Below are 53,404 nucleotides of genomic sequence, written 5' to 3'. Positions count from 1 at the left end.
ACGTGACCGAGATCGACACGAACCCGTACGACGCCGTCTTCGTCGACCCGGCCCGGCGCGGCGGGAGGGGCCGGATCTTCGACCCGGAGGCGTACTCGCCGCCGCTCTCCTGGGCGATCGAGGCCGCCCGCAAGGCCCCGCACGCGGCCCTCAAGATCGCCCCCGGCGTGCCGCACGAGGCGGTGCCAGAGGAGGCGGAGGCCGAGTGGATCTCGGACGGCGGGGACGTGAAGGAGGCCGTGCTGTGGTTCGGCACGGCCCCCGGCGCCCGCCGCGCCACCCTCCTGCCGGCCGGCACGAGCCTGACCGGCCGCGGCCTCCCCGACCCCGCGCCGCGCCCGGTCGGCCGCTTCCTCTACGAGCCGGACGGCGCGGTCATCCGCGCCCATCTCGTCGCCGAGGTCGCCGAGGAGCTGGCAGGGGGCCTGATCGACGAGACGATCGCGTACATCACCGCGGACGCCCTCACCCCCACACCCTTCGCCACCGCGTACGAGATCACCGACGAACTCCCCTTCAACCTCAAGAAGTTGAAGGCACTGCTGCGCGAACGGGAGGTCGGCACCCTGACGGTGAAGAAGCGCGGCTCGGCGGTCGAACCCGAGGAGATCCGCCGCAGGATCAAGCCGAAGGGACCGAACTCCGCCACGGTCTTCCTCACCCGGGTCGCGGGCGCCCCGACGATGCTGATCGGCGGCCCGGCCGCGTAAGCGCCTCGGGCTCCTAGGACGCGAGGCGGACGGCGAGCCGGTAGTGGCCCACCGCCTTCACCACGCCGATCAGGCCGCAGATCCACGACCCCAGCGCGGCGCCCATCAGATAGACGACCGTGCCGTAGCCACCGAGTCCCGGGCCCACGAGCTCGGCGGGCGCCGCGAAGGAGAGCCAGAGGCCCGCCGCGCACATCAGGAACGAGAGCACCAGCCAGACGGCGCTGAGCACCGGCTCGCGCAGCCGGGCGTCACTCACCGGGTCCTGGTCCAACGCGGCCCAGTGCAGCAGCCGTTCGCGGGCCACCCGGTCCCGTCGGACACCACGGGCCAGGAAGTACACGGCGGGGACCAGGGCGCCGAGCCCGAAGATCACGAGCGGGATCGCGAACGTCACCGAGAGCGCATCGATGGCCTCGTCCATCCCGATGATCCCGGCCCCGCAGATCCCCCAGCCCAACTGCAGGGTCGCGGCCCACGCGAGGAGGACGCACAGCCTCCCGCCGCCGATCAGACGTTGGTTGAGCTCGCCCATCGCCCGGGCGCGGTCGGCCAGTCGGGCCTCGCGGTCGGGCCAGCTCCGTATCTCGACGGGCGGCGGGGGCGGGGGCAGCGGAGAACGACCGGACATACGGTCGAGCCTATCGACAGCTCAGGCCGGTCGCTCCGGCGGCCGTTCCGCGTCCCGGGCACGACCGAGGAGGAGTTCCCGCTCCCGCTCGTTGCGCGTCAGCCCGGCCGCCCGCTCGAACTCCGCCCGGGCCTCCGCCGAGCGCCCCAGTCGGGCCAGCAGATCTCCCCGTACGCTCGGCAGCAAGTGATAGCCCGCCAGGGCCGGTTCGCCGGTCAGGGCGTCGGCGAGGGCGAGGCCCGCCTCCGGACCCTCCGCCATCGAGACGGCGACCGCGCGGTTCAGCTCGACCACGGGGGAGGGCGCGACGGCCGCCAGTCGGCCGTACAGGGCGGCGATGGTCCGCCAGTCCGTCTCCTCGTACGTCAGCGCCTTCGCGTGGCAGGCGGCGATCGCGGCCTGCAGGGCGTACGGGCCGTACGTACCGCCGTCGCCCGCCCGTTGCAGCGAGGCGAAGCCACGGCGGATCAACAGCCGGTTCCAGCGGCTCCGGTTCTGGTCGGCGAGGAGGACCGGCTGCCCGTCCGGTCCGGTCCGTGTCGCGACGCGGGACGCCTGGATCTCCAACAGGGCGGCCAGACCGTGGACTTCGCCCTCCTTCGGCATCAGCCCGGCGAGCACCCTCGCCAGCCGCAGCGCGTCCTCGCACAGCGCCGGCCGCAACAGGTCGTCGCCCGCCGTGGCCGAGTACCCCTCGTTGAAGATCAGGTAGATGACCTCGAGGACGGAGCCGAGCCGGGCCGCCCGGTCCTCCCCGTACGGCACCTCGAACTCCACGCCCGCCTTCGCCAGCGCCCTCTTGGCCCGCACGATCCGCTGTGCGACCGTCGGTTCCGGTACGAGGAAGGCGCGGGCGATCTCGTCCGTGCGCAGCCCGCCGAGCAGCCGCAGGGTCAGCGCGGTCCGTGCCTCGGCGGAGAGCACCGGGTGACAGGCGGTGAAGATCAGCCGCAGCAGGTCGTCGTCGATGTCGTCGGGACCGGGCGGCTCGGGGTCGTACGTCTCCTCGGTGAGCTCGCGGCCCACCTCCGCGAGCTTGCGCGCATACGTCTCACGACGCCGTACGAGATCGACGGCGCGGTTCTTGGCTGCCGCCGTCAGCCAGGCGCCCGGCCGTTCCGGGACGCCCGTCCGCGGCCACTGCTCCAGGGCGGCGACGAGCGCGTCCTGGGCGATCTCCTCGGCGATGCCGACATCGCGGACGATCCTCGCCACGGTCGCGATGATCCGCGGCGACTCCATCCGGAAGACCGTCTCGACGGCGGCGGGGGCGGGTGCGGTCATGGATCAACCATGACACCACCCGCCCGGCCGGCACCTACATCTCCTCGATCTCACGGACCTCGCAGGTCACCTTCCACTGCGGCGGGTGAACCTCCAGGAAGCGCTTCGTCCACTCGATGGCTTCCGCCTTGTCGCGGCACTGGGTGATCGAGTACCCGCCGACGATCTCCTTGGTCTCGGTGAACGGGCCGTCGGTGAAGGCGATCTTCCCGCCCTCCCAGGTGACGCGGGTGCCCTCCGCGGTCGGCTTCAGTCCGGCCGTCTCCAGCATCACGCCGGCCTTGGTGATCTCCTCGAACAGCGCACCCATGCGCTCGTCGAAGCCGGGGTCGGCGTCCTCCAGCTGGAAGGCGCCCTCTTCGATGCGGACCATCGTCAGATAGCGGGGCATGGTCGGTCTCCTCGTGTGGCGGGCGGGGCCGTTCCCCGCCTTTCACTCATACGTCGAACGGGCTCGGCCCGCATCGACACCACGCGGAAGGAATTTCCGAAGGAGATTTCGGGAGGAGTCCTCAGACGTAGTCCTCCAGGCGGGCCACCGTGAAGCCCTGCTCCTGGATGCGGCGCAGCATGTCGGCCGTCATCCTGGTCATCGTCGTGCCCTTGAGCTCGGACGGGCCGCGGAAGTGCGCCAGGATGATGTCGCCGGGGTGGAGCTTCTTGTCCCCGCGCTGGTACTGCATGTTCTTGATCTGCATCGACTCGCGCCACAGCACGATCGCGTCCACCCCGCACGTGCCGGCGGCCGCGCGGGTGTCCTCGTTCCAGTTGCCGTACGGCGGGCGGAAGAGCCGCGGGTTCGTGCCGTACTCCTTCGCCAGCTTCGTCTGCTGGCCGCATATCTCCCGGCTCTGGGCGGCCCGGCCGAGGGTACGCAGGTTCGGGTGGGTGAGGGTGTGGTTGGCGACGCCGTTGCCGAGGGCGGCGAGCGGCTTGAAGTAGCCGTAGTCGGCGCGTATCGCGGAGTCGGTGAGGAACATCGTCACCGGGACCTTGAGGTCCTTCATCATCTGCACGAACTCCGGGTCCTTCTCGGCCCCGTCGTCGATCGTGATGAAGACGATCCTGTCCTTCGTCGGTATGTCGCTGATGACGGGGACGGGGCCGCCCGGCTCCCGCTTCACCGGCTTGGTCCGCGGCGGGGCGGGCGGGGCGGCGAAGGGCTTCAGGCCCCACTTCCGGTACGCGGCCGCGGCCTCGGCGGCCTGGTCAGGGGCCCGGTCGGGGGCCTTGCCCTCGGCGGGTGTCGTCGCGGGCGCGGACGGTTTCACGGGCGCGGTGTCCGCCCCCGCGGTTCCGCCGCAGCCCGTCACGAGCAACGCGGCGACGGTCAGCGCCGCCCAGGTCACGATCTTCTTGTCCACGCCGTGAGTCACGCCGTGGATGATGCCGAAAGCGGTCGGAAGGTTGCCTCAGTCCACGGACTCGAAGCGCCAGCGGTGCACCGGCCGGGTGATCAGGTCCGCGGCCGGTTCGGGCAGCTCGGGCAGCTCGGCGTCCGGCGCCGGGGCGTCCCACCAGGTCAGCACGAGGACACGGTCCTGCGGGGCCCGGAAGGTCTCGCGCCGCAGCGGCTCGTACGGGAGCTCCTGCGCCCGCGCCCACTCCAGGAGTTCGGCGCCCCGGCCCTGGACCGCCCGGGCCTCCCACATGAGCGTGAGGATCACGAGTAGAGGTTCTCCTTGCTGATCTCGTGCACATGGTCGTGGTCGTGGCCGTGTGCGCCCGGCACGTGCGGGTCCGTCACCGGCAGCGAGGAGTCCGCCGACAGCTCCAGGTCGGAGGCCGGCCGGTTGCGGGCCACCATCTCGGCGCCCAGCGCCGCCACCATCGCGCCGTTGTCCGTGCAGAGCCCCGGCCGCGGCACCCGCAGCCGGATCCCGGCCCGCTCGCACCGCTCCTGGGCCAGCGCCCGCAGCCGCGAGTTGGCCGCGACCCCGCCACCGATCATCAGGTGGTCGACGCCCTCGTCCTTGCAGGCCCGGACGGCCTTGCGGGTCAGCACGTCGACGACCGCCTCCTGGAAGGACGCCGCCACGTCCCGTACCGGCACCTCCTCGCCGGCTGCCCGCTTGGCCTCGATCCAGCGGGCCACGGCGGTCTTGAGACCGGAGAAGGAGAAGTCGTACGCCGGGTCCTTCGAGCCGCTCAGACCGCGCGGGAACGCGATGGCGTTCGGGTCGCCCTCCCGGGCGAGCCGGTCGATGACCGGGCCGCCGGGGAAGCCGAGGTCGAGGACGCGCGCGATCTTGTCGAAGGCCTCGCCGGCCGCGTCGTCGATGGTGGCGCCCATCGGCCGTACGTCGGCGGTGATGTCGGGGGCGAGCAGCAGCGAGGAGTGCCCGCCGGAGACGAGCAGCGCCATCGTCGGCTCGGGCAGCGGGCCGTGTTCCAGCTGGTCGACGCAGATGTGCGAGGCGAGGTGGTTCACGCCGTACAGCGGCTTGCCGAGCGCGTACGCGTACGCCTTCGCCGCCGAGACGCCGACCAGCAGCGCTCCGGCGAGGCCGGGGCCGGCCGTCACGGCGATGCCGTCGAGGTCGCGGGCGGAGATCCCGGCGTCCTTCAGGGCGCGCTCGATGGTCGGGACCATCGCCTCGAGGTGGGCGCGGGAGGCGATCTCGGGCACGACTCCGCCGAAGCGGGCGTGGGTGTCCACGCTGGAGGCGATCGCGTCCGCGAGCAGGGTCGTGCCGCGGACGATGCCGACCCCGGTCTCGTCGCAGGAGGTCTCGATGCCGAGTACGAGGGGTTCGTCAGCAGCCATCAGAATCAGTCTCTGTTCCTTGAACGGTCAGTCGCATCACGAGCGCGTCGACATTGCCCGGCTGGTAGTAGCCGCGCCGGAAGCCGATGGGCTCGAAGCCGAAGCGCTCGTACAGCTTCTGGGCCCTGGTGTTGTCCACCCGCACCTCCAGCAGCACCTCTTCGCACTCGAAGGCGGTGGCGTGCTGGAGCAGATCGGTGAGCAGCCGGGCGCCGAGCCCGGTCCCCCACTGGTCGCGGGCGACGGCGATCGTCTGGACGTCGCCGAGGCCGCCGGCGGCGGCGAGCCCCGCGTAGCCGACGATCTTCCCCTCGGCCTCCGCGACGATGTAGCGGCGGGTGGCCCGGGGCCCGCGGGCATGGGCCAGCTCGGACCAGAACATGCCCTCGGACCAGGCGTCCTCGGGAAACAGCTCGTGTTCGAGCACGAGCACCGGCTCGATGTCCCACCAGCGCATCTCGCGCAGCGTCGCGGACGTCACGGCGGTCACTTGGGAGTGACCACCTTGTAGTTCTTCGGCACCTGGGCGTCGGGGCGGCGCAGGTACATCGGCAGCGGGTCGAGGAAGTCGGCGCCCGCCGCGAGCCGTTCCGCAGCCAGGGCCGCCAAGGCGCCCGCCGACTGGTGCTCGGGGTCGCGGGCGTCCGGGAAGACCTCGGGGTAGAGGCGCGCGCCGGCGCCGACGACCGGGAGTCCGGCGACCTGTTCGGCGATCTCGGCAGGCCGGTCGACGGCCGCGTCGGTCGCGCGTGTACGGGAGTTCTCGTACCGCGCCCAGTAGACCTCCTTGCGGCGCGCGTCCGTCGCGACGACGAACGGCTCCTCGATCCCGGAGGCGTACGCCAGCCCGTCCAGCGTGCACAGGCCGTGCACGGGCACGCCGAGCGCGGAGGAGAAGGTCGACGCGGTGACCAGACCCACCCGCAGTCCGGTGTACGGCCCCGGTCCGACGCCGACCACCAGGCCGGTGACCGCGTCGAGCTTCAGCCCGGCCTCCTTGAGGACCCGGTCGACGGCGGGCAGCAGCAGCTCCCCGTGGCGGCGGGCGTCGACCTGCCGCGACTCGGCGACGACGGATTCGCCGTCGTGGAGGGCGACGGTGACGGCGGGCGTGGCGGTATCCATGGCGAGCAAGAGCACGCAAACAGCCTACGGCTCCCGGGAGCCGGGCACGGCGCCCCGTCCCACCCGCCCGTGGCTGCTACCGTCACCATCGATACATACGTACGGGAGGTTGGCACGGTGGCAAGGAGCAGCTCGGGATTCGTGGCCGGGCTCACCGCGGCGGCGGTCGCCGCAGTCGCCTTCCTCGCCTACCAGGCGTCGGCGAACGCGCCCGCGGATGTCTCGGCCAAGCCGAGGGTCCCGGCGTCGGCCCCTTCCTCCGTCCCGACCGGCGGCCCCCAGAAGCCCGCCAAGGATCCTCTCGCCGTCCCGGCGAACTCGGGCAGCGGTGCGCGCGTCGTGTACGCGCTGACCGAGCGCCGGGTGTGGCTGGTGGACGCGAAGGGCCAGGCCACGCACTCCTTCTCGGTGATGCCGAGCACGGTGAACCCGGTCCCGGGGTCCTACAAAGTGACCTCGCGCTCGGGTGCGGTGACGGGCTCGGACGGGGTGCAGATCGAGCACGTGGTGCGGTTCGCGACCGTGCAGGACGTGTCGGTCGGCTTCAGCGCGGCGGTCGACGGCTCGCTCCCGACTCCGGACCCGGAGCGGAAGACGGGCGGCATCCGGATGAAGCGGGCGGACGGCGACGCGATGTGGACGTTCGCGGCGATCGGCGCGAAGGTCGTCGTCGTCGCCTAGCGAGGCCGCCGCATCGCCCGTACGGGTCACGCGGCCACCCGGACTTGACGTGCTTACGCGGCCTCGCGGCGGACGGTGTGCTCCCGCTCCTCGTCCCGCTCGGTCTCGTACGAGCCGCGGCCGGCTTCCCGTTCCGCCTCGCGCGGGGGTGTCGACACCGCACTCGCCGCGGCGCAGGAGGCCAGCAGCTCACTCATCGAGATGCGCTCTTCCGCGCGCTCGCGCTCTGGCGTCGCCATGCATGCCTCCCGTAGGTTAGGTACACCTAACCAGCTTGTGCATCCATGTCACCACGCTCGCACGACCGACGCAACATCTTGCCGACACCTTGTCGGAACCTACGTACGTTCAGCTCAGCGCGAGGTTCTCGTCCGCCCACCGCCGGCCGATCCCGCGCAGCACGACGGTGCGCCGGTCGTCGTCCGTGTCGCCGACGACCCGGTGGATCAGCACATGGAGCCGGTCGTCCGTCAGCTCCTCGACCTTGCCGTCGCCCCACTCCACGACCACCACGGAATCGGGCAGCGAGACGTCGAGATCGAGGTCCTCCATCTCGTCGAGACCACCGCCGAGGCGGTACGCGTCGACGTGGACGAGGGCGGGTCCGCCGACCAGGGACGGGTGGACGCGGGCGATGACGAAGGTCGGCGAGGTGACGGCGCCCCGCACGCCGAGCCCCTCTCCCAGACCGCGGGTCAGTGTCGTCTTCCCGGCGCCGAGCTCACCGGTGAGCATGACGAGGTCGCCGGGGCGGAGCAGCTTGGCCAGGCGACGGCCGATCTCCTGCATCTCCTCCGGGGAGTCGATGTCGAGGGTGGCGGCGGAGTGCGCTTCAGCGGAGTGCGGTTCTTCCATACGAGCCATACGAGCCAACCTAACTGCTCCCGGAACCCGCCTTCGCCGCCTTCACGGGCACCGCTCCGACCTTCGCCAGAAGGTCGGCGAGCCGGTCCGTCACCGCCTCGGGGTGCTCCAGCATCACCAGATGGCCGCCGTCGTCCACGATGACCAGCTCCGCCTCCGGCAGCAGGTCGGCGATGGCCTCGGTGTGCGCGCTGGGGGTGACCAGATCGCGGTCCCCCGCGAGGGCGAGCACCGGGATCTCGCGGAAGACCTCCAGGGCCGCCGCCTTGTCGTGCTCGGCGAAGGCCGGGTAGAACTCCGCGACCACGTCGATCGGTGTCGCCTCGATCATCCGCTCCGCGAACCGGGCGATCGCCGGATCGACGTCCCGGGACGAGAAGGAGTACTTCTTGATCAGCCCGGCGAACAGGTCGGCGGTGGCCCGGCGGCCCCGCTCGACGAGCTCCGCCTGCGCGCCGAGCGCCTTCAGCACGCCGGGCAGGACGCGCCGCACCGCGTTGACGCCGGCCGACGGCAGCCCGTAGTTGACCTCGCCGAGCCGGCCCGCCGAGGTGCCCACGAAGGCCACGCCGACGACCCGGTCACGGATCAGCTCCGGGTACCGGTCGGCGAGCGCCATGATCGTCATGCCGCCCATCGAGTGCCCGACGAGGACCAGCGGCCCCGCGGGCGCGGCCGCGTCGATGACGGCCTTGAGGTCGCTGCCGAGCTGGTCGATGGAGACGGGCACGCCGTCGGGGCCCGACTGGGCGACACCGCGGGCCGAACGTCCATGGCTGCGCTGGTCCCAGTACACGGTACGGACCAGGCCGCGCAGCGCCGCACGCTGGAAGTGCCAGGAGTCCTGGCCGAGGCAGTAGCCGTGGCTGAAGACGACGGTGACGGGCGCGGGCGTCCTGCGGCCGAACAGCCGTCGGCGCCGCGGCGCGGGCGGGTCCGGCTCGACCTCGTCGATCTCGTAGTGCAGCGCGGTTCCGTCGTCCGCGAGCGCCTTGCCGGGGGTGCCGCGCAGGGAGCCGTAGGGGCCGGAGGCGTCGAGGGCGAGCCGCGCCCTCTGCCGCATTCCGCGCCCGACGGTGAGCCGCTCTATGGCGACGCCGGCCGCCGCGCCGGCGGCGATGACGCCTATCGCGGCACCGGCGAGCCCGGCACGCCGCCAGTTGTCGGTGCTGGACTCGCTCACTGCCGCTCCCCTGGTCCCTGGTCGGTCGGTGCTTACCCGTTCACATAGACGCGCGGGACGCGCGCTCCGATGCGGGTGACGATCTCGTACGCGATGGTGTCGGCGGCCTCGGCCCAGTCCTGGGCGGTGGGCTCGCCCCGGTCGCCCGGCCCGAAGAGCACGGCCTCGGTGCCGGGGGCGGGCTCGTCGCCGCCGAGATCGACGACGAACTGGTCCATGGCGACCCGGCCGGCGACGGTACGGACCTTGTCGCCGACGAGGACCGGCCCGCGGCCGGAGGCGTGGCGCGGAATGCCGTCGGCGTACCCGACGGGTACGAGACCGAGGGTGGTCTCGCGGCCGGTGACGTAGTGGTGGCCGTAGCTGACGCCATGGCCTTCGGGGACCTGCTTGACGAGCGCGATACTCGCCTTGAGCGTCATCACGGGGCGCAGGCCGAAGTCGGCGGAGGTGCCGATCTCGGGGCTGGGCGAGACGCCGTACATGGCGATGCCGGGCCGTACGAGGTCGAAGTGGGTCTCCGGGAGCGTGAGGGTCGCCGGGGAGTTGGCGAGGTGCCGCACCTCGGGCTCGACGCCGGCCTTCTCCGCGTAGTCGAGCATCGAGCGGAAGACGTCGAGCTGCGAGGCGATGGAGGGGTGGCCGGGCTCGTCGGCGCAGGCGAGGTGCGACCACAGGCCGGTGATCGTCACCAGCCCGTCCTTCTCGGCCTTCAGGGCCTCGCCGACGAGCTGGGGCCAGTCGGCGGGCTGGCAGCCGTTGCGGCCGAGGCCGGTGTCGGCCTTGAGCTGGATGCGCGCCTGCCTGCCCGTCTCGCGGGCCGCTGCCAGGACCTCGTCCAGGGCCCACTTTCCGCTCACGGTCATGTCGAGGCCGGCCTCGATGCCCTCGGCCCAGGGGTCGCCGGGGGTCCAGAGCCAGCACAGGATCCGCGCGTCCGTGATGCCGGCGGCGCGCAGGGCGAGCGCCTCGTGCGGGGTCGCGGTGCCGAGCCAGTCGGCGCCCGCTTCGAGGGCGGCGCGGGCGCAGCGGATCGCGCCGTGTCCGTACGCGTCCGCCTTGACCACGGCCATCACCTGGACGTGGGGCGCGACGCGGGCGCGCAGCGTGCGGACGTTCGCACGCAGCGCACCGAGGTCGATCTCGGCGCGGGCTCTGCGGGGCGGCGGTGTCTCAGTCATCGCGCCCAGTCTCTCAGGTGTCGGCTCCGGGACGTCCCAGGCCACCGCCGGGGAGGCCTGGCGCCACGCCGCGTGTCGGGAGAGAGAGGGCCCCGGGGAGTCCCGGGCCACGCGCTCGGGAACACGGCCGCTACGCCATCAGGTCCCGCAGGGAGGCCTTACGGCTCACGTCCCGCCACGCCCCGGCAGAGCCGGTTACTCCATCACGTCCTACCGCGCCCCCGCCGGGCCGGCCCTGCGCCATCACATACCGCCACGCGCCCGCTGGGCCGGCCTTGCGCCATCACATACCGCCACGCGTCCCGCAGGGTCGCCCCTGCGCGTGCCCGCCAGGGTCACCCCTAGGCCATCCCGCCACGCCTCCGGCAAGCCGGTTACGCCGTCACGTCCCGCCACGCCTCCGGGAGGGCCGCCGCCACGTCCCCCGCCGCGATCGGCGCGCCGCCCGATGCGCGGCGGGCCGCCAGGCCGTGGAGGTAGGCGGCCACCGAGCCCGCGTCCAGGGCGCGCAGGCCCGCCGCGAGCAGGGAGCCCGCCAGGCCCGACAGGACGTCCCCGCTGCCCGCCGTCGCCAGCCACGACGTCCCCGTCGGGTTCACCCGGACGGGCCCCGAACCCTCCGCCACCAGCGTGGTCGACCCCTTCAGGAGCACGGTCGCCCCGAACCGCGCCGCCAGCTCCCGTACCGCCGACAGCCGTTCCGACTCCACCGCCTCCCGCGCGACGCCGAGCAGGGCCGCCGCCTCCCCCGCGTGCGGGGTGAGCAGCGTCGGGGCCGTACGCCCACGCACCGCGGACGCGTCCAGCTCCCGCAGCCCGTCCGCGTCCACCAGGACGGGTACGTCCGAGGCCAGGGCGTCCGCCACGCCCGGCCCGTCACCGAGCCCCGGCCCGACGACCCAGGCCTGCACGCGCCCCGCCTTCGCCGGCGGCCCCGAGTGCACCAGGGTCTCCGGGAAGCGCGCGATCACCGCGTCGGCCGCCGGCCCCACGTACCGCACCGCCCCCGCACCGCCCCGCAGCGCGCCGGCCACCGCCAGCACCGCCGCGCCCGGGTACCGCGCGGAGCCGGCGACCACGCCCACCACACCCCGCCGGTACTTGTCGCTCTCCGCGCCGGGGACGGGCAGCATCCCTGCCACATCCTCGTGTTGGAGCGCCTGGAGCTCCGGTACGGACGGCAGGAACTCCCCGAGGCCGATGTCGACGAGCCGCAGCGCCCCCGCGTACTCCCGCGCGGGGTCGATGAGCAGGCCCGGCTTGTACGCCCCGAACGTCACCGTCGCGTCCGCCCGGAGCGCCTCCCCCGCGACCGCCCCCGAGTCCGCGTCCACTCCGCTCGGCAGGTCGACGGCGACCACGGCCGCGTCCGAGCCGCGGGCCGCCCGCGCGATCGGCACGGCGTCCGGCCGCAGTCCGCCGCGCCCACCGATGCCGGTGATCCCGTCGAGTACGAGATCGGCCGCGGCCAGCGCCTCGTACGGGTCCTCCGTCACCCGCCCGCCGGCCGCCAGCAGGGCCGCGAGACCACGCTCGTGGGCCCGTGAGCCCAGCAGGACGGCCGTCACACCCGCCCCGCGGCGCGCGAGCCGCGCGCCCGCGTAGAGCGCGTCGCCCCCGTTGTCCCCGCTGCCGACGAGCAGGACGACCCTCGCCCCGTACACATGACCGCGGCCCAGCAGCGAGAAACAGGCGGCGGCGAGGCCCGCCGCGGCCCGTTGCATGAGCGCGTCCTCGGGCAGCGTCGCCATCAGCTCGGCCTCGGCGGCCCGTACGGTCTCCACGCGGTAAGCGGTACGCATGCCCCGCAGTCTGCCGCACGCATCGAGCGGCGCACCTCAAGCCGCGCACACCTCAAGCCACCGCTCGGAGCCGAGGGTTGACGCTCCCTCACCGCACCGCCCCCGCCACGGCGCCCGCCGCCGGGCCGACGGCAGGCGGGTCCGGGCGCGCCCCGAAGAACGCGCGAACCCGACCTCCCCCGGGATGCGCGGAGCCCCGTGGTCCGGCCGCGATCGGCCGGGCCACGGGGCTCACCCACGCAACCGGTCCTACCCCTCCGCGATCACCACCGCCGAGGCCACCCCCGCGTCGTGGCTGAGCGACACGTGCCAGCGCTTCACGCCCAGCTCGGCCGCCCGCGCCGCCACCGTGCCGCTCACCCGCAGCCGCGGCTGCCCGCTGCCCTCGACGTACACCTCGGCATCGGTCCAGTGGAGACCGGCCGGCGCGCCGAGCGCCTTGGCCAGCGCCTCCTTCGCGGCGAACCGCACGGCGAGGGAGGCGACCCCGCGCCGCTCACCGCTCGGAAGCAGCTGCTCGCGCTCCACGAAGAGGCGCTGGAGCAGCCCAGGCGTCCGTTCGATCGACGCGGCAAAGCGGTCGATCTCCGCCACGTCGATCCCCACCCCGATGATCATGCGTTCACTCCACGGTCACAGATTTCGCCAGGTTGCGCGGCTGGTCCACCTCATTGCCGCGCGCCGTCGCCAGTTCGCAGGCGAAGACCTGCAGCGGCACGGTGGAGACCAGCGGCTGGAGCAGCGTAGGCGTTGCCGGGATGCGGATGAGATGGTCGGCGTACGGGACGACCGTCTCGTCGCCCTCCTCCGCGATCACGATCGTCCGCGCCCCGCGCGCCCGGATCTCCTGGATGTTGGAGACGATCTTGTCGTGCAGGACGGACCGGCCGCGCGGCGAGGGCACGACGACGACCACCGGCAGGTCCTCCTCGATGAGCGCGATCGGCCCGTGCTTCAGCTCGCCCGCCGCGAAGCCCTCGGCGTGCATGTACGCCAGTTCCTTGAGCTTCAGCGCCCCCTCCAGGGCCACCGGGTAGCCGACGTGCCGGCCGAGGAAGAGCACCGTGTTCTTGTCGGCGAGCGAACGGGCCAGCGCGCGCACCGGCTCCATCGTCTCCAGGACCCGCTCGACCTCGTCGGCGATCCGGGCGAGCTCCCGCACCACGGCGTGGATCTCGTCGCCCCACTTCGTCCCGCGCACCTGGCCCAGGTACAGCGCCAGCAGGTAGCAGGCGACGAGCTGCGTCAGGAACGCCTTCGTCGACGCGACGGCGACTTCGGGCCCCGCGTGCGTGTAGAGAACGGCGTCGGACTCCCGAGGAATCGTCGACCCGTTCGTGTTGCAGACGGCGAGCACCTTGGCGCCCTGCTCGCGCGCGTGCCGCAGCGCCATCAGGGTGTCCATCGTCTCGCCGGACTGGGAGATCGCGATGACCAACGTCCGCTGGCCGAGGATCGGATCGCGGTAGCGGAACTCGCTCGCCAGCTCCACCTCGCAGGGGATCCTGGTCCAGTGCTCGATGGCGTACTTCGCGATCATCCCGGCGTGGAAGGCCGTGCCGCAGGCGATGATGACGATCTTGTCGGCCTCGCGCAGCACCGCGTCCGGGATGCGCACCTCGTCGAGCTTGAGACGCCCCTCGGCGTCGATCCGCCCGAGGAGGGTGTCGGCGACCGCCTTGGGCTGCTCGGCGATCTCCTTGAGCATGAAGTAGTCGTAGCCGCCCTTCTCGGCGGCCGAGGCGTCCCAGTCCACGTGGTACGCCCGTACGTCGGCCGGGGCGCCGCCGAAGTCGGTGACCTCGACGCCCTCCCGGGAGAGCTCGACGACCTGGTCCTGCCCCAGCTCGATCGCGGACCGGGTGTGCGCGATGAAGGCGGACACGTCGGAGGCGAGGAAGTACTCGCCCTCGCCCACGCCCACCACCAGCGGCGAGTTCCGCCGGGCCCCGACCACGACGTCCGGCTGGTCGGCGTGCACGGCGACCAGCGTGAACGCGCCGTCGAGCCGACGGCATACCAGCCGCATCGCCTCGGCGAGGTCACCGCTGGAGGAGAACTCCTCGGCGAGCAGATGGGCCACGACCTCGGTGTCCGTCTCGGACGCGAGGTCGTGGCCGCGCTCCTCCAGCTCGGTCCTCAGGGCGGCGAAGTTCTCGATGATCCCGTTGTGGACGACGGCCACGCGCCCCGCGTTGTCGAGATGCGGGTGCGCGTTGACGTCGGTCGGCCCGCCATGGGTGGCCCAGCGGGTGTGTCCGATACCGGTGGAGCCGCTCGGCAGCGGCCGGTCCACCAGCTCCTTCTCCAGATTGACGAGCTTGCCCGCCTTCTTCGCCGCGGCCAGTCCCCCGTCGGAGAGCACCGCGACGCCGGCCGAGTCGTAGCCCCGGTACTCGAGCCGCTTGAGGCCCGCGATCACCACATCAAGCGCCGACTGCCCGCCGACGTATCCCACGATTCCGCACATGGCGGCAGCCTACGACCGAAGGCCGCCGCACGGCCGGACTCAGCCCAGCTTGGTCGCCTGCGCGTCGATGATGACCTTCGGCTGCTCCTTGACCTCACCGGCGAGGCTGATGGTGGTGAGGGCGGCGAGGTTGTTGCCCTTGCGGAAGACGACGAGCTTGCTGACGAACGGCTCGCCCTCCATGTCGGAGGTGACGGTGAAGGCGACGGCCTCCTCGCCTGCGGTCACGGTGTCCGGGGCGACCTTGGAGACCTTGGTCTCCTCCCCGCCGCCCTTGACCGTGAAGCCGCCCGCGCACTCGGTGCCGGCCGTCTTCACCAGGGCGAGGGCGTCCTGCGCACCGGCGCCGTCGTACGAGCCGAGGGTCACGGCGGTGACCGGGGCACCGAGCGCCCCGATAGCGGCCTCCGTGGGATCCTGCGTCGCGTTCTTCTCCGGAATGGCGACGGCCTTGCGCTGCACGGTCGCGGCGGGGCTGCCGGGCGCGATGAAGGACATGGCGTCGGCGATCGGCTTGCAGGCGGCCTTGTCGGTGGCGACGTCACTCGACTTGACGACGTCCCCGGCCTCCGCCTTCTGCACCTTGTGCCCCTTGAGGTCGGCCTGCTCGACGACGAGCTTCTCCAGCTCGGCGACGGACAGCGCCTTGGCCGCGGGCGCGGCGGAGGTGGCGGACGGCTTGGCGGCGTCCTTGCCCTTCTCCTCGCCCTTCCCGTCCCCACCACAGGCGGTGAGCAGCAGCGCGAGAGAGGCGGCGGAAGCAACGGCGGCGGCGGTTCTCACGGACGTACGCATTCGGATGTGACCTTCTGTTCCCTTGTGCCGCCCTCGTGGGCGGCTCCCCCCGCGTAAGTCCACCCCACGCGGCAACCTGCATGATCACGGTAGAGCAAGGGTCGGACAACAGGTTTTCCGCGTGACCGAGCCCACCACCCACAACCGCCCCCGACCCACGACAATGGCGGGGTGATCACTTCGCCGCCACGAAGCCCCCACCCCAAGGGGAACGGCAACGGCCAGCGCCGGGCCGAGGCCACGCCGTACGTCGACCTCACCCGGGGCGAGTGGAGCGCGCTGCGTGACAAGACGCCGCTGCCGCTCTCCGCCGACGAGGTCGAGCGGCTGCGCGGCCTCGGGGACGTCATCGACCTCGACGAGGTGCGGGACATCTATCTGCCGCTCTCCCGCCTGCTCAACCTGTACGTCCAGGCCACCAGCGGACTGCGCGGGGCGCTCAACACGTTCCTCGGGGAGCGGGCCGAGCAGCGCGGGACGCCCTTTGTCATAGGGGTCGCCGGTTCCGTCGCCGTGGGCAAGTCCACCGTGGCCCGTCTCCTCCAGGCGCTGCTCGCGCGCTGGCCGGAGCACCCGCGCGTGGAGCTCGTCACGACCGACGGCTTCCTCTATCCGATGGAGGAGCTGAAGGCGCGCGGGCTGATGTCCCGCAAGGGCTTCCCGGAGTCGTACGACCGCCGGGCGCTGACCCGGTTCGTCGCCGACATCAAGGCCGGCAAGGACGAGGTCACCGCCCCGGTCTACTCCCACCTGATCTACGACATCGTGCCCGGCGAGCAGCTCGTCGTCCGGCGTCCCGACATCCTGATCGTCGAGGGGCTCAACGTCCTCCAGCCGGCGCTGCCCGGCAAGGACGGCCGTACGCGCGTCGGCCTCGCCGACTACTTCGACTTCTCGGTGTACGTCGACGCGCGGCCCGAGGACATCGAGCGCTGGTACCTCAACCGCTTCCGCAAGCTGCGCGACACGGCGTTCCAGAATCCGTACTCGTACTTCCAGCGCTACACCCAGGTCTCCGAGGAGGAGGCACTGGACTACGCCCGCACGATGTGGCGGACCATCAACAAGGTGAACCTGCTGGAGAACGTGGCTCCGACGCGCGGCCGGGCGACTCTCGTCGTGCGCAAGGGACCGGATCACAAGGTGCAGCGCCTGAGTCTCCGTAAGCTCTGAAGCCCATAAGGTGCGGCCATGCTGCATCTGCGGATCATCACTCCGTCCGCGCGGACGGAAGCGGTTCTCCATCTGATCGACACGACCGTGGGCACCACCCATCTCGCCGTCCTCGAGGGTGCCGCCCGCGATCCCGCCGGTGACATCGTGATGTGCGACGTCGCCCGCGAGGCCGGCGACGAACTCCTGCACGGACTGCGGGAGTTGGAGATCGACAAGGTCGGTTCGGTCGCGGTCGCGCACATCGATCTGTCGCTCTCGGAGCGGGCCGAGCTGGCGGAGAAGGAAGCGCCGGGCGAGGCGGCGGACGCGGTGATCTGGGAGCAGCTCACGGACACCGCCCAGGAGGAGTCCACCCTCACGATCACCTATGCGGCCCTGATGATCGTGGCGACGATGATCGCGGCCTGCGGTGTGGTCCTGGACAACGCGATCCTGATCGTGGGGGCCATGGCGGTGGGCCCCGAGTTCGGCCCGCTCGCCGGTATCAGTACGGGATTGGTGCGGCGCTCAGGCAGGGCCGTCTGGCGCTCGACGGTCGCCCTGGTGGTCGGTTTCGCCTCGGCGATCGTGGCGACGACCGTGTTCAGCCTGGTGATGGACGCCCTCGGCCAGTTCGACGAGGGCATGCTCGACGCCTCGCGCCCGAACACGGGCTTCATCTTCCAGCCCGACCCGTTCTCGTTCATCGTGGCGCTGCTGGCGGGCGTGGCCGGGGTCGTCTCGCTGACCTCGTCCAAGGCGGGCGTGCTGGTCGGCGTGGCGATCTCGGTGACGACCGTCCCCGCGGCGGCGAACGCGGCCGTGGCCCTCAGCTACGGCGAGCTGGACCAGATGTGGGGTTCCACCGAGCAGTTGTTGCTGAACCTGACCGGCATCATCGTCGCCGGTGTGCTCACGCTCATCGGCTGGAAACTGCTGTGGCGCACCCAGCGGGGTCGGATGACCCGACCGCCGGGTGCGCCACGCAGCAAGTAGGACGGCGACTAGCCCAGCGCGGACTTCACCACGTCCGCCAGACGCCCGGCCACGGCCCGCGCCTGCTCGATGTCGGCGGCCTCGACCATCACGCGTACCAGCGGCTCGGTGCCCGAGGGGCGGAGCAACACACGGCCGGTGGAGCCCAGTTCGCGCTCCGCGTCGGTGACCGCCGCGGCCAGCTCGCCGGAGGTCTTCACCCGGGACTTGTCCACGTCGGGCACGTTGACGAGGACCTGCGGCAGCCGCTCCATGACGGAGGCCAGCTCCGCGAGCGACCTGCCGGTGGAGGCGATCCGCGCCGCCAGCATCAGGCCGGTCAAAGTGCCGTCGCCGGTGGTGGCGTGGTCGAGCACGATCACGTGCCCGGACTGCTCGCCGCCCAGCGCGTAGCCGTGCTCCTTCATGGACTCCAGGACGTAGCGGTCGCCGACCGCCGTCTGCACCAGCTGGAGGCCCTCGCGCTCCATGGCCAGCTTGAAGCCGAGGTTGGACATCACGGTCGCGACAACGGTGTCTCCGCGCAGCGTCCCGGCCTCGCGCATGGCGAGGGCGAGCACGGCGAGGATCTGGTCGCCGTCGATCTCGTTGCCGGCCGCGTCGACGGCGAGGCAGCGGTCCGCGTCGCCGTCGTGGGCGATGCCGAAGTCGGCGCCGTGCTCGACCACGGCGGCCTTGAGCAGACCGAGGTGGGTGGAGCCGCAGCCGTCGTTGATGTTGAGGCCGTCCGGCTCCGCACCGATCGTGACGACCTGGGCACCCGCACGGGTGAACGCCTCGGGCGAGACGTGCGAGGCGGCGCCGTGCGCCTCGTCGAGGACGACCTTCAGCCCGTCGAGCCGGTTCGGCAGGACGGCGAGCAGGTGGGAGACGTACGTGTCGAAGCCCTCGTCGTAGTCACGGACCCGGCCGACGCCGGCGCCGGTCGGCCGCTCCCACGGGGCACCGGTGCGGTGCTCCTCGTAGACGGACTCGATCCGGTCCTCCAGCTCGTCGGCGAGCTTGTGACCACCGCGGGCGAAGAACTTGATGCCGTTGTCGGGCATCGCGTTGTGGCTGGCGGAGAGCATCACGCCGAGATCGGCGCCGAGCGCTCCGGTGAGATGGGCCACAGCGGGGGTGGGCAGCACGCCGACACGCAGGACGTCCACGCCCGCGCTCGCGAGGCCCGCCACGACGGCGGCCTCCAGGAACTCTCCCGACGCACGCGGGTCCCGCCCGACCACCGCGGTCGGCCGATGGCCCTCAAAGGTCCCCGCCTCGGCGAGCACATGCGCCGCCGCGACCGACAGACCGAGCGCGAGCTCCGCCGTCAGATCCGCGTTGGCAACACCGCGCACACCGTCCGTGCCGAAGAGTCGTCCCACAGCTGTCCTCCGAAACTGCTCCGAATTTGCGATCCCCTGAACGCTTGATGCCCGTTTTCACGTCAGAGCTGCCCAGAAAGGCCCAGGGGGAGGAAAAGACGTACGCCCCGGCAGCACGGGCAGTGCCGCCGGGGCGTACGTGCAAAGCAGACCGAGCAGGCGATTAACGCTTGCTGTACTGCGGGGCCTTACGGGCCTTCTTGAGACCGGCCTTCTTGCGCTCGACCGCACGGTCGTCGCGGGAGAGGAAGCCGGCCTTCTTCAGCGCCGGGCGGTTGTTCTCGACATCCGCCTCGTTCAGCGCACGGGCCACACCGAGGCGCAGGGCGCCGGCCTGGCCGGAGACGCCGCCACCCGAGATGCGGGCGATGACGTCGTAGCGGTTGTCGAGCTCGAGCACCTTGAAGGGCTCGTTGACTTCCTGCTGGTGCACCTTGTTCGGGAAGTAGTCCTCGAGCGTACGCCCGTTGATCTTCCACTTGCCGGTGCCCGGGACGATCCGGACGCGGGCGATGGCGTTCTTGCGACGACCCAGGCCGGCGGCCGGCTGCGGGTCACCGAAGCGCGACGCCAGGGACTCCGAGGTGTACTCACCCTCGACGGGGACCTCGGACTCGAAGGTGGTGACCTCGGCGTAGGTCTCCTCGCCCTCGATGGGGTTCTCAACAGTGGTCTCGGCCACGATTCTCCTCAGATTTCTTTCGTTCTTAGGGGGTGTGGCCGGAACTACTGCGCGACCTGGGTGATCTCGAACGGGACCGGCTGCTGGGCAGCGTGCGGGTGGTTCTCGCCCGCGTAGACCTTCAGCTTCGAGAGCATCTGACGGCCCAGGGTGTTCTTGGGGATCATGCCCTTGATGGCCTTCTCGACGGCCTTCTCGGGGTTCTTGTCCAGCAGCTCGTCGTAACGGACGGAGCGCAGACCACCCGGGAAGCCGGAGTGGCGGTACGCCAGCTTCTGGGTCTTCTTGTTGCCGGACAGGTGGACCTTGTCAGCGTTGATGATGATGACGAAGTCGCCCATGTCCATGTGGGGGGCGTAGACGGGCTTGTGCTTGCCTCGGAGGAGGTTCGCAGCCGTCGTCGCCAGACGGCCCAGGACAACGTCCTGCGCGTCGATGATGTGCCACTGGCGAGTGACATCGCCGGGCTTGGGGCTGTACGTACGCACTTCGTAGCCTTCGCTTCTTCAGTGGATGGAGTCCAGACACACCTGAAGCGATCATGCAGCTGGGGCCTGCACTGCCGGGATCACTGCCCGTATGCGAGCCACTGGTAACTGCTCCAGGGAACCTGCGTAAGGGCCCTTCGCGTGTGAACGACGAAGCCAATACGCATAACAAACCGCAACACTACCCGCGCCGCCCCCGACGGGTCAAAACGCCGCGAGACACCAGGTCAGCGCACCCGCTCGACCCGGGGCGCCCCGTCGTAGATCTCCCGCGAGGCGAGGACCTCCTCGATGTGCCCGTCCGCCCAGTCCTTCACGGCCCGGACCACCGGCAGCAGGCTCACCCCGAGCGCGGTCAGCTCGTAGTCCACCCGTACGGGCACGGACGGCGTCACCGACCGGGCCACGAGGCCGTCCCGCTCCAGCGCCCGCAGCGTCTGCGTGAGCATCTTCTGACTGACGCCGGCGATCGTGCGGCCCAGGTCGCTGTAGCGCCGCGGGCCGTCCGCGAGGGCGCTCAGGAGCAGGGTGACCCACTTGTCGGCGATCCGGTCGAGGAGCTGCCGGGCGGGGCACTCGGCGAGGTAGGCGTCATAGGCGCGACGCGCCTCCTCACGCTGCTGCGCGGCGGTACGCGTGGCCATGGACGCCCCTCCCCGTGCGGTACGCACTCCCGCGTACGTACTTCCCCACGGAGAGTAGCTCTCCCTAGGTTCGCGGCAACACTCCTTCCCAAGGAAAGGCGGCCGCGATGCGCGCCCTCGTCATCGACTCCTTCGGCGGACCGGAGGTCCTGCGGATCGCCGACGTACCCGCCCCCACGTCCCCGGGCCCCGGACAGGTACGGGTCCGCGTCGAGGCGGCGACGGTCAACCCCGTGGACCTGGCCACACGCTCCGGCGCGCTCGCGGACGCAGGGCTGATGCCCGCACGGGCACGGACCGGCCTCGGCTGGGACGTGGCGGGCGTGGTCGAGGAGACGGGCCCCGGGGTCACCCAGCCGCGCCCCGGCGACCGGGTCATCGGCCTGCACGACCGCCTGGACGTGCCGCTCGGCACCCAGGCCGACCAGGTCGTGCTCGACGCCCACACCCTCGCCCCGGCCCCCGCGGGCGTCCCCGCCGCCGCGGCCGCCACGCTGCCGCTGAGCGGTCTCACCTCACTCCAGGCCCTCGACGCGCTCGGGCTCTCCCCGGGCGAGGCGCTGCTGGTCACAGGAGCTGCGGGAGCGGTGGGCGGCCACACCGTGCAGCTCGCCGTCGCGCGCGGGCTGCGGGTCGTCGCGTCCGCCCGGGAGCGCGACGAGGCGCTCGTCCGCGACCTGGGGGCGGAACTCTTCGTGCCGGACACGGCCGACCGCCTCGGCGAGACGGTCCGCACCCTGGTACCCGGGGGCGTGGCCGGGGCCGTGGACGCCGCGGTCCTGGGGGCGACCGCCCTCGACGGCGTGCGCTCCGGCGGAGCCTTCGCGGCGCTCGTCGCGGGCGGGGCCCCGGTCCCGCTGCGGGGCACCCGGGTGCACCAGGTCTGGATCCGCGCCGACGGCCGGGCCCTGGCAGGACTGGCCGCCCTCGCCGAGGCCGGCATCCTGACCCCACGGGTCGCGGCCACCCTCCCCCTCGCCGCGGCACGGGACGCCCACGAGCGTCTGGCGGCGGGCGGCGTACGGGGCCGCCTGGTCCTGCTCCCGTAGTAGCCCTGAGGACCCGGCGGCATCCGCCGTCAGCGCACCCGCTCGACCCGGCGCTCGTCCCAGACCGGCTCCGGCGTCTCCCGGACGACACCGTCCGAGCCGAAGACCAGGTAACGGTCGAAGGTCTTCGCGAACCACCGGTCGTGCGTGACGGCGAGAACCGTGCCGTCGTACGACTCCAGGCCGTCCTGGAGAGCCTCCGCCGACTCCAGGTCCAGGTTGTCCGTCGGCTCGTCGAGCAGCAGCGCCGTCGTGCCGGAGAGCTCCAGGAGCAGGATCTGGAACCGGGCCTGCTGACCGCCGGAGAGCTTCTCGAAGGGCTGGTCGCCCTGCCCCTCCAGCTCGTACCGGCGCAGCACCGACATCGCCCCGCCGCGGTCCTTCGCATGTTCCGACCAGAGGATGTCCACGAGGGAACGGCCCTCGAGCTCCGGGTGGGCGTGGGTCTGCGCGAAGTGGCCGGGAACCACCCGCGCGCCCGTCTTCCACAGACCCGTGTGCGCCACGGACGGATCCCCGGCGAGCAGCCGCAGGAAGTGTGACTTGCCCGACCCGTTCGAGCCGAGGACTGCGACCCGCTCCCCGTAGAAGATCTCCAGCGAGAAGGGCTTCATCAGGCCGGTCAGCTCAAGGTTCTCGCAGGTCACCGCCCGCACACCCGTCCGGCCGCCGCGCAGCCGCATCCGGATGTCCTGCTCGCGCGGCGGCTCCGGCGGCGGCCCGGCCTCCTCGAACTTCTTCAGCCGGGTCTGCGCCGCCGCGTACCGGGACGCCATGTCGTGGCTGACCGACGCCGCCTGCCGCAGGTTGAGCACCAGCTTCTTCAGCTGCGCGTGCTTCTCCTCCCAGCGCCGCTTCAGCTCCTCGAAGCGGGCGAAGCGCTCCCGCCGCGCCTCGTGGAAGGTCTCGAAGCCGCCGCCGTGCACCCAGACGTCGGACCCGGCAGGGCCCGGCTCCACCGCGATGATCTTCTGCGCGGCCCGGGCGAGCAGTTCCCGGTCGTGGGAGATGAAGAGCACGGTCTTACGGGTCTCCCGCAGCCGCTCCTCCAGCCACCGCTTGCCGGGGACGTCCAGATAGTTGTCGGGCTCGTCGAGCAGGAGCACCTCGTCGGTGCCGCGCAGCAGCGACTCCAGGACGAGGCGCTTCTGCTCGCCGCCGCTGAGCGTGCGGACCTCGCGGAACTGCGCCTTCTCGTACGGCACACCCAGCGCCGCCATCGTGCACATGTCCCAGACGGTCTCGGCCTCGTATCCCTGGACCTCGGCCCAGTCGCTGAGGGCCTGCGCGTACGCCATCTGCGCGGCCTCGTCGTCGACCGTCATGATCAGGTGCTCGGCGGCGTCGACCGCCTTAGCCGCCTCGCGGATGCGGGGCTGGGCGACCGAGACCAGCAGGTCACGGACCGTGCGCTCGTCCCTCACCGAGCCGACGAACTGCGGCATCACGCCGAGCCCGCCGCTCACGGTCACCGAGCCGGCGTGCGGCTGGAGCTCCCCGGAGATCATCCGCAGCAGCGTGGTCTTTCCGGCGCCGTTGGCCCCGACCAGGGCGACCACCGCGCCCTCCCCCACCCGGAAGGAGGCGTCCGCGAGCAGGACCCTCCCGTCGGGAAGGTAGTACTCCAGATGCGCGGCCTCGACATGTCCCATGAGGGGCATTGTCGCCGCCGGCACCGCTGTCTCCCAACCGGTTTAGGATGCGCGGCATGAGCTTTGGGGGACCGCAGTGGCCACAGGAGCCACAGCAGCAGGGACAGCAGCAGCCGTTCGGACAGCAGCCCAACCCGTTTCCGGGGGCACAGGACCCGTTTCCTGGGGCGCAGGCGCCGCAGACACCGGACTGGGGCGCCCTCGCCGACGCCTCCGCGGGCGCCCGGCGGCGTAAGCGCTGGCTGATGATCGGCGGTGGCGCGCTCGCCACCGTCGCGGTCGGCGCGATCGTCGCCACAGCGGTCGTGAGCGGCAACGACACCCCCACGACGGGCAAGAACGGCACGGTGGCCCCCACCGACTCGGCCACGGCCGGCGGCAGCCCGACGCCCGCCCCGACGTTCTCCTCCGTGGCTCCGCCGCCCCCGCCCAACCCCAAGGACTTCATCTCGAACGAGAAGAAGGACAAGGCCCCGCTGAGCGCCGAGGGTCTCTTCCCGGGCAAGAAGCTGACGATGAGCGGCCGCGCGTACGGCAAGGGCTCGACCTCGTCGACGACGAACTGCGCGAGCGTGGCGCAGGGTGCTCTCGGCTCGGTCCTGAAGAAGAACGGCTGCGACCGCGTGATTCGCGCCACCTATGTGAAGGACGGGGTCGCGATCACCGTCGGCGTGGCCGTGTTCTCCACCGAGGCGGAGGCGCTGAAGGCGAAGAACCAGGCCAGCGGCGGCATCGCCCCGCTGGCCGGCTCGGGTGTGAAGGAGTTCTGCCGCGCGACGGTCTGTCTGCGCCGGGCGAACTCGATCGGCCGGTACGCGTACTTCACCCAGGCCGGGTTCACCAACGGCAAGAAGGTCACCACGGGCGACAAGGCGATCTTCCAGGCCAGTGACGACCTGGGCACCTTCACCTTCAACCAGATCTACGCACGGGGCCGCTCCCAGGCGTCAGCAGCAGCCGGCGCTCCCGGGGAGTGACCGCTTGTTCCTGGCCTCCCGGTTCCGGGCGGCCAGGAGCTCGTCGGCCGGGTAGCCGACCTCTTCGAGGGTGAGCCCGTGCGGGCGTACGACGTGCACGGCCGAGTCCCGGACACCCGCGGCAAGGACCTTCGCCGGCCAGTCGACCGGGCGGTGTCCGTCCCCGACGAAGAGCAGGGCGCCGACGAGCGAGCGGACCATGTTGTGGCAGAAGGCGTCCGCCTTGACGGTCGCTTCGAAGATGCCGCCGGGCCGCCGCTCCCAGCGCAGCTCCTGGAGCGTACGGATGGTGGTGGCGCCCTCGCGCTTCTTGCAGTAGGCGGCGAAGTCGTGCTCGCCGACGAGCCGCTCGGCGGCGGCGTTCATGGCGTCCATGTCGAGGGCCCAGTCGTGCCAGAGGACGTGGCCGCGCAGCAGCGGGTCGACGCCGCCGGGGTTGTCGGTGACGCGGTAGGCGTAACGGCGCCAGATGGCCGAGAACCGCGCGTTGAAACCGCTGGGGGCCTCCGTCAGGCGCCAGACCCGCACATCGTGCGAGAGCCGTCCCGCGAGCCGCCTGAGCAGCTTGTCCTGGTGCTCGGCCCACAGCTCGACGGGCAGATCGACGTGGGCGACCTGGCCGCGGGCGTGCACACCGGCGTCGGTGCGTCCGGCGACGGTCAGCTCGTACGTCTCCTTGGACCGCGTCACGGTCTTCAGGGCGTCCTCGATGTCGCCCTGGACGGTCCGCTGTCCGTGGGCCTGCTTGGCCCAGCCGGAGAAGTCCTTCCCGTCGTAGGAAAGGTCGAGCCGGATCCGTACGAAACCGGGCTGCACGTCGTCGCTCACGCGATTCATCCTCTCAACATCACGGAAGCGGGCCCGTACCCCTGGGGGTACGGGCCCGCACACGAGATTCGTCGGAACGCTTACGCGTCCTTCGACTCCTCGGCGGCGTCCTCGACCTTGGTCTCCTCGACCTTGGCCTCGTCAGCCTCCTTGACGGCGCGCTTGGCGGCGGCCTCGGCCTCGGCGACGGTCGCCTTCTTGGCGATCTCGCCCTCGACCAGCTCGATCACGGCCATCGGGGCGTTGTCGCCACGACGGTTGCCGATCTTGGTGATACGGGTGTAGCCACCCGGGCGCTCGGAGTAGCGCGGGGCGATCTCGGTGAAGAGCGTGTGGACGACGCCCTTGTCCGTGATCGTCTGCAGCACCAGGCGACGGTTGTGGATGTCGCCCTTCTTCGCCTTGGTGATCAGGCGCTCGGCGACCGGACGCAGGCGGCGGGCCTTGGCCTCGGTCGTGGTGATGCGGCCGTGCTCGAAGAGGGACTTCGCCAGGTTGGCAAGCAGCAGACGCTCGTGAGCGGCGCTGCCACCGAGGCGGGCACCCTTGGCGGGACGCGGCATGGTGTTTCTCCTTGTGATCTGCACCGGCCGTGTGAGGTACCGGTGTCAGTGTCCGAGCAGGCGGTTACCTGTCGGAGATCCGGGAGCAGCCCCACAGGGGCGCTCCCGGAAGGGGCGCGGGGAACTGCGCGATCAAGCACAGCGCACCCGCACCCGCACCCGAGTACGGACCGAAACGGCCCGAGCTTCTTAGTACTGCTCGGTCTCGACGAAGCCCGCGTCCGCGTCGTCGTCGGCGCCGAAGGCGTCGGCGGCGGCGGTCGGGTCGAATCCGGGCGGGCTGTCCTTGAGGGCCAGGCCCATGCCGGCCAGCTTCGCCTTGACCTCGTCGATCGACTTCGCACCGAAGTTGCGGATGTCGAGCAGGTCGGCCTCGGAGCGCGCCACGAGCTCACCCACGGAGTGGATGCCCTCACGCTTGAGGCAGTTGTACGAACGAACGGTGAGCTCGAGCTCCTCGATCGGCAGCGCCAGGTCGGCGGCAAGGGCGGCGTCCGTCGGGGACGGTCCCATGTCGATGCCCTCGGCGTCGATGTTGAGCTCGCGCGCCAGACCGAACAGCTCGACCAGGGTCTTACCGGCGGACGCCATGGCGTCACGCGGGCGCATGGCCTGCTTGGTCTCGACGTCGACGATCAGCTTGTCGAAGTCGGTGCGCTGCTCGACACGGGTCGCCTCGACCTTGTACGTGACCTTGAGCACCGGCGAGTAGATGGAGTCGACCGGGATACGGCCGATCTCCTGGCCCACCTGCTTGTTCTGCACGGCGGAGACGTAGCCGCGACCGCGCTCGACGGTCAGCTCCATCTCCAGCTTGCCCTTGCCGTTGAGCGTGGCGAGCACCAGGTCGGGGTTGTGCACCTCGACGCCGGCCGGCGGGGCGATGTCGGCAGCGGTGACCAGGCCGGGACCCTGCTTGCGCAGGTACATCACGACCGGCTCGTCGTGCTCCGAGGAGACGACCAGCTGCTTGATGTTCAGGATGAGGTCGGTGACGTCCTCCTTGACGCCCGGCACGGTGGTGAACTCGTGCAGGACACCGTCGATACGGATGGACGTGACAGCCGCACCCGGGATCGAGGAGAGGAGCGTACGACGGAGGCTGTTGCCGAGCGTGTAGCCGAAGCCCGGCTCCAGGGGCTCGATGACGAACCGCGAGCGGAACTCGTCGACGACCTCTTCGGTCAGCGAGGGACGCTGAGCGATCAGCATGGTGTGAATCCTTCGGTTGTGGACGCCCACTATTTGACGTCCGACAGAGGTACTACCAAGGGTACGGGCGGCACGCCTCCGAAGAGCCGTACCGCCCAACCCTCAAATCAACCGTTGCCGGTCGTACATCGGACGCAGAGCGTCAGACGCGACGACGCTTCGGCGGACGGCAGCCGTTGTGCGGCGTGGGGGTGACGTCCTGGATCGAACCGACCTCGAGGCCCGTGGCCTGGAGGGAGCGGATCGCGGTCTCGCGGCCGGAGCCCGGACCCTTCACGAAGACGTCGACCTTGCGCATGCCGTGCTCCTGCGCGCGGCGAGCGGCCGACTCGGCGGCCATCTGCGCGGCGAACGGGGTGGACTTGCGCGAGCCCTTGAAGCCGACGTGGCCGGCGGAGGCCCAGGAGATCACGTTGCCCGAGGGGTCCGTGATCGAGACGATCGTGTTGTTGAACGTGCTCTTGATGTGCGCGTGGCCGTGAGCGACGTTCTTCTTTTCCTTGCGGCGCACCTTCTTGGCAGCGCCCTGACGACCCTTGGGGGGCATCTATATCTCCTACGGGAGGTGGTCGGTCCTACAGCGAAGACCGTGTGGTCAAGCGTCCGCTGAGGACTACTTCTTGCCCGGCTTCTTCTTGCCGGCGATGGCGCGACGCGGGCCCTTGCGGGTACGGGCGTTCGTGCTCGTCCGCTGACCGTGCACGGGCAGGCCACGACGGTGGCGGATGCCCTGGTAGCACTGGATCTCGATCTTGCGGCGGATGTCGCCCTGGATCTCGCGGCGGAGGTCACCCTCGGTCTGGAGGTTGGCGTCCACGTACTCGCGGATCTTGACCAGGTCCTCTTCGGCCAGGTCACGAACGCGGGTGTTCGGGTTCACGCCGGTGGAGGCGAGGATCTCCTTGGACCGGGTGCGCCCGATACCGAAGACGTAGGTGAGTGCGATCTCCACACGCTTTTCGCGCGGGATGTCAACACCGGAAACGCGTGCCATTCAATGGCTCCTGTGTGTTCGGGGGTCTTCCGCAAAGCCGCTCCTCATTCGCCGTATGAGGTACGAATCAGGTCCCCGGCCCCCGCCGGAGGTGCCGCCGACCCTTGCGGGCTGGGCGGGCTCTGCGTATGTACGTATTGCTTGCGTCGCGCGAAGAACTGCGAAATGCAGGTCGGTCGGCGTGCGTCAGCCCTGGCGCTGCTTGTGGCGCAGGTTGTCGCAGATGACCATGACCCGACCGTGACGGCGGATCACCTTGCACTTGTCGCAGATCTTCTTGACGCTCGGCTTGACCTTCATGGGTGTGAGGTTCTCCGGGTCAGTGCCACCACCCGCGCGCGGAGGCGGGGTGCGGGCAAGATCTACTTGTAGCGGTAGACGATCCGGCCACGCGTCAGGTCGTACGGAGAGAGCTCCACGACGACCCGGTCGTCCGGGAGGATTCGGATGTAGTGCATCCGCATCTTGCCGGAGATGTGCGCGAGGACCTTGTGACCGTTCTGGAGCTCCACCTTGAACATGGCGTTCGGGAGGGACTCGATCACGGTGCCCTCGATTTCGATGGCACCTTGCTTCTTGGCCACGCTTCGCCTTTCGAATCGGCTACCTTGATCGACTCTCGATCCCGAATGCGGACACACGGGTACACGAGAGCCGACGCATCAGTCTACGTCAGGCACCTGGAAAAGACGAATCCGGGAAGTTTGCCCACCACGGAAGATCGTTACGCAAGGAGCCACGCCGCGGCTCGGCGGCCCTGCGCCACAGGGGTCTCCCCAGGCCCTCAGGGCCCAGGGTAAGGATCCGGCGCCGCCACGACGCCCGGCTTCCGCCGGCTTCGCCCTGCCGCAGCCCCATCCCGCGACGCAGCCCTCGTGGCCGGAGGGCGGGCGCCGGCCGACGCCGGCGCGCCCCGTCGGCTACGCCAAGGGATCCGGCGCTGCCACCACGCCCAGCTCCGCCAGCTTCGCCCTGCCGCAGTCGGGGGCCGTCAGGACCAGCGGGCCCTCCTCCGTCACGGCCACCGAGTGCTCCCAGTGGGAGGACCAGGTGCCGTCCGTGGAGACGACCGTCCAGTCGTCCGCCAGGACCTCCGTGCGGGGCGTGCCGAGCGAGACCATGGGCTCGATCGCCAGGCAGAAGCCGGGAACCAGCTTCGGGCCCTTGCCGCGCTTGCGGGAGACGTAGTTCAGCAGGTGCGGGTCCATGTGCATCTCGGTGCCGATGCCGTGGCCGCCGTAGTCCTCGACGATGCCGTACTTGCCGCCGCCCGGCTTCGGCTGACGGCGGATGTACGTCTCGATCGCCCGGGAGACGTCCACGAGCCGGTTGCCGTTCTTCATCGCGGCGATGCCGGCCCACATCGACTCCTCGGTCACCCGCGAGAGCTCGATCAGCTCCGGCGCGTGACCCGTGCCCACGAACGCCGTGTACGCGGCGTCGCCGTGCCAGCCGTCCACGATCGCGCCGGCGTCGATGGAGATGATGTCGCCGTCCTTGAGAACGGTCTTCTCGTCCGGGATGCCGTGGACGACGACCTCGTTGACCGAGGTGCAGATCGTCGCGGGGAAGCCGCCGTACCCGAGGAAGTTCGACTTCGCCCCGTGGTCTGCGATCACCTTGCGGGCGACCTCGTCCAGGTCCTTCGTCGTGGCGCCCGGCACGGCCGCCTCACGGGTCGCCGCGTGGATGGCGGCGACGACCAGCCCCGCCTCGCGCATCTTCGCGATCTGCTCGGGGGTCTTGATCTGCACCATCGTGGCGGGGGCCTTTCCTTGCGTGTACACGGGACAGAACAACGATACGGCCGCGGCGCCCCGAGGGGCACCGCGGCCGTATCGAACGAACCAGGGTTACTTCTTGAGCGCGGCCATCGCCTTGGCGGTGACCTCGTCCACCTTGCCGAGCGCCGTGATCGTCACGACCAGGTTCTGCGCCCGGTAGTAGTCGATGATCGGCTCGGTCTGCGTGTGGTAGACCTCCAGGCGCTTGCGGACGGTCTCCTCGGAGTCGTCCGGGCGCTGGTACAGCTCGCCGCCGCAGGCGTCGCAGACACCCTCGGTCTTCGGCGCGTTGTACTCGACGTGGAAGACGTGCGCGCTGTCGTTGCGGCAGATGCGGCGACCCGCGATCCGCTTCACGACCTCGTCCTCGGGGACCTCCAGGTCGAGGACAGCGTCCAGCTGCATGTCCTCGGCCTTGAGCACCGTGTCCAGAGCCTCGGCCTGGGCCACGTTCCGCGGGAACCCGTCCAGCAGGAAGCCGTTGACGGCGTCCGGCTGCTCCATCCGGTCCTTGGCCATTCCGATGGTCACCTCGTCCGGGACAAGGTCGCCGGCGTCCATGTACGCCTTGGCCTTGAGACCCAGCTCCGTGCCCTGCGAGATGTTGGCGCGGAACAGGTCACCCGTGGAGATGTGCGGAATGTCCAGGTTCTTGGCAAGGAACGCGGCCTGCGTACCCTTGCCCGCACCGGGCGGTCCGACGAGGACGATTCGCATCAGCGGAGGAACCCTTCGTAATTGCGCTGCTGGAGCTGGCTCTCGATCTGCTTCACGGTCTCCAGCCCCACACCCACGATGATGAGGATGCTCGTCCCGCCGAACGGGAAGTTGGCATTGGCGCCACCGAAGCCTGCCAACGCCATCGTCGGCACAAGAGCGATCAGACCCAGATACAGCGAGCCCGGCCAAGTGATCCGGTTGAGCACGTAGCTCAGATACTCGGCAGTAGGTCGACCAGCCCGGATACCCGGGATGAAGCCACCATACTTCTTCATGTTGTCGGCAACTTCCTCGGGGTTGAACGAGATCGCCACGTAGAAGAAGGCGAAGAACACGATCAGGAGGAAGTACGTCGCGATGTAGTAGGGGTGGTCACCCTTGACGAAGTGGGCTTCGATCCAGGTCTTCCACCCTGAAGACGAGTTCGAGAACTGCGCGATCAAGGCCGGGATGTAGAGCAGCGACGAGGCGAAGATGACAGGAATCACACCTGCCTGGTTCACCTTGAGCGGGATATAAGTGGACGTTCCGCCGTAGGACCTGCGGCCGATCATGCGCTTCGCGTACTGCACCGGGATACGACGCTGGGCCTGCTCGACGAAGACGACGAGCGCCACCATCACGAAGCCGACGAGGATGACGGTGCCGAACTCGATCCAGCCCTTGGCGAGCTTGCCGCTCTCCTTGATGGCCCACAGCGCGCCCGGGAAGCCGGCGGCGATCGAGATGAACATCAGGATCGACATGCCGTTGCCGATGCCGCGGTCGGTGATGAGCTCACCGAGCCACATGACGACGGCGGTACCGGCGGTCATCGTGATGACCATCGTGGCGATGGTGAAGACGGACGGGTCCGGGACGACCTGGTTGGCCACCGTGCAGCCGCTGAACAGCGCACCGCTCTTGGCGGTGGCGACGAGACCGGTGCCCTGCAGGATGGCGAGGGCGATCGTCAGATAGCGCGTGTACTGCGTGATCTTCGCGGTGCCCGACTGCCCCTCCTTCTTGAGGGCTTCCAGACGCGGGATCACGACGGTCAGCAGCTGCAGGATGATGCTCGCCGTGATGTACGGCATGATGCCGAGCGCGAAGATGGTGATCTGCAGCAGCGCCCCGCCACTGAACATGTTCACCAGGCCGAACAGGGTGTTGTTGCCCTGGCTCGCCTGGTCCACACACTGCTGTACGGCCTGGTAACTGACACCGGGCACGGGGATGTGTGCCCCGAGCCGGTACAGCACGATGATGCCGAGCGTGAAGAGCAGCTTCTTGCGCAGGTCGGGCGTCTTGAACGCCCGGGCGAACGCGGTGAGCACGGTGCCTCCTGCGACCCCCGCGCCATGCGCCAGAGGTGACGGTCTTGAGGTTCGACGAATAGGTACCAGTCAAAAACCGTGCGGGCATACCGCACGGAGCATAGACAGTGCACGCCACCTTACCGGCGGACATGCCCCCCTAGGAACGACCAACCGGGGATGCCCCTTTTGAGAGGCATCCCCGGTCGGATGTTCAGGCCATCGAGTCGTCTCAGACGAGCTCGGTGACGGTGCCGCCGGCGGCGGCGATCTTCTCCTTGGCGGAGCCGGAGACGGCGTCGACCGTCACCTGCAGCGCCACGGAGATCTCGCCGGCGCCGAGCACCTTGACGAGGCTGTTCTTGCGCACCGCGCCCTTGGCGACCAGGTCGGCCACCGTGACCTCTCCACCCTCGGGGTAGAGAGCGCCGAGCTTGTCCAGGTTCACGACCTGGTACTCGGTGCGGAACGGGTTCTTGAAGCCCTTGAGCTTCGGCAGACGCATGTGGAGGGGCATCTGCCCACCCTCGAAGCGCTGCGGAACCTGGTAACGGGCCTTCGTGCCCTTGGTACCACGACCGGCCGTCTTACCCTTCGACGCCTCACCACGACCCACACGGGTCTTGGCGGTCTTGGCGCCCGGGGCGGGACGGAGGTTGTGGACCTTCAGCGGGTTGTTCTCCGCCATGTCAGTCGACCTCCTCAACCGTCACGAGGTGGCGGACGGTGTGCACCATTCCGCGGAACTCGGGGCGGTCCTCCTTGACGACCACGTCGTTCAGGCGCTTGAGCCCGAGCGAACGCAGGGTGTCGCGGTGGTTCTGCTTGCTGCCGATGTACGACTTCGTCTGCGTGATCTTGAGGCGGGCCATTACGCACCCGCTCCCGCACGAGCACGGAGCAGAGCCGCGGGAGCGACGTCCTCGAGGGGCAGACCACGGCGAGCCGCGATCTCCTCGGGACGCTGCAGGCCCTTCAGGGCCTCCACGGTCGCGTGCACGATGTTGATCGCGTTGTCGGAGCCGAGCGACTTCGACAGGATGTCGTGAACGCCGGCGCACTCGAGCACGGCACGCACCGGGCCACCGGCGATAACGCCGGTACCGGGGGAAGCCGGCTTGAGCAGGACGACGCCCGCGGCCTTCTCGCCCTGGATCGGGTGAGGGATGGTGCCCTGGATGCGGGGAACCTTGAAGAAGTTCTTCTTGGCTTCCTCGACACCCTTGGCGATGGCCGCGGGAACTTCCTTGGCCTTGCCGTAACCGACACCTACGGTGCCGTCACCGTCGCCCACCACGACCAGCGCGGTGAAGCTGAAGCGACGACCACCCTTGACAACCTTGGCGACGCGGTTGATCGCGACAACGCGCTCAACGTACGCGGTCTTCTCGGCGGCAGCGCCGCCGTCACGGCCCTTCCGGTCCCGCCGCTCGCCGCCACCGGCACCGCTTCCGCGGCGCTGGGGTCCAGCCATTGGATTTACCTCTCTCTGTTACGTCCGTTAGTCCCGGAACCGGGGCTTAGAACTTCAGCCCGGCTTCGCGGGCGGCGTCAGCCAGAGCGGCAATGCGCCCGGCGTACCTGTTGCCACCACGGTCGAACACGACAGCCTCGACACCCGCGGCCTTGGCGCGCTCGGCGACAAGAGCGCCGACCTGCTTGGCCTGCGACGACTTGTCACCCTCGCCGCCACGGATCGACGCGTCCAGGTTCGACGCGGACGCAAGGGTGTGACCCTTGAGGTCGTCGATGACCTGAGCGGTGATACCGCGGTTGGAACGCGTCACGACGAGGCGCGGACGCTCCGCCGTACCCGACACGTTCTTGCGGATGCGGATGTGACGGCGGGCCTTGGCCGCACGCTTGTAAGCGTCGCCCTTGGCGATCTTCACACCGTATGCCATGGCTTACTTACCAGCCTTTCCGACCTTGCGGCGGATGACCTCGCCGGCGTACTTGACGCCCTTGGCCTTGTACGGGTCGGGCTTCCGCAGCTTGCGGATGTTCGCCGCGACCTCGCCGACCTTCTGCTTGTCGATGCCCTCGACCGAGAACTTGGTCGGCGACTCGACCTTGAAGGAGATGCCCTCGGGCGCCTCCACCAGGATCGGGTGGCTGTAGCCGAGCTGGAACTCCAGGTTGGAGCCCTTCGCGGCAACGCGGTAACCGACACCGCTGATCTCGAGCGCCTTCACGTAACCCTGGGTCACACCGGTGATCATGTTGGCCACCAGCGTGCGGGACAGGCCGTGGAGGGCCTTGTTCTGACGCTCGTCGTTCGGACGGGTGACGTTGAGAACGCCGTCCTCGCCCTTAACGATCTCGATCGGCGCGGCAACGGTGTGGGTCAGGGTGCCCTTGGAACCCTTGACCGTGACCGAGCGGCCCTCGATGGTGACGTCCACGCCGGCGGGAACCTGGATAGGCAGCTTGCCAATACGCGACATTAGCTATTCCTCCGTTCCCGACTACCAGACGTAGGCGAGGACTTCCCCACCTACGCCCTTCTTGCCTGCCTGCTGGCCGGTCAGGAGGCCGTGGGACGTGGAGATGATCGCCACGCCCAGGCCGCCGAGAACCTTCGGCAGGTTGGTGGACTTCGCGTAAACCCGGAGGCCCGGCTTCGAGATCCGCTTGATGCCCGCGATGGAGCGCTCACGGTTCGGACCGAACTTGAGCTCGAGGACGAGGTTCTTGCCGACCTCGGCGTCCTCGACCTTCCAGCCCGTGATGAAGCCCTCCTGCTGGAGGATTTCCGCGATGTGAGACTTGATCTTGCTGTGCGGCATCGACACGGAGTCGTGGTACGCCGAGTTCGCGTTACGCAGACGCGTGAGCATGTCTGCGATGGGATCAGTCATGGTCATGAATTGGCCTTCGGCCTCTCTCGCCGGGGTTTCCTGTATGCGCCATCCCTCTCCCCACACAGGGGCGGGACGGGTGCGGCGCGGGGACCTACGGCGTAGTAAGTCGTACGGGCGGCGGACGCCCAACCCTCCTAGCCTAAGCCATGGAGGGGTGGGCCTCCGCCAACCCTCTGCTTACCGAGAGACTCCGGTCATCCCAATGAAGGGATTACCAGGAGCTCTTGGTCACGCCCGGCAGCTCGCCACGGTGAGCCATCTCACGAAGGCACACGCGGCACAGGCCGAACTTGCGGTACACGGAGTGGGGACGACCACAGCGCTGGCAGCGCGTGTAGCCACGCACGCCGAACTTGGGCTTGCGGGCAGCCTTCGCGATGAGAGCCTTCTTCGCCATCTCGCTTACGCCTCCTTGAACGGGAAGCCGAGGTGACGGAGAAGGGCACGGCCCTCAGCGTCGTTGGTCGCCGTGGTCACCACGGTGATGTCCATACCCCGGACACGGTCGATCTTGTCCTGGTCGATCTCGTGGAACATGACCTGCTCCGTGAGACCGAAGGTGTAGTTGCCACGCCCGTCGAACTGCTTGGGGGACAGACCACGGAAGTCGCGGATGCGCGGAAGCGCGAGCGACAGGGTGCGGTCGAGGAACTCCCACATGCGGTCGCCACGGAGGGTGACGTGCGCACCGATCGGCTGGCCCTCACGCAGCTTGAACTGCGCGATGGACTTGCGAGCCTTGGTGACGGCCGGCTTCTGACCGGTGATCGTGGTGAGGTCGCGGATGGCGCCCTCGATCAGCTTGGAGTCGCGGGCGGCGTCGCCCACACCCATGTTGACCACGACCTTGACGAGACCGGGGATCTGCATGACGTTCTCGTAGGAGAACTCCTCACGCAGCTTGCCCGCGATCTCCTCGCGGTACTTCGTCTTGAGACGCGGAGTGGTGGTGGTGGTAGCCATCAGATGTCCTCACCCGTCCGCTTGGCAACGCGGATCTTGTTGCCCTCGTCGTCGAAGCGGTAACCGACGCGCGTGACGACCTTCTTGCCGTCCTTCTCAACGACCAGCTGGACGTTGGAGACGTGGACAGGCGCCTCGGTCGTGACGATGCCACCGGCCTGCGACGGGCCGGCCTTGGTGTGCTTCTTGACCCGGTTGACACCCTCGACGAGGACGCGGTTCTCGCGGGGGAAGGCCGTGATGACCTTGCCCTGCTTGCCCTTGTCCTTACCGGTGATGACCTGAACCAGGTCGCCCTTCTTGATCTTCATGCTTACAGCACCTCCGGCGCGAGCGAGATGATCTTCATGAACTTCTTCTCGCGCAGCTCACGGCCCACCGGGCCGAAGATACGGGTGCCACGAGGGTCGCCGTCGTTCTTGAGAATGACAGCGGCGTTCTCGTCGAAGCGGATGTACGAGCCGTCCTGGCGGCGGCGCTCCTTGACGGTGCGAACGATGACCGCCTTGACGACGTCACCCTTCTTCACGTTGCCACCGGGGATCGCGTCCTTGACGGTGGCGACGATGACGTCACCGATGCCCGCGTAGCGGCGACCGGAACCACCGAGAACACGGATGCAAAGGATCTCCTTGGCACCAGTGTTGTCGGCGACACGCAGTCGCGACTCCTGCTGGATCACGTCTATCTCCTGATTGTCTGCCGGTTCCCGGCGGGGGACCGCCTCTTACGAGGCGAGTCCCCCACCGAGCCTGGCGGAACTGACCTGAGGGAAACCCCTCAGGTGATTACTTGGCCTTCTCGAGGATCTCGATGACGCGCCAGTGCTTCGTCGACGACAGCTTCCGGGTCTCCATCAGGAGGACGCGGTCGCCGACGCCGGCAGCGTTCTGCTCGTCGTGAGCCTTGAGCTTGTTCGTACGGCGGATGACCTTGCCGTACAGCGCGTGCTTGACGCGGTCCTCGACGGCGACGACGACGGTCTTGTCCATCTTGTCGCTGACGACCAGGCCCTCGCGGACCTTGCGAGCGTTGCGCTCGGTCTTCTCAGTCACATTGCTCTCGCTCATCAGGCGTTCTCCACCGTCTCGATGCCCAGCTCGCGCTCACGCATCAGGGTGTAGATCCGGGCGATGTCCTTACGGACGGACTTGAGCCGACCGTGGTTCTCGAGCTGACCGGTCGCCGCCTGGAAGCGGAGGTTGAACAGCTCTTCCTTGGCCTCGCGGAGCTTGGCGACAAGCTCCTCGTTGCCCAGCTCGCGCAGCTCGGACGCCTTGGTACCGGCGGTCATCACAGCTCACCTGCTTCGCGCTTAACGATCTTGCACTTCATCGGCAGCTTGTGGGCCGCACGGGTCAGGGCCTCGCGCGCGATCTTCTCGTTCGGGTAGGACAGCTCGAACATCACCCGACCGGGCTTGACGTTCGCGATCCACCACTCCGGCGAACCCTTACCGGAACCCATGCGGGTCTCGGCAGGCTTCTTGGTCAGCGGGCGGTCCGGGTAGATGTTGATCCAGACCTTGCCGCCACGCTTGATGTGGCGGGTCATCGCGATACGAGCCGCCTCGATCTGGCGGTTGGTCACGTACGCCGGAGTGAGGGCCTGAATGCCGTACTCGCCGAACGCAACCTGCGTACCACCCTTGGACATACCGCTGCGCTTCGGGTGGTGCTGCTTGCGGTGCTTGACCCTACGGGGGATCAGCATTTCGGTCAGGCCTCCGTTCCGGTGCTCTCAGCAGCCGGAGCGGCGGCGGGAGCGTCGGCCTTGGGGGCCTCGGCAGCCTGAGCCTGCTGCGGCTTGCGACCGCGACCGCCACGCTCGCCACCGCGACCACCGCGGCCACCGGCCGGACGGTCACCGGCGCCACGGGCCGGGCGGTTACCCGCACGGGCCGCTGCGTTCTCGGCGCGGACCTCGGCGATGTTCTTGACATCGCCCTTGTAGATCCAGACCTTCACGCCGATGCGGCCGAAGGTCGTCTTGGCCTCGAAGAAGCCGTAGTCGACGTTCGCGCGGAGGGTGTGCAGGGGCACACGGCCCTCGCGGTAGAACTCCGAGCGGGACATCTCGGCGCCGCCGAGGCGACCGCCGCACTGGATCTTGATGCCCTTGGCGCCGGCCTTCATCGTGCCCTGCATGCTCTTACGCATGGCGCGACGGAAGGAGACGCGGGAGGAGAGCTGCTCGGCAACGGCCTGAGCAACCAGCTGAGCGTCCATCTCGGGGTTCTTGACCTCGAGGATGTTCAGCTGGACCTGCTTGCCCGTGAGCTTCTCGAGGTCGCCGCGGATGCGGTCGGCCTCGGCGCCACGGCGGCCGATGACGATGCCGGGACGCGCGGTGTGGATGTCCACCCGCACACGGTCACGGGTGCGCTCGATCTCAACCTTCGAGATGCCGGCGCGCTCCATGCCGGACGTCATCATCCGACGGATGGCGACGTCTTCCTTGACGTAGTCCTTGTACAGCTTGTCGGCGTACCAACGGGACTTGAAGTCCGTGGTGATGCCGAGCCGGAACCCATGCGGGTTAACCTTCTGGCCCATTACCGGGTTCCTTCCTTGCTGCTGACGACCACGGTGATGTGGCTGGTCCGCTTACGGATCCGGTAGGCACGGCCCTGAGCACGCGGACGGAACCGCTTCAGGGTCGGGCCCTCATCCACGAACGCCTCGCTGATGTACAGCGAAGAGGCGTCACTGTGGTCGTAGTTGTGCGCGGCGTTGGCGATGGCGCTGTCCAGCACCTTGCCGACCGGCACGCTCGCGGCCTGCGGGGCGAAACGCAGGACCGCCTGAGCCTCCGTGGCATCCATGCCACGGATAAGGTCCACCACACGGCGGGCCTTCATGGGCGTAACGCGGATGTACCGCGCCTGGGCCCTGGCTTCCATGGTTGTCCTTCCAGTGTCTGTCATGGTCATTCCACCCCGCTACTAGCGGCGCTTCGACTTCCGGTCGTCCTTCACGTGACCCCGGAAGGTGCGCGTCGGCGAGAACTCGCCGAGCTTGTGGCCGACCATCGACTCGGTGACAAACACCGGAATGTGGGTCTTGCCGTTGTGCACCGCGATCGTGTGGCCGAGCATGGCCGGGATGATCATCGAGCGACGGGACCAGGTCTTGATGACGTTCTTGGTACCGGCTTCGTTCTGAGCGTCCACCTTCTTCACGAGGTGGCCGTCAACGAAGGGTCCCTTCTTGAGACTGCGCGGCATCTAAACCCGCTCCTAGCGCTTCTTGTTCGTCTTGCGGCGGCGGACGATGTACTTGCTCGAAGCCTTCTTCGGCGAGCGAGTACGACCCTCCTTCTGACCCCACGGGGAGACCGGGTGGCGACCACCGGAGGTCTTGCCCTCACCACCACCGTGCGGGTGGTCCACCGGGTTCATCGCCACACCGCGAACGGTCGGGCGAACACCCAGCCAGCGCTTACGGCCGGCCTTGCCCCAGTTGATGTTCGACTGCTCGGCGTTGCCGACCTCGCCGATGGTGGCGCGGCAGCGGGCGTCGACGAGACGGATCTCACCGGACGGCATACGAAGGTGGGCCATCGTGCCCTCCTTCGCCAGCAGCTGCACGGAGGCACCCGCGGAACGGGCGAACTTGGCGCCACCGCCGGGACGGATCTCGATCGCGTGGATCGTGGTACCGACCGGGATGTTACGGAGGGCCAGGTTGTTGCCGGGCTTGATGTCGGCCGCGGGGCCGTTCTCAACCCGGTCGCCCTGCGCGAGACCACGCGGGGCGATGATGTAGCGCTTCTCGCCGTCCGCGTAGTGGAGCAGCGCGATGCGCGCGGTGCGGTTGGGGTCGTACTCGATGTGAGCGACCTTCGCCGGCACGCCGTCCTTGTCGTGACGACGGAAGTCGATCACGCGGTAGGCGCGCTTGTGGCCGCCACCCTGGTGTCGAACCGTGATCCGACCGGTGTTGTTACGGCCGCCCTTGCTGTGCAGGGGGCGGACCAGCGACTTCTCCGGCGTGGACCGCGTGATCTCGACGAAGTCGGCTACGGAGGAGCCACGGCGGCCCGGCGTAGTCGGCTTGTACTTGCGGATTCCCATTTCTCAGTCCTCGTCCGATTCCGGACGACTCGACCGCCGTCAGGCGGTCGGGCCGCCGAAGATGTCGATACGGTTGCCCTCGGCAAGGGTCACGATGGCGCGCTTGGTGTTGGCGCGCTTGCCGAAACCGGTGCGGGTGCGCTTGCGCTTGCCCTGACGGTTGATCGTGTTGACCCCGGTGACCTTGACCGAGAAGACCGCCTCGACGGCCTGCTTGATCTGGGTCTTGTTGGCGCCGGGCGCAACGATGAACGTGTACTTGTTCTCGTCGAGCAGCGCGTAGCTCTTCTCGGAAACAACCGGCTTGACGAGGATGTCACGCGGGTCCGTGAAGGTCTTGCTGGTGATCGTGGCCTCGGACATCAGGCCTCGCTCCCTTCGTTGTCAGCGGCCTTGGGGCCAGACACGAAGGACTCGAGGGCGGCCTGGGTGAAGACCACGTCGTCGGATCGCATCACGTCGTACGTGTTCAGCTGGCCCGGCTCCAGGATGTGCACCTGGGGCAGGTTGCGGGCGGACAGCCACGCGGCCTCGTCGGCGCGCTCGACGACCAGGAGCAGGTTCTTGCGCTCCGAGATCTTGCCGAACAGCGTCTTGGCGGCCTTGGTGGAGATGCCACCCTCGACCACGCCGGAGACGACGTGGATGCGGGAGTGGTTCGCCCGGTCGGAGAGGGCACCGCGGAGGGCGGCGGCCTTCATCTTCTTCGGGGTCCGCTGCGAGTAGTCACGCGGCACGGGACCGTGCACGACGCCACCACCGGCGAACTGCGGGGCGCGGGTCGAACCCTGACGGGCGCGGCCGGTGCCCTTCTGGCGGTACGGCTTCTTGCCACCACCGCGGACCTCGCCACGCGTCTTGACCTTGTGCGTGCCCTGACGGGCGGCGGCCAGCTGCGCGACGACGACCTGGTGGATCAGCGGGATGCTGATCTTGGCCTCGAAGATCTCGGCCGGGAGCTCGACGGTCCCGGTCTTGTCGCCGGAGGGCGACAGAATGTCAATGGTGCTCATATCCTCAGGCCCCCTTGGCCGCGGTGCGGACCAGGACGAGGCCGCCGTTCGGACCAGGAACCGCACCCTTGATCAGGAGCAGGCCCTTCTCCGCGTCAACGGCGTGAACGGTCAGGTTCTGGGTGGTCACGCGCTCGTTGCCCATACGGCCGGCCATGCGCATGCCCTTGAAGACACGGCCCGGGGTGGCGCAGCCACCGATCGAACCGGGCTTGCGGTGCACGCGGTGGGCACCGTGGGAGGCCTTGCCACCACGGAAGTTGTGGCGCTTCATGACACCGGCGAAGCCCTTGCCCTTGCTCTTACCGGTGACGTCGACCTTCACACCGGCCTCGAAGAGCTCGGCGGTGATCTCCTGGCCGAGCGTGTACTCGGAGGCGTCAGCGGTGCGGAGCTCCACAAGGTGACGGCGCGGGGTGACGTCGGCCTTGGCGAAGTGACCCTTGAGGGGCTTGTTCACCTTGCGCGGGTCGATCTCGCCGAAGGCGATCTGGACCGACTCGTAGCCGTCGATGTCGTTCGTACGCACCTGGGTCACGACATTGGGGCCGGCCTTGACGACGGTCACCGGGACGACCCGGTTGTTCTCGTCCCAGACCTGCGTCATGCCGAGCTTCTCGCCCAGGATGCCCTTGATGTTCTTAGCCATCTCGCGCGTCACCTCAGAGCTTGATCTCGATGTCGACGCCCGCCGGGAGGTCGAGGCGCATGAGCGAGTCAACCGTCTTCGGCGTGGGGTCGAGGATGTCGATGAGGCGCTTGTGCGTGCGCATCTCGAAGTGCTCGCGCGAGTCCTTGTACTTGTGCGGCGACTTGATGACGCAGTACACGTTCTTCTCAGTGGGCAGCGGCACCGGGCCCGCGACCGACGCACCAGTGCGCGTCACCGTCTCGACGATCTTCTTCGCCGAGGAGTCGATGACCTCGTGGTCGTAGGCCTTGAGCCGGATGCGGATCTTCTGTCCCGCCATGGCTACTCAGTAGTCCTTTGTCTTGGTTAACGCTCTGGACTCGGGGGCTCTCGTGACTCTGTCTCCGACCCACGCGGTCGGGCGTGTCGCACTCCCTCTACGCAGAAATCCCTAAGGATCTCCCAACCAAGGGGGTGCGGTCCCAGAACCGCGAGTCGGGGGCAGAACACCCACCGAGTGCCTGGCCGGCACCCCGCTGACGCTTCCCGGAAGATTCCCGTACGTCCGCTCCTGAGAAGGAGCGACGAGTACTGTGGGACTCGCTTCCGGTCCCCCCGACGGGAGGCGCGCAGCATCGGCACTCAACCGAGCAACCCCGACAGTCTGCCATACGGGGCGCTGCGGTGGCCAATCGGGCCGAAGAGAGTACCCCTGGCGTGACGGAGATCAAACCCGGGGTGCGACACGCCCCTCGTCCGCCGCCGGACGACGCGGGCCCGGACCTTCCCGGCCGTTCCGCCGACATACACACGGTCCACACACCGTCTTCGCATCGGCCCGCCCGGCATGCCCGGGCATGTACGGATTGCCGTCGCGCGACTGGGAACCGTCTCTGCCCCTGTGCCATGGTGGCGCGGTGATCGATCACGGGGAAAGCTCGGACACGCCGTCGCGGCAGTTCCGGCTCGCAGACTACGCAGACATGCCCGTCGAGCCTCAGGGCCAACCGACACGGGCCACCGACTCCACACCGGACCCGGCGCATGTGGGGTGGTCTCCCCCATCGGGGTCTCCCCCAGAGCCGTCTCCGGCGCCGTGGTCTCCCCCGCAGCCGTCTCCGCCCGGCGCGCGCGCCGCCGCCCCGTCACCCTCGTTCCCCGGTGATGGCCAGGGCGAGCCGGGTGCGACGCAGGACGCCGTCGCGGAGGCCCGGCGCGAGTTCGATGCGGTACTGGAGCTCTTCCGGGCGACGGCAGTGCTCGTGCCGCGTCGGGACGGGGGCTGGCTGACCGTGGACTTCGGCGGCGTGCGATGGATCCTCGCGTTCTCCGACGAGTCGGCGCTGGCCCGGTACGCCCTCGCCCGGGGCGAGGGCGGCATGGAGTGGGACTACGAGACGGTGCTCGGGGCCCGGCTGCTGGACGTGGCCGTGCCGAGCGCGGAGGTGCCGTGCGGGGTGGCCGTGGACGCAGCGGACGGCGCCGAGCACGCCGTGCTGTTTCCGCCGGTGGCCGGGGTCGTACCGGACGCGGTGGCGGTGGACGGAAACGTAACGGGACACACCGGGTGGGGGGCTGCGCGATGAGCGGGGGCGAGGGCAACAAGGACCTGGCCACGAGCGGACTGGGCGAGATCGCGGACGGCCTGACGCTGGCGCTGAACGAGCTCAAGGAGCTCGGCATGGACAGCATGGCGGGCGCCGGCCGCGGCTTCGGCGACATCGCGCTGTCCGGCCTGATGCTGGGCCACGAAGGGCTGACGGGGACGTTCACGTCGTTCTGCGAGCGCTGGGAATGGGGCGTGCGCGCCCTGATCAACGAGGGCAACAAGTTCGCCGTGGCGACGGGCCTGTCGGCCGGTACGTACCACGAGACCGAGCAGTATCTGGAGGGCACGTTCAAGATCGTGACCAACGCTGCCATCGGTAATCCGTACGCGTCCGAGGACGAGGTCACGAAGAAGGGCTGGGGCGACATCGCCACGTCCGGGGTCTTCGGCGGCGTGGACTACAGCCAGGAATCCTGGGATCGGGCGAGGGAGAACTCGGCCCAGGGCTGGAAGGACGCCGGGCGCGATGTGATGACCTCCAACACGGTCGGTCTGCCCGGCCTGAACCCGCAGCAGATGCACTCCTCCGTCGGCATCTCCGACGCCCAGTACGAGCAGATGCTCGACGACACGTTCGGGCCCTCGGCGGAGGAGCGGGCCGCCGCCGCCCAACAGCAGCAGCAACAACAGCAGGGCGTGCCGCCTCAGCAGCAGCGTGGCGGTGAGGGCTGATGGGCGGCCTGCTCGGCGACATCGGCGACGGCATCAGTGGCATCGGCAAAGGCATCGAACGCGGCATCAACGAAGGCCTCGGCGCCATCGAGGACGGCATCGACTCCGGCAAGAAGGCGCTGGGCGAGACCGTCGACTGGGCGACCGACGAGGCCGGCGAGCGCCTCGACTCCTACGGCATGCACAAGGCCGCCGACTGGGTCACGGACTGGGGAGACGGTGTCGCGTCGGACCTCGGCGCGACACCCGGCGAGAAGCAGCTCGGCCAGACCGAGGAGGCGAACGAACTCGTCCACGGCAACCCCGCCAAGATCCTCGAGAGCGCGGGGCACCTGAAGGACTTCCGGGGCGCTTTCGAAAAGGTCGGCCAGGGCATGAGGAAGGTCGACTCCTCGCGCTGGAAGGGCATGGGCGGCGACTCCTTCCGTGAGAAGTTCGGCGTCCACCCCACCAAATGGCTGCACGCGGCCGACGCGTGCGAGGAGGCCGCCGCAGCGCTGGAGGCCTACGCGGACACCGTGAAGTGGGCGCAGGGCGAGGCGCACGAAGCCATCGACCTGTACCGGAAGGGCATGCAGGCAGCCGAGAAGGCCAAGGCGGCAGCCGAGGAGGCCAAGGCGGCAGCAGCCGCGGAGGAGGCCGGGGCCACCGAGAAGAGTGCCGGGGCCGCCGAGGCCAAGACCGCCGCGAAGACGCTCCTCGAGGGGGCCAGGTCCCGGCTCGCCCATGCCCGCGAGCAGCGGAACACCGCCGCGAGCGCCGCCCGGGCCAGGGTCGAAAAGGCCTTGGCCCACGCCCCGGCCGAACCACCGCCGCTCGAGCGTCTGGGCGACAACATCGCCGACGGATACCAGGCCTACAACCAGGAGCTGACCCACGTGGTGGGCGGCGCCCTCAAGGGGACGGCGGGACTGGTCAACTTCGTACGGGGTCTCGTCCCGTTCGATCCGTACAACCTGACGCACCCGGCCGAGTACTCGCAGAACGTCTCGATGACGCTCTCCGGCCTGGTCTCCACGGCCGCCCACCCCGAGCGCGCGGTGTCGGCCGCCGTCGAGAGCTTCAAGAAGGACCCGTCCGAGTTCCTCGGCCGTCTCATCCCCGAACTGATCGGCACGAAGGGCACGGGCCTCGCCAGGGGCGGCCTGCGGTTCGCGGCCAAGGAGGGGCTGGAGACGGGGGCGTCGGGGAGCGTGAGGTACGCGGACAACCTCGGCGGTACGCCGACGTCGCCGCCGACGGGGCTGGCCGACAACGCGATGCCGCACACGCCGCCGGCCGGAGTGGCCGACAACGCGGTCTCCCAGCTGCCCCCTGGCTGGACGATCGACCCCCCGACCGCCTGGCCGTCGCCGGCCGGGATGGCCGACGACGCGGCGGGGGTCGCCCAGAAATGGGACGACCTGGCCCAGCCCACGCACCATGTGGACGAGGGTGCCGTTCACGCGGACTCGGTGGATCCCAAGACGGCTCAGGACTTCCTGGACGACCAGTATCCGGAGCTCAAGGAGGTCAATGACGGGCCCGGCGGGCAGCCCGACAATGGGTTCACGTACGAGCCGCACGCTTCGGCGGACGAGTTCGACGGCCTCGGCGTCGATCAGAAGCACCAGGTCGCCTCCGCGGAAGTGGCCGACGGCGCTGTGTCCTTCCCCGACCCCAATGACGCGATCGCCTACGGCCGGGACCACTGGAACGACTATGCGAGCGGTCTTCCCGATCCGACCAAGAAGTCGCTCTTCGACTACTCGGCCGAACACTGGGGAGACCCGGATCCCAATTACGCCACCTACAAGGAGATGAACGGATACCTCAGGGGCAATGCCGACCTGGGCACGCCGGACGTCCTCCGTAACATCGACGAGGTCGACAAGGGGCTCGCCGGCCGGCCTCTTGCGGAGGACGTCATGGTGGTACGCGGGCAAGGGGTGGGCCACTACGGTGTCGACAACCCTGCACAGCTGGTGGGGAGGACGGAGACCGACCCGGCCTACATGTCCACCTCCCTCGGTGATCATCCCGTGGCGGCCTTCGCGGACAAGCAGGGCATCCTCCACCTGCGAGTCCCCGAAGGGACCAATGCCCTGTGGCTGGAGAAGGTCAGCCATTTCGGCATGGGGGAGCGGGAGCTTCTGCTCGGGCGGGGCACGAGCTACCGCGTGACACGGGCCTTCGAGGACGAGAACGGCCAGTGGCAGATCTACGGGGAAATCCTGCCCAGGAATTGAGAAGGAACCGCGCATGAACGGCAATAAGGAACCGCTCCGCTTCGTCAAGCGGACCACCCCGCCACACACCCTGGACGAAGGCCCCCTGATCTCCACGGGACCTCCGCAGTACGTGTCCCGCACCAGCAGGCCCGTCGAGTACGTCACCGTGGCGAGTTCCAGCGGGACGGTGATCGGCTACCTGTGGGTCAACGACGAGGACGCGGCGGCCTCCTGGATCAGTCTCAGGAGTGCCGCCAACGAGGGCAGCGAGTGGATCGAGCGGCTGCGTGATGCCAAGGCCCGTGGCCTCGCGCCCTCGGAAGCGCTCGCCGAGATGACCCGGAACGCGTCCACCCACAGCCACGTCGTACCGGGCTCGGCTGCTCAGGCCCCGAACTCCGACGTGGTCAGAGACCTTGCCGGGTGGCCCCCCAGGGAGCGTCCGTGGCGCGCGACGAGGGGGGTGCTGTTCGGCCTCGCGCTCGGAGATGCCATGGGCTACCCCACCGAGTTCCTGACCATGGAGCAGATCACCGCCACGTTCGGCCCCTGGCACAGGATGGAGATGCCCCTCTCCCCCGGCGACATCGTGCGGGTGACCGACGACACCCAGATGGCACTGGCCGTCGGGGAAGCCCTGGCGGACGTCACGACGAGTCCCAAGGGGACGGGAGGGCCCTGGGGGGCGGCGCAGTCCGTCACCCCCGCCCAGGTCGAGGCGGCCCTGCGCAAGCACCTCGTGGCCTGGCTTCGCTCCCCGGACAACAACCGCGCCCCCGGCCAGACCTGTCTGAACGCCTGCGCGGCACTGGAGCGTGGCCTCCCTTGGCAGGACGCCACGGTCATCAGTTCCAAGGGCTGCGGCGCGAACATGCGTGTGGCTCCCGTCGCCCTCGTACCCGGCCTGTCGGCCGAGCAGCGCTCAGGTATCGCGCAACTCCAGGCGGCCATGACGCACGGCCACCCCACGGCGCTCGCCGCCAGCGACCTGACGGCGCACGCCGTCTGGCTCCTCCTCCAGGGCTGCGCCCTGGACGATCTCCTCCCCCGGCTGCGCTCGTACGCGCAGGAGTCGCGGCACACATATCGAGGGGACTGGCTCGGAAACCTCGCGCACAAGGCAGGAGCTCCGGACCCCGCGTCGTACATCGCGTTCGGTTGGGACGAATGCCTGCGCGCCCTCGACAAGGTGTCCGACGCACTCCGCGCCCCGGACATGGACCGGGACCCCTCGGAGGCGGTCGGGCCCGGCTGGGTCGCCGAGGAGGCCCTCGCCACGGCCCTGTACTGCTTCCTCCTCGTCCGGGGCGACGCCCGCGGATCGATCATGCGAGGAGCGCACTCCTCCGGGGACTCCGACTCCATCGCAGCCCTCGCCGGCGCTTTCGCCGGGGCGAAGCACGGACCCAAGTACTGGGTGCACGAGTGGGTCACGGTGCTGGAGTACCGGGATCGCATCCAAGCCCTGAGCTCCCAGTGGGATGTCTGAGCCTGAGGTGAAAGGCATGGAGACCGAGGAACTCCGGGCTTCGGCGGGGACGCCGAACCCCACCCGGCAGGCGACCGCCTGGCTCGCCGCGGTCTACGGCGGGCTCGTCGAGCTCGCCGTACCGCAGCCGGTGTACGAGACGGACACGGCCTGGCTGCTGTCATGCCAGGCCCTCCCGCAGCCCGGCTATCCGCGCTCGCCGATGCTCGCGGCCTCGCTCGTCGTGCCCAAGGACGGCAGCTCCCCGTTCCACCCCTCCTCCAGCGCGCCGCTGGCGGACCTGGAACGGGGGGCCGCACGCGAGACCGCGGCTCGCGTCCGGAACCAGGCGCGCCGTATCAACGCGCGTGGTTGCGTCGCCGCGCTGCACTCCACGCTGGGCGGGCACCGGTCGGTCGCCCTGCCCTGGCGCCCGGCCCATGAGGCCCCCGCCTGGTGGGACCGGCTGAACCGCCGGTACTTCCCGGGTTTCACGCCCGTGTCGGTGGCCGACTGGAACGACGTGATCAGGGCCCTTCAGGGACCGGGGCCGGATACGCGCGGGCTCGTGTGGGTACGCCGCGAGGTCGGCGGCCAGGAAGCGACCGGGAACCTGATCTACGCCCACAACAACAACGGCCAGGTCGTCCTCCTGGACGGCATCACGGCAGCCCTGGCCGAGCTGGACACCGCACACGTACGCGAGCTGATCCTCCTCCGGGCAGAGGCACTGCCGATCTCCGCCCCGTGAAGGACGGGCCCGGCCGCCCGTTCGGCACAGGCCCCCGAGCTGCGAGTCCTGCGACCGCGGCTTCATCCCGGCTCGGACGTACGCCGCTCCGGCGCCATCCAGGACGCCACGCCCAGGAGCAGGACCAGCACGCAAGGGACGCCCAGGACCGCAGCCGGGCGCACCCCTTCGTGCAGCAGCAAGGCGCCCAGCACGCCGCCCGCGAACATCGCCCCGATCGAGGCGAACCGGCGGCCCTCATGGCGGGCGCCCGAGCCGATGCGGGGGTCCGCGACGTGCGGCAGCCCGCCGAGGAACGCCGTCAGGGCGCGGGTCGACAGCGTCGTGGGCACGTCCGGGACCCGCACCCGCAGGGTCGTGATGTTGCGTACCCCCATGGCGGCGGCGACCAGCGCGGTCACGGCGAAGTGGTGACCGGCCACGGGCCCGCCCGGTCCGTCGACTCCGCCACGCCACGCGACCAGCGCCGCCAGACCCAGCAGCACCCCCTCGCCGAACAGCGCGGGAGCGAACCAGCGGTGCCCGCGGGTGTCCACGGTCGACTCCAGCAGTGAACCGAGCAGCGCGCCGGCCACGAAGCCCGCGCAGGAGACTCCGGCGGCTGCCGGGGAGAGACCGGCGGCGCCGGTTACCGCGAACGAGAGCAGGAGCAGATTGCCGGTCTGCATCGCGGTGAAGACCGGCCCCAGGGCGAGAAAACCGACGGCCTCGATCATGCCGGTCGTCAGCGTGAGCACGATCATGATCGAGGTGAGCGCGCCCCCTGCCCTGGGCTTCATACCCGGACCCTAGGGCGGGAACGATCACCCCGCCCGTCGGCTCAGCTCCTGCCCGGACCCCCTCAGGTGCGGGTGACCACCCCGGTGCAGTCCTTCTCCGCCCGGTCCAGATCCTTGCTGCGGTCGTACGGGTCGACCTCCGGCCCGGTGCGGGGCGGCTTGGCGGCCAGATCCTCGCTGAACTCGGGATGCAGGAACCCGGTCCCGTCCCTCGTGCAGTCGTCGTTGCCGGCGAACTCGTCCATGCGGAGGACGTGGAGCTTGCCGGGGGTCGCCAGGATCCTGGACGGGTCGTACAGGGCGAAGGTCATCTGGCGGCGGACGACGGTCCGCGCCACCTCGTCGAAGCCGGGGCGGGTCTTCACCAGCGGGTAGACGAAGGTGTAGTCCGCGTGGATCAGGACCTCGCCCTGACGCTCCCCCGCGACGAACGTCGTCCGCCCGCGGGTCTTGACCACGTCGCCGACGACCCGCACCTCCGCCGGGTCGAAGCGGCTGAACAGCCACAACGGGTTGTGCTTCTCGTCCGGTCGGGTGAGCGCGCGGTCGACGATCCCGCGGACGTCGTTCTGCCGGGGCTCGAGCAGTTCGATCGCCGCGGTCGGCCGCTGCCCGCGCAGCGTCGCCGGATCCAGGTTCGCGGCGACCAGGAACCTCCTGGCCGTGTCGAGCCCCTGCGCCACCTGTGCCTTCGACAGGCCGCCGACCGCCTTCGCCGGCGGCAGTTCGATCCCGGCGGCCCCGTCGGCCCAGCGGAGGGCCGGGGATCCCCTGAAGGGCTCCTTGCGCGTCGGGCGGTCCGGGAGGGCCCCCTCGGGCGGCGCCTCGGTCGGACGTGCCGTCTCGGCCGCGAGCGGGGTGTCGTCCTCGGTACGACTCGTCCAGCTCGTGGGCAGGCCGGAGGTCACGCTGTCCGGCAGCCGGTCGGTCACCAGCTGCGGCCGTACGGCCACCAGCGCCAGCCCGGCCACCAGGGCGATCCCGACGACGGCCTTGACCTGGCGCTTCCTCTCCGACCGGCCGGGTCCGGAGCGCGGGCGCACCGGCCTCCGACGCTTGGGTATCCGGGCCTTCCCAAGGCCCTTCCCGAGGCCTTTCCCGAGGCTCTTGCCGGAAGGCGTGACGCCGACTCCGTCGCGCTGCGCGGCCTCGACGAACGAGGCCCATTCCTCGTCGGAGACCGACGGCTTCTCACTCATGTTCCCCACCCGTGTGTCGCATGTTGCGCCGAGGACGCCCTCACGCGGCCCCGGCCGCCGGAAGGACGGACCAGCGGTACTGATCATCTCGCGATCGCCCACAGACACCCGGAGTTGCCCGGTACGGCCGACTGAGACGTCGTGCTCTGGGCAGACGCTGCGTGTGCACACCAGTGACGAGATCTACCACCGGGTGCTGTGGGATCCCCGCTTCGATCCGGAGCGCTTCGTGATGGGGATCGCCGAGCGCGGGGCCGGGCCGGCGCGGGTGGCGTTGCCCGACTTCGTACCGGGCGGTGAGATCCCCTGGCATCGGGTGATCTTCTTCGAGGCCGACGGCGAGCTGGTCTGGGACCGGGCGACGGGCCTGGACCGGCTCGACGAGACCGTGGCGGTGGAGGCCGAGCCCGTGCCGCCCGAGGAGGTCCTGGCCGTGCCCGCCACGAACCGGACGGCGGTGGCCTGGATCCCACCGCGGCGGCTGTGGCCCGCGATCCAGCACATCCGCCGCGTGCACGACCGCCAGATCCACCGCTGGCCCCCGCACGTCAACGTCCTCTTCGGCTTCGTACCGGAATCCGACTTCGAACGGGCCGCGCCCCTGGTGGCCGCGGCGGCGCGGGGAACGCACCCGTTCCGTGCCCAGCTGGAGGGCGTCCACTGGTTCGGTCACCGCGAGGACGCCACGGTCTGGCTCGACCCCTGCGCGGCCGGCGAGCAGCCGTGGGCCCACCTCCGGGAGGCCCTGGAACTCCGCTTCCCCCGGTGCGGCGGGCAGGCCAGGGGTTTCACCCCGCACCTCTCCCTCGGCCGCAGCCACGACCCGCACACCCTCGCCACCACCTCCGAGGCGCTGCTCGGCTCCATGACGGCCCGGGTGACCGAGCTGGTGCTGCTGTCGCGCCGCGAGGACGGCCCGATGCGGGTACGGGCGACGGTGGCGCTCGGGACCGGCGAGGTGCGCCGCCCCGAGGACGCCGACGCCGCCTAGGCATCCCCGGGAGCCGATACGCACGTTCGGCACACGAATACGCGTTCGTGCGCAACCCTCCGTACCGCCAAGCCGTCTAGCTAGGCGCGGATCTCGGCCCCGACCTGGCCGTCCGCCGTTTCAGGGGACGTTCAGGGACCGGCACGGACCGGTCGGCGGCACGGGGGAAGCAGCAGTGGACCACATATCCAGGCCCGCTTCGGGTGGCCTGCCCCGGCGGCGCGGTGTTCTCGCGGCCGCCGTGGCCCTCGGTACGGCAACCCTCGCGGGCTCGCTCGCCGGGTGCTCCGTACCCGCTCCACGCCGTACCGGGCCCACTGCCGACCCGGCTCCGGGGATGCCGATCGCCAGCACGCGGCGGGCGCAACTCATGCAGTTCGCCGCCCACCCGGACGACGACCTGTACTTCATGAATCCGGACACCCAGCGGATGCTGGACGCCGGCGTCCCGCTCGTCTCCGTCTACGTCACCGCGGGCGAGCACACGGGCCGCAATCGCATCGACGGAATGCCCGACACTCCCCCGGACAGGGCCGCCTACTCCTCCGCCCGCCACCAGGGCCTGCGCCAGGCGTACGCGACGCTCCTCGGGCTCGACAAGTTCACGCCCTGGCAGCGCGCCGTCACCACTCTCCGCGGCGGGCGGCGGGCCGAGATCGACACGCTCGTGCACGGCGGCCGACGGGTCGAGCTGATCTTCCTCAATCTGCCGATGCACACCTCGCGGCGCTACATGGCCGTGCCCGCGCTGTGGCACGACCGCGCCCTCGAACTGCGTACGCATCTCTCCGCCGGCTCCCCCGTCGACCGGTCGGACACCTACGACCACGACCAGCTGATCGACGTCCTCGTGGGACTCCTCGACCGCTACCGGCCGACCGTCGTCCAGACCCTCGACCCGGACCCCGACATCCAGATCGGCGACGAGGCGACCCGCAAGCGCGACAGCGAGCAGCCCGGCTACTCCGACCACGGCGATCACACGGCCGTGGCCTGCTTCTCCTGGGCGGCGCTGATCCGCTGGGTGGCCGAGGCGCAGCAGGGCCCGGGGGCGATACCGGCGTTCGTCGCGACCGCGTTCCGCGGCTACTACAACCGTCACTGGCCGAAGAACCTCCCGCCCCAGGTCCTCGCGGAGAAGGCCGCGCATCTCGTCCCGTACGGCGGCGATCCGTCCTGGCAGTGCGGCAATCCGTCGGGCTGCGGGGACTACGGCGTGGGCGGGGACCGTCCCCTGACCAACCGGAAGGGCTGGGTACGGGCCACCCACCACCGCTGGCCGGGCTCTGGTCCGGCCGTCGTGGCGCGGCCCGGCGAGCGGCTCGACGTCTACGGGGTGCTGGGGCTGCGTGCCGTCCGCTGGCGGGAGACGGAGAAGGGGGCCGGTCTGTGGGGCGAGCCGGAGGACCTCGGCGGCGGGCCGCTCGCGCCCGCGCTGGGGTCGGCCACGCTCCCCGACGGCCGGGTACTGCTCTTCGGGGTGCGGTTCGCCGCGTTCGACGGCCACGGCGGGGCCAACAGGCGGGAGGTCGTCCTGCTGGAGCAGCGCTCCCCCGGCGGCCCGTTCCTCGCATGGCGGGGGCTCGGCAATCCGGAGCGGGGCGACGACCGGGGGCGCCGGATCGGCGTGCCGGTGGCCGTGACCGCCCCCGACGGCCGGGTCCATCTCTTCGTACGCGACGCGGACAAGGGGGTGTCCACGCGCGTACGGGCCACCGACGGGAGCTGGTCGTCGTGGAGACGCCTGCCCGGCACCGAGAACGGCGCCGACGAGGTCCAGGACGGTCTGGACGCCGTGGTCGACACCGCCGGGCGCGTCCATCTCCTGGCGGCGGGCCGGCAGTCCGTCCGGCACTGGATCGACGGCGCTCCTGCCGCTCCGCGCCCCGGCGCGGGCGACCCGGTCGCCGCCGTCCCGGCCTCCGGTGCCGGCGCGCTGGAGGTGTACTACCGCAGGCCGGCGGCGAAGGAGCTGCTGTCGGGACGCGGGAACGCGTCCTTCGACGGGTACGGCCCGGTGGCGGCCGCGGCGGACGGCGGTGGAGCCGTACTGCTCGGCAGGGACCTGCGGGGCCGGATCCAGCTGCGGCGGGGCAGCAGGCTCTGGACCCGTACGCAGGGAACGACTCCCGTCCAGGCGGCGGCGCTGCGGCTCGTCCCCGACGGCCCGCTGGCCGTGGGTCTCGGCGCCGACGCCCACCCGTGGCTCTGGCGCCCGACCGAACCGACCGGCGCCTCGGAGTAGGGAGAACGGAACGGAAACGACGAGGGCCCCCGGTC

At 70.1% G+C, this 53,404-nt stretch carries 66 protein-coding genes and 1 pseudogene (1 of these 67 cut by a window edge); 13 read left to right on the top strand and 54 right to left on the bottom strand.

What is annotated here, in order from left to right; all coding sequences use genetic code 11:
• Positions 1-710: the 3' portion of an SAM-dependent methyltransferase gene (locus ACFC0D_RS18245; protein ID WP_376436528.1), read on the top strand. Its footprint begins 472 nt before the window's first position; 710 of the gene's 1,182 nt are visible here — the last part of the coding sequence; its start codon lies off the left edge, out of view; the stop codon is at positions 708-710.
• Between the two features lie 13 nt (positions 711-723).
• Here the strand turns inward: ACFC0D_RS18245 and ACFC0D_RS18240 are convergent, their stop codons facing one another.
• From ACFC0D_RS18240 to tsaB, 8 genes are all read right to left on the bottom strand, one after another.
• The gene (locus ACFC0D_RS18240; RefSeq protein ID WP_376436526.1) at positions 724-1,341 is read right to left on the bottom strand and encodes a hypothetical protein; all 618 of its coding nucleotides are present in this window, start codon (positions 1,339-1,341) and stop codon (positions 724-726) included.
• 21 nt (positions 1,342-1,362) lie between these two features.
• A complete protein-coding gene (locus ACFC0D_RS18235) occupies positions 1,363-2,625 on the bottom strand; it encodes an RNA polymerase sigma factor (protein ID WP_376436523.1) in 1,263 nt (420 codons plus the stop codon).
• 34 nt (positions 2,626-2,659) lie between these two features.
• Positions 2,660-3,016: a YciI family protein gene (locus ACFC0D_RS18230; RefSeq protein WP_376436520.1), complete on the bottom strand. Its 357-nt coding sequence runs from the start codon at positions 3,014-3,016 to the stop codon at positions 2,660-2,662.
• A 121-nt stretch (positions 3,017-3,137) separates the two neighbouring features.
• The gene (locus tag ACFC0D_RS18225; protein WP_376436518.1) at positions 3,138-4,001 is read right to left on the bottom strand and encodes a polysaccharide deacetylase family protein; all 864 of its coding nucleotides are present in this window, start codon (positions 3,999-4,001) and stop codon (positions 3,138-3,140) included.
• A gap of 36 nt (positions 4,002-4,037) precedes the next feature.
• Positions 4,038-4,292: a hypothetical protein gene (locus ACFC0D_RS18220; RefSeq protein WP_376436515.1), complete on the bottom strand. Its 255-nt coding sequence runs from the start codon at positions 4,290-4,292 to the stop codon at positions 4,038-4,040.
• Positions 4,289-5,392, bottom strand: a complete 1,104-nt coding sequence (gene tsaD / locus ACFC0D_RS18215; RefSeq protein ID WP_376436512.1) for a tRNA (adenosine(37)-N6)-threonylcarbamoyltransferase complex transferase subunit TsaD — start codon at positions 5,390-5,392, stop codon at positions 4,289-4,291. Before tsaD ends, ACFC0D_RS18220 begins: the two co-directional genes overlap by 4 nt.
• Complete coding sequence (rimI, locus tag ACFC0D_RS18210) at positions 5,382-5,849, bottom strand: ribosomal protein S18-alanine N-acetyltransferase (protein ID WP_376436597.1); 468 nt, start codon at positions 5,847-5,849, stop codon at positions 5,382-5,384. Before rimI ends, tsaD begins: the two co-directional genes overlap by 11 nt.
• Positions 5,850-5,878: 29 nt before the next feature.
• A complete protein-coding gene (tsaB, locus tag ACFC0D_RS18205) occupies positions 5,879-6,532 on the bottom strand; it encodes a tRNA (adenosine(37)-N6)-threonylcarbamoyltransferase complex dimerization subunit type 1 TsaB (RefSeq protein ID WP_376436509.1) in 654 nt (217 codons plus the stop codon).
• A 126-nt stretch (positions 6,533-6,658) separates the two neighbouring features.
• Between tsaB and ACFC0D_RS18200 the strand changes: the two genes are divergently transcribed.
• Positions 6,659-7,198: a hypothetical protein gene (locus tag ACFC0D_RS18200; RefSeq protein ID WP_376436594.1), complete on the top strand. Its 540-nt coding sequence runs from the start codon at positions 6,659-6,661 to the stop codon at positions 7,196-7,198.
• 53 nt (positions 7,199-7,251) lie between these two features.
• Here ACFC0D_RS18200 and ACFC0D_RS18195 read toward each other — a convergent pair whose 3' ends face one another.
• The 8 genes from ACFC0D_RS18195 to ACFC0D_RS18160 form a co-directional block, all read right to left on the bottom strand.
• Complete coding sequence (locus tag ACFC0D_RS18195) at positions 7,252-7,437, bottom strand: hypothetical protein (protein WP_376436506.1); 186 nt, start codon at positions 7,435-7,437, stop codon at positions 7,252-7,254.
• Positions 7,438-7,546: 109 nt separating this feature from the next.
• A complete protein-coding gene (gene tsaE / locus ACFC0D_RS18190) occupies positions 7,547-8,053 on the bottom strand; it encodes a tRNA (adenosine(37)-N6)-threonylcarbamoyltransferase complex ATPase subunit type 1 TsaE (RefSeq protein ID WP_376436592.1) in 507 nt (168 codons plus the stop codon).
• Positions 8,054-8,072: 19 nt separating this feature from the next.
• Positions 8,073-9,245 carry an alpha/beta fold hydrolase gene (locus tag ACFC0D_RS18185; protein ID WP_376436503.1) on the bottom strand — a complete coding sequence of 391 codons (1,173 nt, stop codon included), beginning with the start codon at positions 9,243-9,245 and terminating at the stop codon, positions 8,073-8,075.
• A gap of 32 nt (positions 9,246-9,277) precedes the next feature.
• On the bottom strand, positions 9,278-10,426 hold the full coding sequence (gene alr, locus ACFC0D_RS18180) for an alanine racemase (protein ID WP_376436500.1): 1,149 nt from the start codon (positions 10,424-10,426) through the stop codon (positions 9,278-9,280).
• 374 nt (positions 10,427-10,800) lie between these two features.
• Complete coding sequence (locus tag ACFC0D_RS18175) at positions 10,801-12,228, bottom strand: NAD(P)H-hydrate dehydratase (RefSeq protein ID WP_376436497.1); 1,428 nt, start codon at positions 12,226-12,228, stop codon at positions 10,801-10,803.
• Between the two features lie 249 nt (positions 12,229-12,477).
• Positions 12,478-12,846, bottom strand: a complete 369-nt coding sequence (locus ACFC0D_RS18170; protein WP_376436494.1) for a holo-ACP synthase — start codon at positions 12,844-12,846, stop codon at positions 12,478-12,480.
• A 4-nt stretch (positions 12,847-12,850) separates the two neighbouring features.
• Entirely contained in the window at positions 12,851-14,698 is a 1,848-nt protein-coding gene (gene glmS, locus ACFC0D_RS18165) for a glutamine--fructose-6-phosphate transaminase (isomerizing) (RefSeq protein WP_376436491.1), read from the bottom strand.
• A gap of 39 nt (positions 14,699-14,737) precedes the next feature.
• Positions 14,738-15,493, bottom strand: coding sequence for a hypothetical protein (locus ACFC0D_RS18160; protein ID WP_376436487.1), 756 nt, complete (start codon positions 15,491-15,493; stop codon positions 14,738-14,740).
• A 171-nt stretch (positions 15,494-15,664) separates the two neighbouring features.
• On the opposite strand from ACFC0D_RS18160, the gene coaA reads away from it, so the two are divergent.
• Entirely contained in the window at positions 15,665-16,666 is a 1,002-nt protein-coding gene (gene coaA, locus ACFC0D_RS18155) for a type I pantothenate kinase (protein WP_376436485.1), read from the top strand.
• Between the two features lie 18 nt (positions 16,667-16,684).
• Entirely contained in the window at positions 16,685-17,644 is a 960-nt protein-coding gene (locus tag ACFC0D_RS18150; RefSeq protein WP_376436482.1) for a DUF389 domain-containing protein, read from the top strand.
• A gap of 8 nt (positions 17,645-17,652) precedes the next feature.
• Here ACFC0D_RS18150 and glmM read toward each other — a convergent pair whose 3' ends face one another.
• The 4 genes from glmM to ACFC0D_RS18130 form a co-directional block, all read right to left on the bottom strand.
• Positions 17,653-19,011, bottom strand: a complete 1,359-nt coding sequence (glmM, locus tag ACFC0D_RS18145; RefSeq protein ID WP_376436479.1) for a phosphoglucosamine mutase — start codon at positions 19,009-19,011, stop codon at positions 17,653-17,655.
• A 163-nt stretch (positions 19,012-19,174) separates the two neighbouring features.
• The gene (rpsI, locus tag ACFC0D_RS18140; protein ID WP_361859316.1) at positions 19,175-19,693 is read right to left on the bottom strand and encodes a 30S ribosomal protein S9; all 519 of its coding nucleotides are present in this window, start codon (positions 19,691-19,693) and stop codon (positions 19,175-19,177) included.
• 44 nt (positions 19,694-19,737) lie between these two features.
• Positions 19,738-20,181 (bottom strand): 50S ribosomal protein L13, encoded by a 444-nt coding sequence (gene rplM, locus ACFC0D_RS18135; protein ID WP_015035600.1) that lies wholly within the window; start codon positions 20,179-20,181, stop codon positions 19,738-19,740.
• 227 nt (positions 20,182-20,408) lie between these two features.
• Positions 20,409-20,825, bottom strand: a complete 417-nt coding sequence (locus tag ACFC0D_RS18130) for a winged helix-turn-helix transcriptional regulator (protein ID WP_376436475.1) — start codon at positions 20,823-20,825, stop codon at positions 20,409-20,411.
• A gap of 107 nt (positions 20,826-20,932) precedes the next feature.
• On the opposite strand from ACFC0D_RS18130, the gene ACFC0D_RS18125 reads away from it, so the two are divergent.
• Positions 20,933-21,874, top strand: a complete 942-nt coding sequence (locus tag ACFC0D_RS18125) for an NADP-dependent oxidoreductase (RefSeq protein ID WP_376436473.1) — start codon at positions 20,933-20,935, stop codon at positions 21,872-21,874.
• 29 nt (positions 21,875-21,903) lie between these two features.
• On the opposite strand, the gene ACFC0D_RS18120 is transcribed toward ACFC0D_RS18125, so the two are convergent.
• On the bottom strand, positions 21,904-23,535 hold the full coding sequence (locus ACFC0D_RS18120) for an ABC-F family ATP-binding cassette domain-containing protein (protein WP_376436589.1): 1,632 nt from the start codon (positions 23,533-23,535) through the stop codon (positions 21,904-21,906).
• A 47-nt stretch (positions 23,536-23,582) separates the two neighbouring features.
• Between ACFC0D_RS18120 and ACFC0D_RS18115 the strand changes: the two genes are divergently transcribed.
• The gene (locus ACFC0D_RS18115) at positions 23,583-24,503 is read left to right on the top strand and encodes a hypothetical protein (protein WP_376436471.1); all 921 of its coding nucleotides are present in this window, start codon (positions 23,583-23,585) and stop codon (positions 24,501-24,503) included.
• On the opposite strand, the gene truA is transcribed toward ACFC0D_RS18115, so the two are convergent.
• The 31 genes from truA to rpsJ form a co-directional block, all read right to left on the bottom strand.
• The gene (gene truA / locus ACFC0D_RS18110) at positions 24,474-25,331 is read right to left on the bottom strand and encodes a tRNA pseudouridine(38-40) synthase TruA (protein WP_376436469.1); all 858 of its coding nucleotides are present in this window, start codon (positions 25,329-25,331) and stop codon (positions 24,474-24,476) included. The genes ACFC0D_RS18115 and truA overlap by 30 nt on opposite strands.
• Positions 25,332-25,411: 80 nt before the next feature.
• Entirely contained in the window at positions 25,412-25,894 is a 483-nt protein-coding gene (rplQ, locus tag ACFC0D_RS18105) for a 50S ribosomal protein L17 (protein WP_361859328.1), read from the bottom strand.
• A gap of 189 nt (positions 25,895-26,083) precedes the next feature.
• The gene (locus ACFC0D_RS18100) at positions 26,084-27,106 is read right to left on the bottom strand and encodes a DNA-directed RNA polymerase subunit alpha (RefSeq protein WP_003966937.1); all 1,023 of its coding nucleotides are present in this window, start codon (positions 27,104-27,106) and stop codon (positions 26,084-26,086) included.
• Positions 27,107-27,248: 142 nt separating this feature from the next.
• The gene (rpsK, locus tag ACFC0D_RS18095) at positions 27,249-27,653 is read right to left on the bottom strand and encodes a 30S ribosomal protein S11 (RefSeq protein ID WP_003956432.1); all 405 of its coding nucleotides are present in this window, start codon (positions 27,651-27,653) and stop codon (positions 27,249-27,251) included.
• A 66-nt stretch (positions 27,654-27,719) separates the two neighbouring features.
• On the bottom strand, positions 27,720-28,100 hold the full coding sequence (gene rpsM / locus ACFC0D_RS18090) for a 30S ribosomal protein S13 (protein ID WP_005313488.1): 381 nt from the start codon (positions 28,098-28,100) through the stop codon (positions 27,720-27,722).
• A 186-nt stretch (positions 28,101-28,286) separates the two neighbouring features.
• On the bottom strand, positions 28,287-28,400 hold the full coding sequence (gene rpmJ, locus ACFC0D_RS18085) for a 50S ribosomal protein L36 (protein WP_003956441.1): 114 nt from the start codon (positions 28,398-28,400) through the stop codon (positions 28,287-28,289).
• Positions 28,401-28,462: 62 nt separating this feature from the next.
• The gene (gene infA, locus ACFC0D_RS18080; protein ID WP_003956442.1) at positions 28,463-28,684 is read right to left on the bottom strand and encodes a translation initiation factor IF-1; all 222 of its coding nucleotides are present in this window, start codon (positions 28,682-28,684) and stop codon (positions 28,463-28,465) included.
• Positions 28,685-29,020: 336 nt separating this feature from the next.
• Positions 29,021-29,857 carry a type I methionyl aminopeptidase gene (gene map, locus ACFC0D_RS18075; RefSeq protein ID WP_376436586.1) on the bottom strand — a complete coding sequence of 279 codons (837 nt, stop codon included), beginning with the start codon at positions 29,855-29,857 and terminating at the stop codon, positions 29,021-29,023.
• A gap of 96 nt (positions 29,858-29,953) precedes the next feature.
• Positions 29,954-30,601 (bottom strand): adenylate kinase, encoded by a 648-nt coding sequence (locus ACFC0D_RS18070; protein WP_376436466.1) that lies wholly within the window; start codon positions 30,599-30,601, stop codon positions 29,954-29,956.
• Complete coding sequence (secY, locus tag ACFC0D_RS18065; protein WP_376436464.1) at positions 30,601-31,920, bottom strand: preprotein translocase subunit SecY; 1,320 nt, start codon at positions 31,918-31,920, stop codon at positions 30,601-30,603. Before secY ends, ACFC0D_RS18070 begins: the two co-directional genes overlap by 1 nt.
• A 211-nt stretch (positions 31,921-32,131) precedes the next feature.
• Positions 32,132-32,587 (bottom strand): 50S ribosomal protein L15, encoded by a 456-nt coding sequence (rplO, locus tag ACFC0D_RS18060; RefSeq protein WP_376436462.1) that lies wholly within the window; start codon positions 32,585-32,587, stop codon positions 32,132-32,134.
• 1 nt (position 32,588) lies between these two features.
• The gene (gene rpmD, locus ACFC0D_RS18055) at positions 32,589-32,771 is read right to left on the bottom strand and encodes a 50S ribosomal protein L30 (RefSeq protein WP_005313525.1); all 183 of its coding nucleotides are present in this window, start codon (positions 32,769-32,771) and stop codon (positions 32,589-32,591) included.
• Positions 32,771-33,373: a 30S ribosomal protein S5 gene (gene rpsE / locus ACFC0D_RS18050; protein ID WP_015035588.1), complete on the bottom strand. Its 603-nt coding sequence runs from the start codon at positions 33,371-33,373 to the stop codon at positions 32,771-32,773. Before rpsE ends, rpmD begins: the two co-directional genes overlap by 1 nt.
• Positions 33,374-33,419: 46 nt before the next feature.
• On the bottom strand, positions 33,420-33,803 hold the full coding sequence (rplR, locus tag ACFC0D_RS18045; RefSeq protein ID WP_352188391.1) for a 50S ribosomal protein L18: 384 nt from the start codon (positions 33,801-33,803) through the stop codon (positions 33,420-33,422).
• Positions 33,804-33,806: 3 nt separating this feature from the next.
• Positions 33,807-34,346, bottom strand: coding sequence for a 50S ribosomal protein L6 (gene rplF / locus ACFC0D_RS18040; RefSeq protein ID WP_361667570.1), 540 nt, complete (start codon positions 34,344-34,346; stop codon positions 33,807-33,809).
• A 21-nt stretch (positions 34,347-34,367) separates the two neighbouring features.
• A complete protein-coding gene (rpsH, locus tag ACFC0D_RS18035; protein WP_158989430.1) occupies positions 34,368-34,766 on the bottom strand; it encodes a 30S ribosomal protein S8 in 399 nt (132 codons plus the stop codon).
• 208 nt (positions 34,767-34,974) lie between these two features.
• Positions 34,975-35,160: a type Z 30S ribosomal protein S14 gene (locus ACFC0D_RS18030; protein WP_003948630.1), complete on the bottom strand. Its 186-nt coding sequence runs from the start codon at positions 35,158-35,160 to the stop codon at positions 34,975-34,977.
• A gap of 5 nt (positions 35,161-35,165) precedes the next feature.
• Positions 35,166-35,726, bottom strand: a complete 561-nt coding sequence (gene rplE, locus ACFC0D_RS18025; protein ID WP_376436458.1) for a 50S ribosomal protein L5 — start codon at positions 35,724-35,726, stop codon at positions 35,166-35,168.
• Positions 35,726-36,037: a 50S ribosomal protein L24 gene (rplX, locus tag ACFC0D_RS18020; protein ID WP_015035583.1), complete on the bottom strand. Its 312-nt coding sequence runs from the start codon at positions 36,035-36,037 to the stop codon at positions 35,726-35,728. Before rplX ends, rplE begins: the two co-directional genes overlap by 1 nt.
• A 2-nt stretch (positions 36,038-36,039) precedes the next feature.
• Positions 36,040-36,408 (bottom strand): 50S ribosomal protein L14, encoded by a 369-nt coding sequence (rplN, locus tag ACFC0D_RS18015; RefSeq protein ID WP_003956455.1) that lies wholly within the window; start codon positions 36,406-36,408, stop codon positions 36,040-36,042.
• A gap of 106 nt (positions 36,409-36,514) precedes the next feature.
• Complete coding sequence (rpsQ, locus tag ACFC0D_RS18010) at positions 36,515-36,796, bottom strand: 30S ribosomal protein S17 (RefSeq protein ID WP_260229394.1); 282 nt, start codon at positions 36,794-36,796, stop codon at positions 36,515-36,517.
• On the bottom strand, positions 36,796-37,020 hold the full coding sequence (gene rpmC / locus ACFC0D_RS18005; protein WP_361445390.1) for a 50S ribosomal protein L29: 225 nt from the start codon (positions 37,018-37,020) through the stop codon (positions 36,796-36,798). Before rpmC ends, rpsQ begins: the two co-directional genes overlap by 1 nt.
• Entirely contained in the window at positions 37,020-37,439 is a 420-nt protein-coding gene (rplP, locus tag ACFC0D_RS18000) for a 50S ribosomal protein L16 (RefSeq protein WP_015035580.1), read from the bottom strand. The genes rpmC and rplP overlap by 1 nt, the downstream gene beginning before the upstream one ends.
• A gap of 5 nt (positions 37,440-37,444) precedes the next feature.
• Entirely contained in the window at positions 37,445-38,281 is an 837-nt protein-coding gene (rpsC, locus tag ACFC0D_RS17995; RefSeq protein WP_260229395.1) for a 30S ribosomal protein S3, read from the bottom strand.
• Positions 38,281-38,628: a 50S ribosomal protein L22 gene (rplV, locus tag ACFC0D_RS17990; protein WP_041662774.1), complete on the bottom strand. Its 348-nt coding sequence runs from the start codon at positions 38,626-38,628 to the stop codon at positions 38,281-38,283. The genes rpsC and rplV overlap by 1 nt, the downstream gene beginning before the upstream one ends.
• A gap of 42 nt (positions 38,629-38,670) precedes the next feature.
• Entirely contained in the window at positions 38,671-38,952 is a 282-nt protein-coding gene (gene rpsS / locus ACFC0D_RS17985) for a 30S ribosomal protein S19 (protein ID WP_015035577.1), read from the bottom strand.
• Between the two features lie 12 nt (positions 38,953-38,964).
• A complete protein-coding gene (gene rplB, locus ACFC0D_RS17980) occupies positions 38,965-39,801 on the bottom strand; it encodes a 50S ribosomal protein L2 (RefSeq protein ID WP_355105123.1) in 837 nt (278 codons plus the stop codon).
• A 39-nt stretch (positions 39,802-39,840) separates the two neighbouring features.
• Positions 39,841-40,164, bottom strand: a complete 324-nt coding sequence (gene rplW, locus ACFC0D_RS17975; protein ID WP_352188385.1) for a 50S ribosomal protein L23 — start codon at positions 40,162-40,164, stop codon at positions 39,841-39,843.
• On the bottom strand, positions 40,164-40,814 hold the full coding sequence (gene rplD, locus ACFC0D_RS17970; RefSeq protein WP_376436451.1) for a 50S ribosomal protein L4: 651 nt from the start codon (positions 40,812-40,814) through the stop codon (positions 40,164-40,166). The genes rplW and rplD overlap by 1 nt, the downstream gene beginning before the upstream one ends.
• A 4-nt stretch (positions 40,815-40,818) precedes the next feature.
• Positions 40,819-41,463: a 50S ribosomal protein L3 gene (rplC, locus tag ACFC0D_RS17965; RefSeq protein ID WP_260229398.1), complete on the bottom strand. Its 645-nt coding sequence runs from the start codon at positions 41,461-41,463 to the stop codon at positions 40,819-40,821.
• Positions 41,464-41,476: 13 nt separating this feature from the next.
• Positions 41,477-41,785, bottom strand: a complete 309-nt coding sequence (gene rpsJ, locus ACFC0D_RS17960; RefSeq protein WP_003948644.1) for a 30S ribosomal protein S10 — start codon at positions 41,783-41,785, stop codon at positions 41,477-41,479.
• A 916-nt stretch (positions 41,786-42,701) separates the two neighbouring features.
• Between rpsJ and ACFC0D_RS17955 the strand changes: the two genes are divergently transcribed.
• From ACFC0D_RS17955 to ACFC0D_RS17935, 5 genes are all read left to right on the top strand, one after another.
• Complete coding sequence (locus ACFC0D_RS17955; protein WP_376436447.1) at positions 42,702-43,031, top strand: hypothetical protein; 330 nt, start codon at positions 42,702-42,704, stop codon at positions 43,029-43,031.
• Positions 43,028-43,726 (top strand): hypothetical protein, encoded by a 699-nt coding sequence (locus tag ACFC0D_RS17950; RefSeq protein ID WP_376436444.1) that lies wholly within the window; start codon positions 43,028-43,030, stop codon positions 43,724-43,726. Before ACFC0D_RS17955 ends, ACFC0D_RS17950 begins: the two co-directional genes overlap by 4 nt.
• Positions 43,726-45,954, top strand: a complete 2,229-nt coding sequence (locus ACFC0D_RS17945; RefSeq protein ID WP_376436441.1) for a putative T7SS-secreted protein — start codon at positions 43,726-43,728, stop codon at positions 45,952-45,954. Before ACFC0D_RS17950 ends, ACFC0D_RS17945 begins: the two co-directional genes overlap by 1 nt.
• 385 nt (positions 45,955-46,339) lie before the next feature.
• Positions 46,340-47,425, top strand: coding sequence for an ADP-ribosylglycohydrolase family protein (locus tag ACFC0D_RS17940; RefSeq protein ID WP_376436583.1), 1,086 nt, complete (start codon positions 46,340-46,342; stop codon positions 47,423-47,425).
• A 16-nt stretch (positions 47,426-47,441) separates the two neighbouring features.
• The gene (locus ACFC0D_RS17935; protein WP_376436438.1) at positions 47,442-48,155 is read left to right on the top strand and encodes a toxin glutamine deamidase domain-containing protein; all 714 of its coding nucleotides are present in this window, start codon (positions 47,442-47,444) and stop codon (positions 48,153-48,155) included.
• A 62-nt stretch (positions 48,156-48,217) separates the two neighbouring features.
• Here the strand turns inward: ACFC0D_RS17935 and ACFC0D_RS17930 are convergent, their stop codons facing one another.
• Both ACFC0D_RS17930 and ACFC0D_RS17925 read right to left on the bottom strand, forming a co-directional pair.
• Positions 48,218-48,934, bottom strand: coding sequence for a YoaK family protein (locus ACFC0D_RS17930; protein WP_376436434.1), 717 nt, complete (start codon positions 48,932-48,934; stop codon positions 48,218-48,220).
• 62 nt (positions 48,935-48,996) lie between these two features.
• A complete protein-coding gene (locus ACFC0D_RS17925; protein WP_376436431.1) occupies positions 48,997-50,133 on the bottom strand; it encodes a hypothetical protein in 1,137 nt (378 codons plus the stop codon).
• Positions 50,134-50,296: 163 nt separating this feature from the next.
• On the opposite strand from ACFC0D_RS17925, the pseudogene ACFC0D_RS17920 reads away from it, so the two are divergent.
• Both ACFC0D_RS17920 and ACFC0D_RS17915 read left to right on the top strand, forming a co-directional pair.
• Positions 50,297-51,112, top strand: a pseudogene (locus tag ACFC0D_RS17920) (RNA repair domain-containing protein); the annotation flags it as partial.
• Between the two features lie 349 nt (positions 51,113-51,461).
• Positions 51,462-53,369, top strand: coding sequence for a PIG-L family deacetylase (locus ACFC0D_RS17915; protein ID WP_376436580.1), 1,908 nt, complete (start codon positions 51,462-51,464; stop codon positions 53,367-53,369).
• Positions 53,370-53,404: the final 35 nt, after the last annotated feature.

Source organism: Streptomyces sp. NPDC056222 (assembly GCF_042264065.1).
Lineage (GTDB): Bacteria > Actinomycetota > Actinomycetes > Streptomycetales > Streptomycetaceae > Streptomyces.
This window is presented reverse-complemented; position numbering and strand designations above follow the sequence as displayed.

Excerpts from the sequence above, each read along its gene's own strand:
- ACFC0D_RS18240 (WP_376436526.1), bottom strand. The coding sequence starts at position 1,341 with ATGTCCGGTCGTTCTCCGCTGCCCCCGCCCCCGCCGCCCGTCGAGATA.
- ACFC0D_RS18235 (WP_376436523.1), bottom strand. The coding sequence starts at position 2,625 with ATGACCGCACCCGCCCCCGCCGCCGTCGAGACGGTCTTCCGGATGGAG.
- ACFC0D_RS18230 (WP_376436520.1), bottom strand. The coding sequence starts at position 3,016 with ATGCCCCGCTATCTGACGATGGTCCGCATCGAAGAGGGCGCCTTCCAG.
- tsaD (WP_376436512.1), bottom strand. The coding sequence starts at position 5,392 with ATGGCTGCTGACGAACCCCTCGTACTCGGCATCGAGACCTCCTGCGAC.
- rimI (WP_376436597.1), bottom strand. The coding sequence starts at position 5,849 with ATGCGCTGGTGGGACATCGAGCCGGTGCTCGTGCTCGAACACGAGCTG.
- ACFC0D_RS18195 (WP_376436506.1), bottom strand. The coding sequence starts at position 7,437 with ATGGCGACGCCAGAGCGCGAGCGCGCGGAAGAGCGCATCTCGATGAGT.
- tsaE (WP_376436592.1), bottom strand. The coding sequence starts at position 8,053 with ATGGAAGAACCGCACTCCGCTGAAGCGCACTCCGCCGCCACCCTCGAC.
- alr (WP_376436500.1), bottom strand. The coding sequence starts at position 10,426 with ATGACTGAGACACCGCCGCCCCGCAGAGCCCGCGCCGAGATCGACCTC.
- ACFC0D_RS18175 (WP_376436497.1), bottom strand. The coding sequence starts at position 12,228 with ATGCGTACCGCTTACCGCGTGGAGACCGTACGGGCCGCCGAGGCCGAG.
- ACFC0D_RS18170 (WP_376436494.1), bottom strand. The coding sequence starts at position 12,846 with ATGATCATCGGGGTGGGGATCGACGTGGCGGAGATCGACCGCTTTGCC.
- glmS (WP_376436491.1), bottom strand. The coding sequence starts at position 14,698 with ATGTGCGGAATCGTGGGATACGTCGGCGGGCAGTCGGCGCTTGATGTG.
- ACFC0D_RS18160 (WP_376436487.1), bottom strand. The coding sequence starts at position 15,493 with ATGCGTACGTCCGTGAGAACCGCCGCCGCCGTTGCTTCCGCCGCCTCT.
- ACFC0D_RS18150 (WP_376436482.1), top strand. The coding sequence starts at position 16,685 with ATGCTGCATCTGCGGATCATCACTCCGTCCGCGCGGACGGAAGCGGTT.
- ACFC0D_RS18130 (WP_376436475.1), bottom strand. The coding sequence starts at position 20,825 with ATGGCCACGCGTACCGCCGCGCAGCAGCGTGAGGAGGCGCGTCGCGCC.
- ACFC0D_RS18125 (WP_376436473.1), top strand. The coding sequence starts at position 20,933 with ATGCGCGCCCTCGTCATCGACTCCTTCGGCGGACCGGAGGTCCTGCGG.
- ACFC0D_RS18120 (WP_376436589.1), bottom strand. The coding sequence starts at position 23,535 with ATGCCCCTCATGGGACATGTCGAGGCCGCGCATCTGGAGTACTACCTT.
- ACFC0D_RS18115 (WP_376436471.1), top strand. The coding sequence starts at position 23,583 with ATGAGCTTTGGGGGACCGCAGTGGCCACAGGAGCCACAGCAGCAGGGA.
- rplQ (WP_361859328.1), bottom strand. The coding sequence starts at position 25,894 with ATGCCGCGTCCCGCCAAGGGTGCCCGCCTCGGTGGCAGCGCCGCTCAC.
- ACFC0D_RS18100 (WP_003966937.1), bottom strand. The coding sequence starts at position 27,106 with ATGCTGATCGCTCAGCGTCCCTCGCTGACCGAAGAGGTCGTCGACGAG.
- rpsK (WP_003956432.1), bottom strand. The coding sequence starts at position 27,653 with ATGCCCCCCAAGGGTCGTCAGGGCGCTGCCAAGAAGGTGCGCCGCAAG.
- rpsM (WP_005313488.1), bottom strand. The coding sequence starts at position 28,100 with ATGGCACGCGTTTCCGGTGTTGACATCCCGCGCGAAAAGCGTGTGGAG.
- rpmJ (WP_003956441.1), bottom strand. The coding sequence starts at position 28,400 with ATGAAGGTCAAGCCGAGCGTCAAGAAGATCTGCGACAAGTGCAAGGTG.
- map (WP_376436586.1), bottom strand. The coding sequence starts at position 29,857 with ATGGTGCAGATCAAGACCCCCGAGCAGATCGCGAAGATGCGCGAGGCG.
- ACFC0D_RS18070 (WP_376436466.1), bottom strand. The coding sequence starts at position 30,601 with ATGCGAATCGTCCTCGTCGGACCGCCCGGTGCGGGCAAGGGTACGCAG.
- rplO (WP_376436462.1), bottom strand. The coding sequence starts at position 32,587 with ATGGCGGAGAACAACCCGCTGAAGGTCCACAACCTCCGTCCCGCCCCG.
- rpmD (WP_005313525.1), bottom strand. The coding sequence starts at position 32,771 with ATGGCCCGCCTCAAGATCACGCAGACGAAGTCGTACATCGGCAGCAAG.
- rpsE (WP_015035588.1), bottom strand. The coding sequence starts at position 33,373 with ATGGCTGGACCCCAGCGCCGCGGAAGCGGTGCCGGTGGCGGCGAGCGG.
- rplR (WP_352188391.1), bottom strand. The coding sequence starts at position 33,803 with ATGGCATACGGTGTGAAGATCGCCAAGGGCGACGCTTACAAGCGTGCG.
- rplF (WP_361667570.1), bottom strand. The coding sequence starts at position 34,346 with ATGTCGCGTATTGGCAAGCTGCCTATCCAGGTTCCCGCCGGCGTGGAC.
- rpsH (WP_158989430.1), bottom strand. The coding sequence starts at position 34,766 with ATGACCATGACTGATCCCATCGCAGACATGCTCACGCGTCTGCGTAAC.
- ACFC0D_RS18030 (WP_003948630.1), bottom strand. The coding sequence starts at position 35,160 with ATGGCGAAGAAGGCTCTCATCGCGAAGGCTGCCCGCAAGCCCAAGTTC.
- rplE (WP_376436458.1), bottom strand. The coding sequence starts at position 35,726 with ATGGCTACCACCACCACCACTCCGCGTCTCAAGACGAAGTACCGCGAG.
- rplX (WP_015035583.1), bottom strand. The coding sequence starts at position 36,037 with ATGAAGATCAAGAAGGGCGACCTGGTTCAGGTCATCACCGGTAAGGAC.
- rpsQ (WP_260229394.1), bottom strand. The coding sequence starts at position 36,796 with ATGAGCGAGAGCAATGTGACTGAGAAGACCGAGCGCAACGCTCGCAAG.
- rpmC (WP_361445390.1), bottom strand. The coding sequence starts at position 37,020 with ATGACCGCCGGTACCAAGGCGTCCGAGCTGCGCGAGCTGGGCAACGAG.
- rplP (WP_015035580.1), bottom strand. The coding sequence starts at position 37,439 with ATGCTGATCCCCCGTAGGGTCAAGCACCGCAAGCAGCACCACCCGAAG.
- rpsC (WP_260229395.1), bottom strand. The coding sequence starts at position 38,281 with ATGGGCCAGAAGGTTAACCCGCATGGGTTCCGGCTCGGCATCACCACG.
- rplV (WP_041662774.1), bottom strand. The coding sequence starts at position 38,628 with ATGGAAGCCAGGGCCCAGGCGCGGTACATCCGCGTTACGCCCATGAAG.
- rpsS (WP_015035577.1), bottom strand. The coding sequence starts at position 38,952 with ATGCCGCGCAGTCTCAAGAAGGGACCCTTCGTTGACGGCCACCTCGTG.
- rplB (WP_355105123.1), bottom strand. The coding sequence starts at position 39,801 with ATGGGAATCCGCAAGTACAAGCCGACTACGCCGGGCCGCCGTGGCTCC.
- rplW (WP_352188385.1), bottom strand. The coding sequence starts at position 40,164 with ATGTCCGAGGCCACGATCACCAGCAAGACCTTCACGGACCCGCGTGAC.
- rplD (WP_376436451.1), bottom strand. The coding sequence starts at position 40,814 with ATGAGCACCATTGACATTCTGTCGCCCTCCGGCGACAAGACCGGGACC.
- rplC (WP_260229398.1), bottom strand. The coding sequence starts at position 41,463 with ATGGCTAAGAACATCAAGGGCATCCTGGGCGAGAAGCTCGGCATGACG.
- rpsJ (WP_003948644.1), bottom strand. The coding sequence starts at position 41,785 with ATGGCGGGACAGAAGATCCGCATCCGGCTCAAGGCCTACGACCACGAG.
- ACFC0D_RS17950 (WP_376436444.1), top strand. The coding sequence starts at position 43,028 with ATGAGCGGGGGCGAGGGCAACAAGGACCTGGCCACGAGCGGACTGGGC.
- ACFC0D_RS17945 (WP_376436441.1), top strand. The coding sequence starts at position 43,726 with ATGGGCGGCCTGCTCGGCGACATCGGCGACGGCATCAGTGGCATCGGC.
- ACFC0D_RS17935 (WP_376436438.1), top strand. The coding sequence starts at position 47,442 with ATGGAGACCGAGGAACTCCGGGCTTCGGCGGGGACGCCGAACCCCACC.
- ACFC0D_RS17930 (WP_376436434.1), bottom strand. The coding sequence starts at position 48,934 with ATGAAGCCCAGGGCAGGGGGCGCGCTCACCTCGATCATGATCGTGCTC.
- ACFC0D_RS17925 (WP_376436431.1), bottom strand. The coding sequence starts at position 50,133 with ATGAGTGAGAAGCCGTCGGTCTCCGACGAGGAATGGGCCTCGTTCGTC.
- ACFC0D_RS17915 (WP_376436580.1), top strand. The coding sequence starts at position 51,462 with ATGCCGATCGCCAGCACGCGGCGGGCGCAACTCATGCAGTTCGCCGCC.